The sequence below is a fragment of the Bifidobacterium boum genome (assembly GCF_000741535.1).
Taxonomy (GTDB): domain Bacteria; phylum Actinomycetota; class Actinomycetes; order Actinomycetales; family Bifidobacteriaceae; genus Bifidobacterium; species Bifidobacterium boum.
In genome coordinates this window covers 1-57671 of record NZ_JGYQ01000013.1, presented here as the reverse complement: position 1 = coordinate 57671, position 57671 = coordinate 1, and the positions used below count along the sequence as shown (strand labels likewise).

The 57671-nt window shown below is 60.2% G+C and carries 43 protein-coding genes and 2 tRNA genes (1 of these 45 running past the window's edge); 25 read left to right on the top strand and 20 right to left on the bottom strand.

What is annotated here, in order from left to right; translation table 11 throughout:
• On the bottom strand, positions 1 to 21 hold the start of the coding sequence (trmD, locus tag BBOU_RS04260) for a tRNA (guanosine(37)-N1)-methyltransferase TrmD (protein WP_026503388.1). Its footprint begins 912 nt before the window's first position; the window shows 21 of its 933 coding nt (coding positions 1–21); its start codon is at positions 19 to 21; its stop codon lies off the left edge, out of view.
• Positions 22 to 247: 226 nt separating this feature from the next.
• Between trmD and BBOU_RS08865 the strand changes: the two genes are divergently transcribed.
• A complete protein-coding gene (locus tag BBOU_RS08865) occupies positions 248 to 898 on the top strand; it encodes a DUF4190 domain-containing protein (protein ID WP_051616875.1) in 651 nt (216 codons plus the stop codon).
• Positions 899 to 999: 101 nt separating this feature from the next.
• Here BBOU_RS08865 and rimM read toward each other — a convergent pair whose 3' ends face one another.
• The 5 genes from rimM to ffh form a co-directional block, all read right to left on the bottom strand.
• Positions 1000 to 1581, bottom strand: a complete 582-nt coding sequence (rimM, locus tag BBOU_RS04250) for a ribosome maturation factor RimM (RefSeq protein WP_026503389.1) — start codon at positions 1579 to 1581, stop codon at positions 1000 to 1002.
• A gap of 8 nt (positions 1582 to 1589) precedes the next feature.
• Positions 1590 to 1823 (bottom strand): RNA-binding protein, encoded by a 234-nt coding sequence (locus BBOU_RS04245; RefSeq protein ID WP_015449829.1) that lies wholly within the window; start codon positions 1821 to 1823, stop codon positions 1590 to 1592.
• A 1-nt stretch (position 1824) separates the two neighbouring features.
• The gene (rpsP, locus tag BBOU_RS04240; RefSeq protein ID WP_026503390.1) at positions 1825 to 2286 is read right to left on the bottom strand and encodes a 30S ribosomal protein S16; all 462 of its coding nucleotides are present in this window, start codon (positions 2284 to 2286) and stop codon (positions 1825 to 1827) included.
• Between the two features lie 190 nt (positions 2287 to 2476).
• Positions 2477 to 3499 carry an endonuclease/exonuclease/phosphatase family protein gene (locus BBOU_RS04235; protein WP_026503391.1) on the bottom strand — a complete coding sequence of 341 codons (1023 nt, stop codon included), beginning with the start codon at positions 3497 to 3499 and terminating at the stop codon, positions 2477 to 2479.
• 188 nt (positions 3500 to 3687) lie between these two features.
• On the bottom strand, positions 3688 to 5328 hold the full coding sequence (gene ffh, locus BBOU_RS04230; RefSeq protein WP_033490452.1) for a signal recognition particle protein: 1641 nt from the start codon (positions 5326 to 5328) through the stop codon (positions 3688 to 3690).
• Positions 5329 to 5726: 398 nt separating this feature from the next.
• On the opposite strand from ffh, the gene BBOU_RS04225 reads away from it, so the two are divergent.
• Positions 5727 to 6650 (top strand): cation transporter, encoded by a 924-nt coding sequence (locus BBOU_RS04225; RefSeq protein ID WP_026503393.1) that lies wholly within the window; start codon positions 5727 to 5729, stop codon positions 6648 to 6650.
• A 133-nt stretch (positions 6651 to 6783) separates the two neighbouring features.
• Here BBOU_RS04225 and cysS read toward each other — a convergent pair whose 3' ends face one another.
• Positions 6784 to 8397: a cysteine--tRNA ligase gene (cysS, locus tag BBOU_RS04220; RefSeq protein ID WP_026503394.1), complete on the bottom strand. Its 1614-nt coding sequence runs from the start codon at positions 8395 to 8397 to the stop codon at positions 6784 to 6786.
• Between the two features lie 80 nt (positions 8398 to 8477).
• Between cysS and BBOU_RS04215 the strand changes: the two genes are divergently transcribed.
• On the top strand, positions 8478 to 9203 hold the full coding sequence (locus BBOU_RS04215) for a type 1 glutamine amidotransferase (protein WP_026503395.1): 726 nt from the start codon (positions 8478 to 8480) through the stop codon (positions 9201 to 9203).
• 75 nt (positions 9204 to 9278) lie between these two features.
• Positions 9279 to 11393 (top strand): ABC-F family ATP-binding cassette domain-containing protein, encoded by a 2115-nt coding sequence (locus BBOU_RS04210; RefSeq protein WP_026503396.1) that lies wholly within the window; start codon positions 9279 to 9281, stop codon positions 11391 to 11393.
• A gap of 94 nt (positions 11394 to 11487) precedes the next feature.
• On the opposite strand, the gene ilvN is transcribed toward BBOU_RS04210, so the two are convergent.
• The 7 genes from ilvN to coaD all read right to left on the bottom strand — a co-directional run bounded on the left by ilvN (position 11488) and on the right by coaD (position 17942).
• Positions 11488 to 12042 carry an acetolactate synthase small subunit gene (gene ilvN, locus BBOU_RS04205; RefSeq protein WP_026503397.1) on the bottom strand — a complete coding sequence of 185 codons (555 nt, stop codon included), beginning with the start codon at positions 12040 to 12042 and terminating at the stop codon, positions 11488 to 11490.
• A gap of 39 nt (positions 12043 to 12081) precedes the next feature.
• Entirely contained in the window at positions 12082 to 14004 is a 1923-nt protein-coding gene (locus BBOU_RS04200) for an acetolactate synthase large subunit (protein ID WP_026503398.1), read from the bottom strand.
• A 200-nt stretch (positions 14005 to 14204) separates the two neighbouring features.
• On the bottom strand, positions 14205 to 15143 hold the full coding sequence (rnc, locus tag BBOU_RS04195) for a ribonuclease III (protein ID WP_152595640.1): 939 nt from the start codon (positions 15141 to 15143) through the stop codon (positions 14205 to 14207).
• Positions 15144 to 15532: 389 nt separating this feature from the next.
• Positions 15533 to 15727 carry a 50S ribosomal protein L32 gene (gene rpmF / locus BBOU_RS04190; protein ID WP_026503399.1) on the bottom strand — a complete coding sequence of 65 codons (195 nt, stop codon included), beginning with the start codon at positions 15725 to 15727 and terminating at the stop codon, positions 15533 to 15535.
• 96 nt (positions 15728 to 15823) lie between these two features.
• Positions 15824 to 16417 carry a YceD family protein gene (locus tag BBOU_RS04185; RefSeq protein ID WP_026503400.1) on the bottom strand — a complete coding sequence of 198 codons (594 nt, stop codon included), beginning with the start codon at positions 16415 to 16417 and terminating at the stop codon, positions 15824 to 15826.
• A gap of 1 nt (position 16418) precedes the next feature.
• Positions 16419 to 17240: an ATP synthase subunit B family protein gene (locus BBOU_RS09220; RefSeq protein ID WP_420885357.1), complete on the bottom strand. Its 822-nt coding sequence runs from the start codon at positions 17238 to 17240 to the stop codon at positions 16419 to 16421.
• Between the two features lie 210 nt (positions 17241 to 17450).
• Entirely contained in the window at positions 17451 to 17942 is a 492-nt protein-coding gene (coaD, locus tag BBOU_RS04175; protein WP_026503401.1) for a pantetheine-phosphate adenylyltransferase, read from the bottom strand.
• A gap of 151 nt (positions 17943 to 18093) precedes the next feature.
• Here coaD and BBOU_RS04170 point away from each other — a divergent pair, with 151 nt between their 5' ends.
• Positions 18094 to 18447, top strand: a complete 354-nt coding sequence (locus tag BBOU_RS04170) for a DUF3039 domain-containing protein (RefSeq protein ID WP_026503402.1) — start codon at positions 18094 to 18096, stop codon at positions 18445 to 18447.
• A 169-nt stretch (positions 18448 to 18616) separates the two neighbouring features.
• Here BBOU_RS04170 and BBOU_RS04165 read toward each other — a convergent pair whose 3' ends face one another.
• The gene (locus BBOU_RS04165) at positions 18617 to 20014 is read right to left on the bottom strand and encodes a nicotinate phosphoribosyltransferase (RefSeq protein WP_274518414.1); all 1398 of its coding nucleotides are present in this window, start codon (positions 20012 to 20014) and stop codon (positions 18617 to 18619) included.
• Positions 20015 to 20101: 87 nt separating this feature from the next.
• Here BBOU_RS04165 and BBOU_RS04160 point away from each other — a divergent pair, with 87 nt between their 5' ends.
• The 3 genes from BBOU_RS04160 to rdgB all read left to right on the top strand — a co-directional run bounded on the left by BBOU_RS04160 (position 20102) and on the right by rdgB (position 22424).
• Positions 20102 to 20734: a Pr6Pr family membrane protein gene (locus tag BBOU_RS04160; RefSeq protein ID WP_026503404.1), complete on the top strand. Its 633-nt coding sequence runs from the start codon at positions 20102 to 20104 to the stop codon at positions 20732 to 20734.
• Between the two features lie 190 nt (positions 20735 to 20924).
• Positions 20925 to 21659 (top strand): ribonuclease PH, encoded by a 735-nt coding sequence (gene rph / locus BBOU_RS04155; protein ID WP_033490468.1) that lies wholly within the window; start codon positions 20925 to 20927, stop codon positions 21657 to 21659.
• Positions 21660 to 21755: 96 nt separating this feature from the next.
• Positions 21756 to 22424: an RdgB/HAM1 family non-canonical purine NTP pyrophosphatase gene (rdgB, locus tag BBOU_RS04150; protein ID WP_026503406.1), complete on the top strand. Its 669-nt coding sequence runs from the start codon at positions 21756 to 21758 to the stop codon at positions 22422 to 22424.
• A 273-nt stretch (positions 22425 to 22697) separates the two neighbouring features.
• Here rdgB and BBOU_RS04145 read toward each other — a convergent pair whose 3' ends face one another.
• Positions 22698 to 23699 (bottom strand): AEC family transporter, encoded by a 1002-nt coding sequence (locus BBOU_RS04145; RefSeq protein ID WP_026503407.1) that lies wholly within the window; start codon positions 23697 to 23699, stop codon positions 22698 to 22700.
• A gap of 562 nt (positions 23700 to 24261) precedes the next feature.
• On the opposite strand from BBOU_RS04145, the gene BBOU_RS04140 reads away from it, so the two are divergent.
• From BBOU_RS04140 to BBOU_RS04090, 10 genes are all read left to right on the top strand, one after another.
• Positions 24262 to 24342, top strand: a tRNA-Leu gene (locus BBOU_RS04140).
• A 149-nt stretch (positions 24343 to 24491) separates the two neighbouring features.
• Positions 24492 to 24567 (top strand) — tRNA-Thr (locus tag BBOU_RS04135).
• 853 nt (positions 24568 to 25420) lie between these two features.
• Positions 25421 to 26641 (top strand): mannose-1-phosphate guanylyltransferase, encoded by a 1221-nt coding sequence (locus tag BBOU_RS04130; RefSeq protein ID WP_238552032.1) that lies wholly within the window; start codon positions 25421 to 25423, stop codon positions 26639 to 26641.
• 163 nt (positions 26642 to 26804) lie between these two features.
• Entirely contained in the window at positions 26805 to 28502 is a 1698-nt protein-coding gene (pgi, locus tag BBOU_RS04125; protein ID WP_026503409.1) for a glucose-6-phosphate isomerase, read from the top strand.
• A 511-nt stretch (positions 28503 to 29013) separates the two neighbouring features.
• Positions 29014 to 29379, top strand: coding sequence for a 50S ribosomal protein L19 (gene rplS / locus BBOU_RS04120; RefSeq protein WP_026503410.1), 366 nt, complete (start codon positions 29014 to 29016; stop codon positions 29377 to 29379).
• 206 nt (positions 29380 to 29585) lie between these two features.
• On the top strand, positions 29586 to 30326 hold the full coding sequence (lepB, locus tag BBOU_RS04115; protein WP_081815563.1) for a signal peptidase I: 741 nt from the start codon (positions 29586 to 29588) through the stop codon (positions 30324 to 30326).
• Positions 30307 to 31065, top strand: coding sequence for a ribonuclease HII (rnhB, locus tag BBOU_RS04110; RefSeq protein ID WP_051616878.1), 759 nt, complete (start codon positions 30307 to 30309; stop codon positions 31063 to 31065). The genes lepB and rnhB overlap by 20 nt, the downstream gene beginning before the upstream one ends.
• A gap of 128 nt (positions 31066 to 31193) precedes the next feature.
• Positions 31194 to 32312, top strand: coding sequence for a LacI family DNA-binding transcriptional regulator (locus BBOU_RS04105; protein WP_026503412.1), 1119 nt, complete (start codon positions 31194 to 31196; stop codon positions 32310 to 32312).
• Positions 32313 to 32932: 620 nt separating this feature from the next.
• Entirely contained in the window at positions 32933 to 36631 is a 3699-nt protein-coding gene (locus BBOU_RS04095) for a thiol reductant ABC exporter subunit CydD/CydC (protein ID WP_026503414.1), read from the top strand.
• A gap of 215 nt (positions 36632 to 36846) precedes the next feature.
• On the top strand, positions 36847 to 38721 hold the full coding sequence (locus BBOU_RS04090) for a DUF4012 domain-containing protein (protein ID WP_026503415.1): 1875 nt from the start codon (positions 36847 to 36849) through the stop codon (positions 38719 to 38721).
• A 232-nt stretch (positions 38722 to 38953) separates the two neighbouring features.
• Here BBOU_RS04090 and BBOU_RS04085 read toward each other — a convergent pair whose 3' ends face one another.
• Complete coding sequence (locus BBOU_RS04085; RefSeq protein ID WP_026503416.1) at positions 38954 to 39733, bottom strand: SDR family oxidoreductase; 780 nt, start codon at positions 39731 to 39733, stop codon at positions 38954 to 38956.
• A gap of 58 nt (positions 39734 to 39791) precedes the next feature.
• Positions 39792 to 41117, bottom strand: coding sequence for an aminotransferase class III-fold pyridoxal phosphate-dependent enzyme (locus BBOU_RS04080; protein WP_026503417.1), 1326 nt, complete (start codon positions 41115 to 41117; stop codon positions 39792 to 39794).
• A gap of 222 nt (positions 41118 to 41339) precedes the next feature.
• Here BBOU_RS04080 and BBOU_RS04075 point away from each other — a divergent pair, with 222 nt between their 5' ends.
• The 4 genes from BBOU_RS04075 (at position 41340) to BBOU_RS04060 (ending at position 47503) form a co-directional block, all read left to right on the top strand.
• Positions 41340 to 43118: an aminotransferase-like domain-containing protein gene (locus tag BBOU_RS04075; RefSeq protein WP_051616879.1), complete on the top strand. Its 1779-nt coding sequence runs from the start codon at positions 41340 to 41342 to the stop codon at positions 43116 to 43118.
• A gap of 444 nt (positions 43119 to 43562) precedes the next feature.
• Positions 43563 to 44864: an ABC transporter substrate-binding protein gene (locus BBOU_RS04070; RefSeq protein WP_081815564.1), complete on the top strand. Its 1302-nt coding sequence runs from the start codon at positions 43563 to 43565 to the stop codon at positions 44862 to 44864.
• A gap of 410 nt (positions 44865 to 45274) precedes the next feature.
• The gene (locus tag BBOU_RS04065; protein ID WP_033490449.1) at positions 45275 to 46084 is read left to right on the top strand and encodes an HNH endonuclease family protein; all 810 of its coding nucleotides are present in this window, start codon (positions 45275 to 45277) and stop codon (positions 46082 to 46084) included.
• 78 nt (positions 46085 to 46162) lie between these two features.
• On the top strand, positions 46163 to 47503 hold the full coding sequence (locus tag BBOU_RS04060) for an Nramp family divalent metal transporter (protein WP_026503420.1): 1341 nt from the start codon (positions 46163 to 46165) through the stop codon (positions 47501 to 47503).
• Positions 47504 to 47845: 342 nt separating this feature from the next.
• Here BBOU_RS04060 and BBOU_RS04055 read toward each other — a convergent pair whose 3' ends face one another.
• Together BBOU_RS04055 and BBOU_RS04050 are read right to left on the bottom strand one after the other, a co-directional pair.
• Positions 47846 to 49411 (bottom strand): MDR family MFS transporter, encoded by a 1566-nt coding sequence (locus BBOU_RS04055; RefSeq protein WP_051616883.1) that lies wholly within the window; start codon positions 49409 to 49411, stop codon positions 47846 to 47848.
• Positions 49412 to 49977: 566 nt separating this feature from the next.
• A complete protein-coding gene (locus BBOU_RS04050) occupies positions 49978 to 51564 on the bottom strand; it encodes a sugar transferase (RefSeq protein WP_051616880.1) in 1587 nt (528 codons plus the stop codon).
• 492 nt (positions 51565 to 52056) lie between these two features.
• Here BBOU_RS04050 and BBOU_RS04045 point away from each other — a divergent pair, with 492 nt between their 5' ends.
• From BBOU_RS04045 to BBOU_RS08855, 3 genes are all read left to right on the top strand, one after another.
• Positions 52057 to 52662, top strand: a complete 606-nt coding sequence (locus BBOU_RS04045; protein WP_026503423.1) for an arsenate reductase/protein-tyrosine-phosphatase family protein — start codon at positions 52057 to 52059, stop codon at positions 52660 to 52662.
• Positions 52663 to 53042: 380 nt separating this feature from the next.
• Positions 53043 to 54140 carry an endonuclease/exonuclease/phosphatase family protein gene (locus BBOU_RS04040; protein ID WP_026503424.1) on the top strand — a complete coding sequence of 366 codons (1098 nt, stop codon included), beginning with the start codon at positions 53043 to 53045 and terminating at the stop codon, positions 54138 to 54140.
• A 558-nt stretch (positions 54141 to 54698) separates the two neighbouring features.
• Positions 54699 to 57671 (top strand): starch-binding protein (locus BBOU_RS08855; RefSeq protein WP_156098067.1); only part of this gene is annotated, 2973 nt, incomplete at its 3' end.

Sequence of the window (57671 nt, the reverse complement as noted above, 5' to 3'; positions counted from 1 at the left end):
GGAAACGATATCGATCTGCATGTCCACCACTGTACCGGCCCGCCGCCCCAACAACAGAAAAGGCAAACGTTCTACGCGCTGAAATATGTCATTCCCAAGTGTCGACAGACGATTCGCTGGTACAGTGACAAAATACGGCAAAATACCAGCGTGATGCATGGTTTTGATGCGCTCGCGTTATGTGGCACGTGTGTTGCAGGCCGTACTTGATGTTCGAATCCAACGCCTAGCAAAGGAGCACACTACGATGACCAACGGCCAGATTCCATGGGACGCGCCTGCTGAAGGGCAGCCCGCTGACCAATTCCAGCCCACCCAGCCTGCCCAGGCTCAGCCATTCACTGCCGCAACCCAACCAGACCAGTCCCAGCCGACAGTTCCGCCGTTGCCCACCCCTGACGTTCCCGCTCAGCCGGATTGGGCGCAACCGGCGTACGCACAGCAGCAGCCGCCGCAGCCTCAATTCCAAGCTGACGCTGCCCAGCCCGTCTATCCCCAGCCGGATGCCGGATACGCCCAGCAGTCGTACTACGCGCAGCCCGATCCCGCCGGTGTGACCCCCGGTTACGGCATGCCGTACGGCACGGCAGGTATGCCCACCGCTCAGCAGGCTAATTACATGCCGTATGTCGTCAAACCGAAGATGAATACGCTGGCTGTCGTTGGTTTCATCTGCTCCTTCCTGATTTCCCTTATCGGTCTTATCCTGTGCATCATCGCGAAGAATCAGATCAAAACCAGCGGGGAACGCGGCAATGGTCTCGCGACCGCCGGCATCATCATCAGCGCCATTATGATGGCACTCTCGTTGATATGCCAGCTGGTCATGTTCAGCTCGCCCAGCCACTCGTATAGCACCACGGTATTGCTGCCGATGCTGTTCGGCCTTGTTGGCTGATTCGACAGCGTAGCGGCATCACACAGTGCATACGTGAGTGAGGGGGGTGTGCGTTCAATCGTGAACGCACACCCCCTCACGCGGAATGCGACGGATACGGGTCACCAGCCGGGAATCAGCCCGCCTGGCGGGTCAAGCGTCAAATACCCGTCTTCCAAATCGATATCCGGCACCAACTGGTCGACGAACGGCACCAGCGTACTGGTTTCGCCCTCCACCGGTTTGGCGAGCCGGATTTTAAGCAGATACTGGGCGCCTTCGATGACATCCACGACCTTGCCGACCGTCTGCCCGTCGGGTGCGCCGAGCGTGTTGCCGTCAGCGAACCGGGCTTCCAGTCCGACCAGATCCTTCGGATACCATGCGTCTTCTTCGAGCATATCCTCCGGGTCGTCGGCCTCGCCGTACAGAACAGTGCCGTTCAATGCTTCAGCGGCGTCACGGTCGTCGACACCTTCGAAATGGATGATCCAACGGTTCTTGAAGGTCCGCGAATGCGCGACTTCGAATTCCTGTTCGCCGTCACGTGTGTACAGCACGGAACCCGGTTCGAACCGGTAGTCAGGCTCATCAGTGAACACCTGTACGGTGACTTCGCCTTTGAGCCCTTGAGCGCGGCCGATACGACAAACCCTCAGCAGTTCACGCTGCTGAGGGTCGTCGGAGTGTTGTTGACGCACCACGCTCTCGCTCACCTGCGTACGTCCATGATATCGACGCGCACCTTATGGTCGGCGATAGCCTGTACAACCGTGCGAATCGCATTGGCTGTGCGGCCCTTGCGGCCGATGACGCGACCGATATCCTCAGGATTCACGCGCACGCGAAGCAGTTCGCCTCGCGCGTTTTCGTGGGATTTGACCGAAACATCATCCGGGAAATCCACGATGTTCTTGATGAGGTGTTCAACAGCTTGAGCGAGCATGTCACTCAGCCTTTTCCTCAGCCGGAGCTTCAGCGGTCTCGTCGGCCTTCTCGGCTTCAGCGGCGGCTTCGGCTTCAGCCTTGGCCTTGGCCTCGGCCTCAGACTTGGCGGCCTTCAGCTTCTGTGCCTGGGCTTCAGCGGCCTCGATACGAGCAGCGGCGTCCGGACCAGCTTCCGGGGTCTTCAGGGTGCCTTCGGCGCCCTCAATGCCCTTGAACTTCTGCCAGTCACCGGTGATCTTCAGCAGCTTGAGCACAGGCTCGGACGGCTGTGCGCCGACACCCAGCCAATACTGGGCGCGTTCGGAATCAATCTGGATGAGCGAAGGCTGCTTGTTCGGATCATAGGTGCCGATCTCTTCGATGGAGCGGCCGTCGCGCTTGTTGCGCGAATCCATGATTACTACGCGGTAGAACGCGTAGAACTTCTTGCCCATGCGCTTCAGACGAATCTTGGTTGCCAAAATGGCTCTCCTTGTATTGATAATGCAGGTTGCAGCTTCTGTGTGGGGCACGGAAACCGAACCCACGTGTTCCTCACGACCGCGGAAAGAGAGGGCTCCGCACTCGTGAATAACTGAACTAGTATAGCGCGAACCCCACGATTTTCTCGCGTGTCGCACGCGCCGCGTCATCAATGAGGCGAATGCCGGTTCAAACGAGCTTCAGCTCAACCAGCAGCGCCCGATGATCGGTATTGCGCACGGTGATGGCTTGCGCCGAATGGAAGACCACGCCACTGTTCGCCAACGCGTGGTCGAGCTCGATCCGCGGCCACGGCGTCCACGACGGGAAGGTGAGTGTCGGGCCGTGCGCCACGTCAAGACTCGCGTCGTGCACGCCGGCAGCAAGTGTGTCACGCAGGCAACGATGGTCGAGACAAGCGTTCAGATCGCCGAGGATGACCGTGGGTTCCGGACTGGTTGCGATGGCGTCCACCGCCCGCACACCATACGACCATTCCCGGCATCCGCGCATCGGCGATTTCGTGTGTGCGGCGGCGAACGTGATTTGCCGTTTTGTCTGGTCTGCACTGTTGTGCGCGTCCACATTGATGGTGATGGCGGGAACATCCGCCGCGTGGATATCTAGGAACGTCGCGATACGCCCGACCGGCTCATTGCGCGACCAGACCGCGTTGAATCCGCCATTGTCTCCGGCATGCTGCGCGCCCTGCTGACAGTAGGGCAGTAGCGCATCCAGCCCCTCATGGGTGAGCCTCCCGATAAGCTCGTCGGTCAGCTCTTCGAGCGCGAGCACATCAATATGCTGTTCGCGTACCAGACGCACGATATCCGCCGCGTCAGCACGACCATACCGGCAGTTGAGGGTCATCGCGTTGATGACTCCGCCGGTGGGGAGACTGGAATCCGCCGGTTTGACAGCCACGCTGTTCGCCGTGGCGTGCGATGATTCTGCTGGCTTGCTGAACCAGCGTCGATAATATGGTGATTCTCCTACCGACACGAGGACCAGGAGCGTCAGGTACAGTGCGGCGACCCACCAACAGCCGAGCGCTACGGACCAGACCATGCCAATGATTGCGGGAACCCACAGATGCCGGTCAAGTGCGGTGCTGTATGGCATCGGCATATGCGCTTCCACGTCTGCCGGCAGAAAGCGAAGCAGCCACCAGACCAGCAGCAGGATGGCGATTATCGTCAAAGCAGTAATCATTCGCGTTCGCTCCATTTCGTATGCAATCCACTGGTATCTGTGAAGAGCATTATAGGAGAACAAGCACGATGAGGCCCGCAAGCATATTCACGCTTGCGGGCCCCATCATGATGTGGTATCGAGATGACACCGATGCCGCCACATATCAGGCGGCGATTCGGCATCGTATCGACAGGATGAATCAGCGCTCAGCCGAGCAGGTCCCCCAAACCCTTGCCGAGATTCGGCGGCAGGTCAGGTATGCCGTTTTCCCCCATCATCTCCTGCAATCCGGCAGGAAGCGCAGGATTTTGCGGCTTCTTGGCGAACGCGGAACCGCCGGAGTTCTTGCCGCCGCCGGCGAGCCGTTGACGCAATGCCTTCTCCTCGGCTTCGCGCTTCATCGGATTACCTGACTTCGAGCCTTTCTTCTTCTTGCCGCCCTTCTTGGCTTTCTTGCCGCCGCCGGGGCCGCCGAAACCAGGAATACCGCCCATGCCGGCGCGGTTCGCCATACGGCGCATCATTTTGGACGCCTGCTCGAAACGCTCCAACAGGCCATTGACCGCGGACACGGTGTTGCCTGAGCCGTACGCGATACGGGCGCGGCGGGAACCGTCGATGATCTTCGGGTTGCGACGTTCCTCAGGGGTCATGGAGCGGATAATCGCCTCGGTACGGTCGATTTCATGCTCGTCAAGCTGCTCCAGCGCCTGACGGTGGGCTGCCATGCCGGGGATCATGCCCAGCAGGTTCTTCATCGGGCCAAGCTTGCGCACCTGCTGCAACTGCTCGAGGAAATCATCAAGCCCGAAGGTGCCTTCGGACATCTTGGATGCGGCCTCGCGCGCCTGCTGCTCGTCGAACTGCTTTTGCGCCTGCTCGATAAGCGTGAGGATATCGCCCATATCGAGGATGCGGGAGGCCATGCGATCGGGGTGGAAGACCTCGAAATCCTTGAGTCCTTCGCCGGTGGAGGCGAACAGGATCGGCTTGCCGGTCACGCTGGCGACCGACAGGGCGGCGCCGCCGCGGGCATCGCCGTCAAGCTTGGATAGGACCACGCCGGTGAAGTCTACGCCCTCGTCAAAGGCCTTCGCGGTCTTGACCGCGTCCTGACCGATCATCGCGTCGATGACGAACAGGATTTCATTGGGATGTACGGCGTCGCGGATATCGCGGGCCTGCTTCATGAGCTCTTCGTCAACGCCCAGACGGCCGGCGGTATCGATGATGACGACGTCATAGAGCTTGCGCTTGGCGAATTCGATGGAATCACGCGCCACCTTGACCGGGTCGCCGGTGGTCTGGCCGGGAGCCGCGACCGCCTCGCCGCCGTCGGACTGCACGCCCTTTTCGGGGGCGTACACCGGCACGCCGGCGCGTTCGCCGACCACCTGCAACTGGGTGACCGCGTTCGGACGCTGCAAATCAGCGGCGACCAGCAACGGGGTGTGGCCTGCGTCCTTCAGCCAGTAGCCGAGTTTGCCGGCGAGCGTGGTCTTACCGGCGCCCTGAAGGCCGGCGAGCATGATGATCGTCGGCGGGTTTTTCGCGAAGTTCAGCGGACGGTCGACGCCGGCGCCGAGAATCGCGGTCAATTCCTCGTTGACGATTTTCACGACTTGTTGCGCCGGGTTCAGCGCCTGCGAGACTTCCTCGCCGAGCGCACGTTCGCGCACGCGGCCGGTGAAAGAACGGACGACTTCAAGCGACACGTCAGCGTCGAGAAGCGCACGGCGGATTTCGCGGATCGTGCCGTCGATATCCGCCTCGGAAAGCTTGCCTTTGCTCTTCAAATGCTTGAAGGCATTCGAGAGCCGGTCTGTCAAAGAACTAAATGCTGCCATAATGCGTACCAGTCTAGCCGTTGCGCGGGAAAATCAACGACGCCTGCCGGGGCGGCGGACAACCGCGGGGAATCGATTGTCGGCGCATTGCGTGAGCCCTGTGGAACGGGGGTCGGGAAGCCGCCCGGCCCGCGCAATATACCGCGTAGATCCGGGCATCGGCGTCGCATCCTGGCCGCTGGAATCGCCGGAGCCCACAGAATCCGTGCGGCCGTCGTCGAATACAGGCGTCCCGCCACAACGGTGTGCGCCCGGGGCGAACCGGACTCCCGCGCCTTCGATACGATGGCTGTATAACCGAATACGCGTGACGACCCCAGCCCGAAGGAGGACCGATGAGCCATACTCCGGACCGTGTTTCAGCTTCCCGGACAACAGCGCCGCATCCACAGGCAGTGGTGCCGGTGCAGCATAAGCGTGCGGAACGGCACGCGTTGGTCGTCGGCATCATCGTGAATACGCTCTGCGCGGCAGCGGGGTTGGCCGTGTTCTTCATGACCGGTCTCAAAGCGATGTTCCTTGATTCGGCATTCACATGGATTTCGGTCGTTTCCGGCATTGTGGCGGCGTTTCTCTCCACGCACAGCATGCGTACCAGTGAACGGTTCCCCAACGGAAAATTCGCACTCGAACCGATGTACGCCATCATGAAAGCGCTGCTCACCTTATCGCTCCTGCTGTTTTCCGTTATGGATGTGACGCAGGAGGCGGTGGAGTATCTTCGATTCGGTGAAGGCGAACCGGTGCGGGCAGCCCCGGTGGTGGTGTATGAGGCGATCGTCGTGTTCGCGTGCTTCGCGTTGTACGGGTACTACCGCCGCTGCAACCGGCGGCTTGGTTCGACGAGCACCATGCTTGCCGCGGAAACCAACAGCACGATGATCGACGGATTGATGTCCTTCGGCATCGGAGTCATGGCGTTGGTGCTGCTGCTTCTGCCACATGGCACGGTGCTCGAACCGTTGCGATACACCGGAGATTTCTTCATCACGGTGATTCTTGCGATTGCTACGATCCGTGAGCCGTTCCTCGTGCTCAAACAGGCGTTGATCGAACTGATCGGCGGGGTGCATGACGACGAGACAATCGGTGATTTCGTCACGACACAGGCGCTCAGCGGGTTGCCGTCTGGCTTGGATCTGACGCGATGCGATGTCTTCAAAACGGGGATGAGCTTCACGGTCAATGTCTTGCTGACGGCCGCGGAACCGCATGGAGGCAGTCAGACCAGTGTCGCTGATCTCATCGCCTACAAACATCGATTGGAGCGCTCGCTGGTTTCCCGGCTGCATATTGTCGATGTGAATATCGTCTTCGATTAGAGCAAAGTGTGTCTGGCGGTGCCGGTGCTCGGCCGGCAGGCACGTCTTGACGGGCGATCGTCCGCAACGTTTGCGACGGGCGCGGGGAACATGCCCACAGGCAGACCCCGCGCCACATGCAGCACGGATTCGGTTATTTCAACGACCAGGTGGAGCCGGTCGGAGCGTCTTCGATGAGGATGCCGGCGGCGGCAAGCGAATCGCGAATCGCGTCGGCGGTGGCGAAATCCTTTGCCGCACGCGCCTGCTGACGGGCCTCGAGCTGCGCCGAAATCAGTGCGTCAAGCGCCTTGCCGGCCTTGGAATTCTCACCGTCGACAGCTGCGATGGCCCAAGGGTCTGCCAACGGGTCAAGCCCCAAAGTGTCGAGCATCGCACGCACTGCGACAAGTGTGGCGCGCACCTGGGCGCGGGTGGCGTCGTCCAAGGCGCCTTGGACTTGAGACAACACCGCATTGCCGTCGCGGATAGCGCTGAAGATCGCGGCGGTCGCACCTGAGACATTGATGTCATTGTTCATTGCGGCGACGAAGTCCTGCGGGAGGTCGTCGGCACCGATGGCGCTGATTTCATCGCGTTCGGGCTGCTCTCCGAGCGCCGAACCCGCACGGTCGATGAAGTTGCTTACACGCTCGTATGCGGCTTGCGCTTCGGCCAGCGTCTGGTCAGACCATTCAAGCATCGACCGGTATTGCACGGATCCGAGCGCATAGCGTACGACCCACGCGCTGTGTTCGGCGAGCACAGCCGGCACGGACAGTCCGTTGCCCAAGGATTTGGACATTTTCTCGCCCTTGGCGGTCACCCACGCCGAATGCATCCAGCGTGCGGCTGAATTCCATCCCGCGGCACGGGTCTGCGCCATCTCGTTCTCATGGTGCGGGAACCGCAGGTCAAGCCCGCCGCCATGGATGTCGAAGGCCTCGCCCAAATATCGATGGCTCATCGCGGAGCATTCGATATGCCAGCCGGGACGACCCACACCGAACGGGGTCGCCCAACGCGCATCCTGTGGATCGGTGTCCTTCGGGGCTTTCCACAGTGCGAAATCACGGGGGTCGTGCTTATCCGGGGAAGCGTCCGCCGGGTCGATTGGATTGTATTTGTCGTTGCCCGCCGCATCCACGCTCGGCCCCATGCGATCGGCGACTGCCGCAGCCTCGTCGGCTTCGACGGCACCCTGCTTTTGATGGGTCAATTCGCCGTAATGCGGCCAGCTTGCCACGTCGAAATACACGTTGCCGGTCGGGTTCCCATCGCTGTCGCGCACCACGTAGGCGTGCCCGTTGCGGATGATCCGCTCGATGAGCTCGACCATGTCGGGGATATGCCCGGTCGCACGCGGCTCCACCGTGGGCGGCAGCACGCCGAGCGTATCGTAGGCGCGGGTGAATTCACGCTCGTAATAGTAGGCGCGCGCCCACCACTGCTGACCTGCGGCGGCGGCCTTGTCGAGGATTTTGTCATCGATATCGGTGACGTTGCGCACGAAAGTCACGTCATAGCCCAGGCGCAGCATCCAACGGCGGACGATGTCGAAGGCGACGGCGGCGCGGATATGCCCGATATGCGGGGAGCTTTGCACTGTCGCACCACACACGTAGATTCCGACATGCCCTGGGCGGATCGGCTTGAATGGCGACACGGCGTGTGAAGCGGTGTCGTACAGGTTCAGTCCGGCGGCGGCATCAGCGAGCTGTGGCACGCTGGAAATGTTGGAATTCTGCGGTTCTTCGACGTTTCCCATATCCATGAGCGTATTCGATTTGCCAGACAAAACCGGCCGGGTGTCCACATGTTTACACGGGCAATGCCACAATGGTATGTATGACGCAACCAGAAGTGCTTATCATACAGCACGTCCCGTGGGAGAAACCGGGGCGTATTTTGGATAGCCTTGAGGACTTGCAGATCCCCACGCAGACCGTCACCATCGTCAAAGAGAAGAAGCCTGACCTCCCGGATTTCAAGGAGCTTGCAGGCGTCGTGATCATGGGCGGGCCGATGGGTGCGCAGGACTATGACCAATATCCGGGGTTGAAGGCCGAAGAGAAGCTTGCGCGCGCAGCGATCAGTGTCGGCAAGCCGGTGCTGGGCATCTGCTTGGGGCATCAGATCATCGCCGGAGCATTAGGCGCGAAACTCAGCCACGGCAAGGAACCGGAAATCGGGTTCGCCCCGATCAAGCGCGTCGACAAACACGATTATTTCTCCATGTGGAGCAAGGAACTCAACGTGTTGCACTGGCATAACGATGTGGTCGGTTTGCCGGAGGGCGGCCAACTGCTCGCGCGGTCAGCGAATACCAAGAATCAGGCGTTCCGTGCGGGTTCCGCCTTGGGTTTGCAATTCCACTTGGAAGTCACCGCGACGCTGCTTGACGAATGGCTGTCCGAACCGACGATGACCGAGGGGATGAAGAAGTCGCAGATCGCCAAAATCCGCGACGATTTCGCCGAATACGACCCGCAGCTGCAGCCCTTGGCCGACCAGGTCTTTTCGGGGTTCGCGGCGCGTTGCAACACGTATATCCGTATGTTGTGCGGGAGCTGACGCGCGTGCTGTGCCGTCTGCGGCCGGACTCGCCTGTCCGCTCGTGCCTATGCCGGGCGATACGATAATGGCATTATGCCGACTTATGATCTTGGACTGGAACACGTTTCGCTTTCGTTCGCCACGAAAACCATTTTCACTGACGTGACGCAAGGGGTGTTTGAGGGCGACCGCATCGGTATCGTCGGACGCAACGGCGACGGCAAATCCACGCTGCTACGCCTGTTTTCCGGGGAACAGCAGCCTGATTCCGGCCGCGTGATCACGCGCAACGGGCTGACCTTCGGCATGCTCAGGCAACGTGATCCGCTGGACGACAACGCGACGCTGCGCGAGGCCGCGCTTGAGGGGCGCGAGGACTACGAATGGGCGTCCGATACGTCATCGCGTGAAATCGTCGAGGCGTTGCTCGGCGGCATGAGTCTTGACGCGAAAGTCGGTTCGCTGTCCGGCGGGCAGCGCCGTCGCGCCGATTTGGCCCGCCTGCTGCTCAAAGACTGGGATATCCTCGCACTGGACGAGCCGACCAACCATTTGGACGTCGTGACGATCCACTGGCTTGCCGAACACCTCAAGAACCGCTGGGCGTCCGGTCAGGGGGCGCTGCTGCTGGTCACCCACGACCGCTGGTTCCTCGACGAGGTGTGCGAATCGATGTGGGAGGTGCATGACGGGCTGATCGACCCCTTTGAAGGCGGATACAGCGCGTACATGCTGCAGCGTGTGGAACGCGACCGCCAGGCCGATGTACGCGAGGAACGCCGTCGCAATCTGGCGCGCAAGGAGCTCGCGTGGCTGTCTCGAGGGGCGAGGGCGCGTTCGACCAAGCAAAAGTTTCACGTGAAACAAGCGCGTGAGCTCATCGCCGACGTACCCCCGATGCGCAACACACTGGAACTGAAGCAGATGGCGACCTCCCGTCTGGGCAAGCAGGTCGTCGATCTGATTGACGTGACGCAGATCTACTCGCAGGACGACGAGCGGCGGCTCGATGCCGATGCGGCCGCCGTCACTGCGGCTTCCGGGCGTGTGGACGTGGTTCCGCCGTTGTACGCCGAACCGATTGTCACCGGATCCGTCCAGTTGTCCGTCGACCCGGACGCCCCGATTCCAGGGACAGGGGAGCGTGAAGCTTCCGCTCAGGTGTCCGATACGCGAGACGGGGAAGAGACGCCGCAAACAGACACCGCCGCCGCGCGCACGGTGACCGTATCCGGGCGCAAAATCCTTGATGATGTGACCTGGCTGATCGGCCCGGGCGACCGCTTCGGCATCGTCGGCGCGAACGGCGCCGGCAAATCCACCCTGCTGAAGATCCTCGACGGCACGCTCACCCCGACGTGCGGGAGAGTCAATATCGGCAAAACCGTGAAATTCGCCGTGCTCTCGCAGCGGCTTGACGAGCTGGAGCAGCTCGGCAAATACAAAATCAAGGAAGTGCTCAGCCGCTACAAGCCGAGCTACATCGTCGACGGTAAGGAAGTCACCCCGGCCCAGCTCATGGAGCGGCTCGGCTTTTCCTCCGCACAGCTTATGACCCCGATCAGGGATTTGTCAGGCGGCCAGAAACGCCGCATGCAGCTGCTGCTGATCCTGCTTGACGAGCCGAACGTATTGATCCTTGACGAGCCGGGCAACGATCTGGATACCGACATGCTTGCGGTGATGGAAGACCTGCTCGACACGTGGCCGGGCACACTGATTGTCGTCTCGCACGACCGGTATCTGCTGGAGCGTGTCACCGACGAGCAGTTCGCGCTGGTCGGTGGCAAAGTCCGCCACCTGCCGGGAGGTGTCGGCGATTACCTCAATATGGTCGAGCAAGCCCGCAAGAACGGTGATTGGTCCGCTATCCTCGGCACCGACAATGGCACAAAGCGTAACACAAGTGGTTCCGCGGCGGCTGCAAGCGACGCCCCATCGGCGGATGCCGGCGGCGCCGACAAGCCACAAGCGCATAAGCTGGGCGGCAAGGAATTCCATCAGGTGTCCAAGCGCATCTCCGCCATCGAGCGCAAACTGGCGAAACTCGAGGAACAGCGCGCTGAAATCGAAGCGAAGATGGCTGCGCATGACCCGAGCGATTTCGCCGGTCTCAACGAGCTCAACACGCAGCTCAACGCTGTGACGGACAAGAAGGACGAGCTCGAAGCCGAATGGCTGGAACTGTCCGAAGAACTCGAAGGCTGAGTGCTTTCGGACAGCGGGATGTGAGCTATCTTCAACAATATGGCCCCGTGAAACCTGAAGGCTTCACGGGGCCATACGTATGGCGTCTGAATCGTCAGCGGCCGGTGATTTCCGAGCCGATGACCTTCTCGCTCAGCGCCTTCGGACCACGGGTCATCGCGACCGAGCCGGAACGTACCAGCTCGATGATGCCGTAATGCTCGAGCAGACCGAGCAGCGCGTCGATTTTGCCTTCCGCACCCGTCGCTTCGATGGTCAGGGACTCCGGATTCACGTCGACCACGCGCACGCGGAACAGACGCACGATTTCCAGCACGTCGGAACGGTTGGACTCGTTGGCACTCACCTTGATGAGTACCAGCTCACGTTCGACCGTATTGCTCGGGTCCAGATCGACGATTTTGAGCACGTGCAGCAGTTTGTTGAGCTGCTTGATGATCTGCTCCAGCGGTACAGCCTCAACGTCGGCCGTCACCGTGATACGGGAGATATCAGGTCGCTCTGTGGGGGAGACGGACAGCGAGTTGATGTTGAACGCACGACGGGCGAACAGGCCGGCCACGCGGGCAAGCACGCCAGGACGGTTCTCGACCAGCACGGACAGGGTGTGACGCTCGGAACCCGGCTGTGATGCAGGATAGTTTGCCATGATGACTCCTCTAAACCTTGATGCCTTCCTTGCTGTGCCTCACGCCGCGTCCGCAGCCGCGACGGATTCGCCGGTGTTGCTTGCGGCGGCCTTCGCCTGGGCGGCCGGGCTGAGCAGCGGTCGCACGCCCGGACGGTATGCGACTTCGTCGTTGGATGCGCCGGCCGGAACCATCGGCCACACCATCGCGTCCTTCCAGACGCGGAAATCAATCAGGACCGGACGGTCGTTGATCTCGTTGGCCTTCTTGATTGCCTCGACGGCTTCATCCTTCGTGAACGCACGCATGCCGACGCAATCGTAGGCTTCGGCAAGCTTGACAAAATCAGGCACGTCGACGATATCGTCACGATTTTCACCGTCAGCGAGATTCGTCGCCGAATAATGGTGGTTGAAGAACAGCGTCTGCCATTGACGAACCATGCCGTACACGGAATTGTTGATGATCGCGATCTTGATCGGCGTGTGGTCGAGCAACGCGGTCGCCAACTCCTCGGAGGTCATCTGGAAGCTGCCGTCACCGTCGATCAGCCATACCGGCTTGCGTCCATTGAACTCACGCTGGGAACCGACTTTCGCGCCAATCGCGGCGGGTAGGCCGAAGCCCATCGTGCCAAGGCCACCGGAAGAGATCCACGAATGCGGGTGCTCAAAATCGATAAGCTGGGACGCCCACATCTGGTGCTGGCCGACACCCGCAACCCAGATGGTCTCGGGATCCGCCTGCTTGGACAGCTGTTCGACCACCCACTGAGGGGAGAGCGAACCGTCTACCGGCGCATCCTGCGGCTCGTCATACGTGGTCGGGTACTTCTCGCGCCACTCGTTGATCTGCGCCCACCACGGTTTGAGGTTCGGCTTGCTGTGAATGGCCTGCTGGCGCTTGATTTCAGGAATCAAGTCGTTGAGCACTTCGGCCACGTCGCCGACGATTGGCACGTCAGGCTGACGGTTCTTGCCGATTTCCGCCGGATCGATATCGATGTGGATGACGCGGGCTGCGGGGGCGAAGGAATCCAAACGTCCGGTCACACGGTCGGAGAAGCGCGCACCGATGGCGACCAGCAAATCGCTGCGCTGGACCGCGCCGGTCGCCGCGATACCGCCGTGCATGCCGAGCATGCCGAGCACCTTCGGGTCGGAATCCGGGACGATGCCGCGGGCGGGGAGCGTGGTGACAATCGGGGCGCCTGTCAGGTCGGCGAGCTCCTTGACCTGTTTGCCGGCGTTGGAACGGACCGCGCCGCCGCCCACATACAGCACCGGGCGGTAGGACTGCGAGAACAGCTTCGCCGCATCCGACAGCACGTGGCCATGCGCCTTCGTGGTGGGATTGTAGCCAGGAAGAATCATCCGCTGCGGCCAAGAATAATACATCTGGCCGTTTTGCGCGGTTTTGGTCAGATCGACGACCACCGGGCCGGGACGACCGGAACCGGCGATGTAGTAGGCTTCGGCGAGCACGCGCGGAACATCCTGCGCGTTCGTGACCAGATAGGAATGCTTGGCGACCGGGTACGTGATGCCGACGATATCGGCCTCCTGGAACGCATCGGTGCCGATGGCGCCCACACCCACCTGACCGGTGATGACGACCATCGGAATGGAATCCATGTTCGCGTCCGCAATGGCGGTGACCACGTTCGTCGCGCCGGGGCCGGAGGTGACGATGCACACGCCGACCTTGCCGGTGGCCACAGCGTAGCCTTCGGCCGCATGGCCTGCAGCCTGCTCATGGCGGGTGAGCACGAAACGGAACTTGGTGTGCTCGTTGATGGCATTGTAGACAGGCAGGATGGCTCCGCCAGGAATGCCGAACACGTCCTTGACGCCCAGATCCTCCAGCGAACGGACCAGCGCCTGTGCGCCGGTCATCTTTTCACCGTCGACGATGGACTGTTTCTCCGCTGCGGGTGCCTTCGGCACGCCGCTGAATGCCTGAAGTGGCGTTGGTGTAGCCATGATCCCTCTCATATGTGTGGTGGTATGCTCCGCTATGGCAGCGCTCCTGGTGGGGCGCAGCCGGGTGAGGCTTCTATGCCGCCGACCCCGCTTGTGGCGGTCCGGCAAGCCGAATGTTCGTATTGGTTTTATCGTAATCGCCTGTGGCGAGATAATCGCCGAACAGACCACATGATGGTTGCGATACCGTGCGACGAATGCTACCCGCGGTTTGTGCCGTTCTCGTCAGGGTCATGCGTGGAACCTGATTGAGGGGCGTTTCCGGCGGCACCACCTGTTGCGGACCGCATTCGAGCACAGTCGCGTTCACGCTGTTTGAGCGTATGCCATGCTTGTTTGGCGGCCGCGAGCTGGGCTTTACGCTTGCTTGTTCCGCTGCCGGTTCCCAGCAACGGGTCGGCGCCTTCATCGGCGATATCGCCATGCTCGTCATGCAACGGCAGCGTCCAACGTTTGCCGTACCCGCCGGGCAGGATCGCGCGGGCGGTGAACCGTTGCGCGTATTCCGGACCGCTGACGGACATGCGGTACTCCGGGTCGGCCAAGCCCATGTGATGGGCGAGCACCGTCAGCGAGGTCTTCCAATCGAGGGCGGGGCCTTCGGTGGCGACTTCCCTGAGAGTGTCATCCACGAGGCGATGCACGACTTCGCGCGCACCATCAATCCCATGTTCGACAAACGTCGCGCCAATCAAGGATTCGACGATATCGCACAGAATCGAACTTTTATCGGCGCCGCCGGATTCTGCTTCACCATGGCCGAGTAGAATGAACCGGCCGACGTGGAGCTTGTCCCGCGCGATGGCGGATAACGATTCCTCGGAAACCGCTTTCGCGCGCATTTTCGCCAGCTGTCCTTCGGTCATGTCCGGATGGGCTTTGAACAAGGTTTCCGTGGAAACGAGTTCCAGCACGGCATCACCGAGGAATTCGAGCCGCTCGTAATTAGGGGCGCCGGGATGCTCGTGGGAGAAGGAACGGTGGGTCAGCGCCTGAACCAGCAATTCCGGGCTGATGGTCGTGCCGAGCGCGTCGAGCAGCTCCTGCGTAGGTGACTGGTCGTCGTGTTCCTCTCGGACCACGCCGACATGATGCCTGGTGTTCGGCGTGACAGTGGTAGCCGTATCAACGCGTCTCATGCTGGAACCGTGATGCTTGGAGCGGTGGTGTTGTGACGGTGCGCCGTCGGTGTTGGAGCTGGAAGTCATGAAGCTGCCTCGTGGTCGTGGATATGGTCCTGACGCTACGCCGGAAGCGTAACGCGTTTGGGGCTTCCGGTGTTCTGCTGACCGCCGTGCGCAGTATCAACGTCCGCTGATGGTAGTCGGCAGGATACCTGAAGCCGGTACTTTGCGCAGGGGAGGCGCATGTGTCCCCCGTGGCAAAAACCGTATACCTATCATAGCGGTGTGCGCGATATTGGGGAGCCCGCATCGTGAACACCCCGGCGTGCGAATACGACAGGACCCTGCCACCCGTCGATGGCAGGGTCCTGAATCAGTGAACCTCGTTCAGCTGCTCCGGTCACTCAGTTGGTGTGAGCGGACTGGATGGCGTCGCGGTAAACGCGGCCGCGGTAGGAACCGCAGCTCGGGCAAGCCACGTGCGGCAGCGTCGGAGCGCCGCAATTCGGGCAGGTGACGGTCTGTGCGGCAGACGCTTTCCAGTTCGCGCGACGCGAATGCGTATTGGCGCGCGAGGTCTTGTACTTAGGCAGTGCCATGGTGTATTCCTCTGTTTCGTTCGAACGATTGAGCTTAAGCGTTCAGAATTCTACCGCATGCCTCGTACAACGTCCACTTGCGGCGGCACACCATGTTCACTCGGCCTTCGACTCGCGTTCCAGCTGCTCTTTCAACGAGGCAAGGGACGCGAAACGGATATCCGTAGTGTCATGCCGGTGGTCCGGATGCTCGTTGAGGTTGATGCCGCATTGTGGGCACAAGCCCTTGCAATCAGGCTTGCACAACGGTTGCAAGGGCAGGGTCTCGACGAACGAGTCACGCAACAGGGCCTCCAGATCGGCAAAACACCCGTCGGGACTCAGCGGGTACGTGTCTTCCGTCTCCTCTTCGCCTGCGATGATGTCCGTGTCGTCATCCTGATCCCGCGATGCGTCTTCATAGGGGAAGAACGCGGTGACATCCGTACCCCAGTCGCGTTGCAGCGGGGTGAGGCAGCGGGTGCATTCCGCGTGGACGGGGGCGGTGAGATGGGCGTGGAACACGAGTCCGTCCACGATGGAATCGAACGCCCCGTCGACGTGGATCGGCTCGCCTTCGTCAATGCCGACGATATTGTCGCCGATGCCGCTGGGCGCGGGGAAATCCGCGTCAACCGTGGTGCTCTGCCCTGGCCGTGAAGCGACCTGTGCCACGGAAACCGCCCACGGTGAATCTTCTGGACGTGTCATATCAAGCCTCCGGATAATCGTCTGGTTGAATATGGTCAAGCCGTTCGCTTGCCGCGCGTTCGCGCTGGTCGAGCACACTCAGACCGCCGCGCACATCCTGGCTGAGCTTGTCAAGCTGGTCTTGCAGGCCTTGCATGACATCAGTGCAATACTGGTTGGCACCGCTGGTGAGCTTGTCGGCTTTGGTTTGTGCTTGGTCGAGGATAGCACGCGCTTTCTGCCGTGCGATGGTGGTGATGTTGTCTTGCCCGGCCAGGAATTGCGCTTGCTCTTGCGCGTCGTGGACGATGTTCGCGGCTTGGCTTTGTGCCGAGGCGATAACGGCGTTCGCTTGGGTTTGCGCGTTTTCCAGCCGGCGTTCGGCTTCGCGCATGAGCGCGGAGGCGCGTTCGAGTTGCACGGGGAGCATGTTTTTCAGCTCGTCAAGCTGCCCGGCGAATTCGTCACGGTCGATTCTGACCTGATTGGGGGCGAAGAAGCTGCTTTTTGCCTCATCAAGCTGGCGTTCGAGCGAATCCAGGATGTCGTAGACAGTGGTGAATTCCGCACGGCTTTGGCTTTCGGCCTCGGAATACCGGTCATGGTCGCGGGCGGCTCCCACGGCGGCATCCGCGGTGGCGTCCTGTTGCCGTCCGTCGTCAGCTCCGCCGCGGCTTGCCGGATCCCTCAGATCAGGCAAGGATGACATATCGAAACCACGTTTGGTGCTGCCGGTTGCTTCCGCGGGTTGCGTCTGCGTGTCGCGGGGGTCGCCGGTGGCTGTTTGCGTCGCTTTTTCGGTGGGTTCGCTGTCGGCTTGTGCGGTGTTCGTGGTGCTGGTCATCGTGGGTGCCGGTTGTGCGGGAACCTGACCGGTGCCGGTTCCGGTGTTGTCGTTCGAATGATCCGGATCGTTGGCGCCGCTGGCTTCGCTGCCTGTCATGCTCTCTCCTTACCTTTGATCTCTGCCGTGGTGCGTGCTGCGTTTTCCTCTATCGTAGGCGATGCTGTGGCGTCGCGAATACGATGGGCGACGTGTCAATCGCGAGGCGTGTCACGCATGTCGCTCTTCATCGAGTGCGCGTTCGAGCAGCGGGATCACGCAATCGGGAACCATGCCGGTGACATCACCGCCGTGGCGTGCGACATCCTTGACCACGGAGCTGGAAATATGCTCCAACACCGGGTCCGCAGGCAGAAAGAGGGTTTCCACGTCGGCGAGTTTGCGGTTGACGAGCGCCATGCCCAGCTCCGCCTCATAATCGCCGTTCTGCCGCAAGCCTTTGACGATGACAGTGGCGCCGACTGTTTTGCAATAATCGGTGATCAACCCGTCAGTGGATGCGACGACCACGTTGTCGCACGTCCCGCCGAGCGCCTGTCGGATGATATCAACCCGGGTGTGTTCGGAAAACATCGGTGTTTTCGCGGCGTTGACCGCGACAACGACGTGTACTTGCGTGAAGAAGCGCGAGCAGCGGCGGATAACGTCAAGATGCCCGGCGGTCACCGGGTCGAACGAGCCAGGGCATACTGCGATAGTCATACCATAAGCGTACCGCGTTGCTGTCATCGGATATTTGGCGTGGCTATGATGGTGGAAACGCAACTTCAGCAATACGGTAATGAATTGAGATTCAGGCGGAAGGTGATTACTGATGAACGACAATAATGTGGGGGTGCATGACAGCGGAAGTATGGTCGCACGGGATACGGCGCAAGTATCGTGGACGACCCGCCTGGCCGCACATGACGCGGATGAAGCGGTTTCCCCGTTGTCGAATCCGGATTCCGCGACCGGTACGGCGGTGTTGGAGCGTCCGCAGGCGGAAGAGAAACTCAAAGGCACCGATGACGGTGATGCGGATCGTTTCGCGCATTATGTCTCAAAGCGCCGCATGGAACAGTCCCGCTTGACTGGCCGCCCGGTGGTCGCGTTGTGCGGCAAGATCTGGGTGCCGAAACACGATCCGTCGCAGTATCCGGTATGTCCGGAATGCAAGCGCATCTACGAACAGATGATGGGCGGCGCCGGTAACGGGGACGAGTGAGGCAGGTCCCCTGCCGGTGCGGCTTCCCGCGTGGACACGATGGGCCGGCTGTTTGGACGCGGTATCAACGTCCAAACAGCCGGCCCATCATCATTCGGCGTGATATGTGTCGGGGCGGCCACATGGCAGCAGTCACACGCCGACAGCGTAACCGTCTTGCAGGAGCGGCTTACAGCACGGTTGTCTCGGTCGGGATCGCCGGATCGCCTTTCATCAGGCTTTGTGCGGTGATCGGCAGTTCCGCCAAGGCTTTCGCACGGTAGTTATGCGCGTTGACGATGGCATCATGGCCCTGATGCTCATGGTTGATCTCACCATGGTCCACGTACTGGACGAGCAGATCCTTCCAGCCTTCCGGAGCGTGGAAGTCGGCGAGCTTGCTTTCGGAGCCGGAAATGACATGCTCGCAATCCGCGAGATTGTATTCGTAGGAACGATAGGCGAGTTTGCGCCCCGGCACAGTCGCCTTATCCTTGGATTTCTTGGCGACCGGCTCCATGACGCCGTTCGCGTTCTCGCGTTCGGTCAGCTTGTACACCATCGCGCAGGTCGGGGCTCCCGACCCGGTGACCAGCATCGTGCCCACACCGTAGGAGTCGACCGGCGCGGTCTGCAACGCGGCGAGCGCGTATTCGTCAAGGTCGTTGGTGACGGTGATGGTTGTGGAGGTCGCGCCTAGGGCGTCCAGTTCGTTGCGCACGCGTTGCGCCATCGCGGCCAGGTCGCCCGAATCGATGCGTACGCCGCCAAGATCGGGACCGGCGACTTCTACCGCGGTTTTGACAGCTTCCTCGATGTTGTACGTGTCCACCAGCAGGGTGGTGCCTTTGCCGAGCGCGTTGATTTGCGATTCGAACGCTTCGCGCTCGCTGTCGTGCACGAGGGTGAAGCAGTGGGCGGCTGTGCCGATGGCTTTGAGACCGTACAGTTGGGCGGCCAGCAGGTTCGCGGTGCCTTGGAATCCGCCGACGACGGCTGCGCGGGCGGCGGCGACAGCGGCCCATTCGTTGGTGCGTCGGCCGCCCATATCCATGCAGGGTCGGTCTTTGGCGGCGCTGACCATGCGGGAGGCGGCTGAAGCGACTGCGGAATCATAGTTGAGAATGGACAGCAGGAGGGTTTCAAGTAGCGTGCATTCGCCGAAGGTGCCTTCGACTTGCAGCACCGGTGAGTTCGGGAAGAACATTTCGCCTTCGCGATAGCCTTTGATGGAGCCGGTGAAATGGAAGTCCTTGAGCCAGTCGAGTGTTTCCTTGCTCACGATCTTGCGGTCCGCGAGGAACGCGAGGTCCTCGTCATCCAAATGGAAGTGTTCGAGCGCGTCAAGGATGCGCCCGGTGCCGGCGAGCACGCCGTAGCGGCGGCCTTCGGGCAGGTGTCGGGTGAAGATCTCGAAAACGCATGGACGATTCGCGGTCCCGTCTTTGAGCGCGGCGTCCAGCATGGTGTACTCGTACATGTCGGTCATCAATGCCGGTGAATAATCAACCATGATTTGTCCTTCTCGTGATGTTCTCGTATTCGGTCCGTTGCCGGTTAGCGTAGTCCGACGGTACTCGCCGTGCAAGCGTCATCGGGTGGGAGGCGGTAGTGGGTCGGTGTTCTGGTTGTGCCGACGCTGGGTGGGCTGCGGCGTCAGGCGTAAGCTGATGGTATGAGATTCATTGCGGGTATATGGCGTCTGGCGATTGCCGCGTTGTGCTTTGTCGGCACGTATGAAGCGTGGACGATTCCCAACCGATGGGTGTATTTCACGTTTCAAACGGGATTCGTCCTTGGCATCGTGATGTTGTGGGCGGGCGCCGCAAGCTTGCTTGAAGGCATTCAGCCGCCCGCATGGCTCAAAGGCTGCCTGACCGTCTACGCGGTCGTCACCGCGCTGGTCGCGTTCCTGCTCATGCCGCCGGACGATCCGCATTATGTGCCGCAAGTGCTTGGCATCATGACCAATACGATGCTGCATCGGTTCGCGCCCGTGATGGCGGTGATTGATTTTGTGCTGTTCGATCCGCATCGGCGCTTCAAACCCGGGTACGTGCTCAGCTGGATGGGCTATTTCCCGATATATCTTGCGTTCGTGGTGATTCGTGCGCAATTGTGGCCGCATGCCGGACCGTCGGTCGGCGGCAACCCGTATCCGTATACCTTCATTGATTTGGGACAGTTGGGATGGAGCCAATTCCTTGTCAATATCGTGGGGCTTGCCATCGGCTGCCTGCTGGTTTCACTCGCCGTATTCCTGATTGACCGGATCCTGCCTGACAAGCCGTTGCTGCCGTCACGGTGAATACGCATCCGGGGCGGCAGCGCAAACGCACGGGCGTTGCGCTGTGCTAGGTTGAAGGCGTACGAAGGACATCAGCCGGCAGAACCGGCCGTATATGAAGAAACACGAGGCAGACATGACACAGGCGGATTCCGCGCTCGATCAAGAACAACAGCATGACGTGCAATCAAAACTCGCTTTGGAAGTCGATATGCATGTGACGCGCGCGGATGGGCGCAAAGTCAATGAACTGCGTCCGGTGCATATCACCCGCCACTTCACCGAACCGCCGGAAGGGTCGGTGCTTATTGAATGCGGGCATACGCGTGTCATGTGCACGGCGACCTTTACACCATCCGTACCACGTTGGCGCAAAGACAGCGGGCTGGGTTGGGTGACCGCCGAATACGCGATGCTGCCGCGCGCCACCGCCGACCGTACCGACCGTGAATCCGTCAAAGGCAAGATCGGCGGCCGCACCCACGAAATCAGTCGTCTGATCGGACGCTGCCTGCGCGGCGTCATCGACATGAAAGCGCTGGGGGAGAACCAAATCCAGCTGGACTGTGATGTCCTGCAAGCCGACGGCGGCACCCGCACCGCATCCATCACCGGAGCGTATGTCGCGCTCGTCGACGCACTGCGCTGGGCTGAGGAACACAAGTACATCAAGTCCGCGAACAAAGCCATCAAAGACACGGTGTCCGCCGTGTCCGTCGGTGTTATTGACGGCAAGCCGATGCTCGACCTGCCGTACGTGGAGGACAGCAAAGCGATGACCGATATGAACGTCGCCATGACCGGATCCGGCGCGTTCATCGAAATCCAAGGAACCGCAGAACACCGCCCATTCACGCGCGCCGAGCTCGGCATTCTGCTTGATCTCGCCGAAAAAGGCAACCGCGAATTGCAAGCCGCCCAAGCCGCCGCGCTCGCCCAAGACTGATCGCATCTGGGCATGCCGGTGCGCACGTCGCTCGCGTCACGCGCACCAGCGCACGCGCCGCGCCATCCCGAATCCGAAACCGTTGAAAGGAACCCTATGACGCTCACCATCGTCGTCGCCTCGCACAATGAAGGCAAACTGGCGGAAATCCGGCGGATTCTCGCCCAGGATCTCTCCGGCGCACCCATCGAACTCGTTTCCGCGGGCTCGCTCGGCATGCCCGATCCGGTTGAAACCGGTGTTACTTTCCAGGAAAACGCACTGCTGAAAGCCCGCTTCGTCGCGCAACGCTCCGGCATGCCCGCAATTGCCGACGATTCCGGGCTGATTGTGGACGTCATGGGCGCGGCCCCCGGCATTCTGTCCGCTCGTTGGGCCGGCGAGCACGGCAATGATGCGGCGAACAACGCGCTGCTGCTCAGCCAGCTCGCCGACATCCCCGACGACAAGCGCACCGCCCGGTTCCGTTGCGCGGCAGCGCTCGCCGTACCGGGGGCGGATGCGGACGCCGAAGGGTTGTACCCCATTGTTTCGGAGCATGTGGAAATCGGTGAAATGCCGGGGCGGATCATCCGCGAGCCTCGCGGAGAACATGGATTCGGCTACGATCCGCTGTTCGTGCCGGATAATCAGCCTGCGCGTGCCGAAGGCGGTGCCGAACTGACCTCCGCCGAGATGAGCGCGGATGAGAAGAACGCGATATCGCACCGTGGAAAAGCGCTGAAGGCGCTGGTCCCTGCTGTCGCACGTCTGGTTGAGCGGTAGGTCCGCATTCCGGTTTGCCGTGTGGCAGGTCTTGCGGGACGTTGGGGATGCGTAAGTATTTCCGGGATGGTGCCTGGACTGGGCGGGCATCTTTGGGTTCCTGCTGAGCCGGCGTCCCGGCGACCGCCCGATGCGCCACTATCTGCGGTTTCCCGTATGGCGGGTCTTGCCTGGTCCCCAAAATACGATGACAGTGCGGTGAAGTTTGTTCGAGTCAGGCCGGCATCACCGGGTCCCTATGCCTCCGGATTCCGGGAACCGGCAGTTGTGTGATCATCCAAGCAACGTCACGCGCGCGAGTGTCATCAACGTCAACGACACCACGGCGGTCAACGCGAGCGAAAACCCGGCCAGCCGCGCATTGCCGAGCACCTTGTCGGTGAACATCGTGGAAAACACCGCAATCGGCGCCAAGCAGCACAACGCCACCGCCTGCCGGATCGCAACATCAAACGGCAACAGGAACCACGCCGCCGCGGCGAACAGTATGCCGCACGGCAGACGCCACGCGAGCACTTCGAGTACGGCGCGCACGTCGGCGCGGCCGGCCGGCACATCCATCAGCATGCCGACCATCAGCATCGCACACAGCGAATTCGCGGCGGCAACCGGTTGCGCAATCTGGGCGATGACACCCGGAATGCGAATGCCCGCGAGCATCAGGACAATCATCACCATGTACACGTCGAACGACACCGAAGATGCAAACCCGCGTGCCACGCGACGCAGCAGTGTACGGCGGGCGAGACGGCGGGCATCCCGGTCGGTCGGGCGTTCATACGGCAACGTCGGGGCATCGCCCGCATGCTGCTCGACAAGGGTCATATCAGGGGCGATATGCAGCAGTGTTTGGGTGAGCACGTTCGTGCCGGCGGCGACCATAATGCAGTTGCCGACGTCGAACATCGCGGCTGGTACCAAGGCGGATGGGCCGAAAAACGCTTGCAATACCGGGAAACAGAAGCATCCGACATTGAATCCGGCCCCATTGAGCATGACGAACGCGCGCTGGGCGACCGGACGTCGCCCGGTGCACAGGAATATCAGCGCAGGCGGTACTGCGGCAGCAATGAAGCCGAACAGTGAAATCCACAGCAACCGGATATCATGCGGCTGCGTGGCGAACGAGTAGATGATGGCGCCGGGGAGAACGAGATTGAATTCGGCGGTCTGCAAGACCCGATAATCGCGGGGGCCGAACAGGCCGAACCGTTTGAACATGTATCCCACTGCGATGATCAGCAGCAGGGTGACCGGTTGAATAAGTGCTTGCACGCCGTTCCTCCCGCATAGGTATCCGGCTGCAGCCGGAACGGTTTTCATCATAAACGGTCGTATGACGCGGGCGTACAGGCGGGCAGATGGCACGGCAAGCGTGAAACAAGCATGAAAAAGGAGGCCGGTCAGGCCTCCTTGTGATCATCGTCGTCGTCGCGACTTTCCGACATGAGCCGGTCAAGCGCTGCGAGCGTCGAATCCATTCTGGGCAGTTGCTCAGTCATGGCTTGTCCTTTCTTGTGTGTTGTGGATGGTTGGGAATGTGTCGGAAGGTGTCCGGCATAACGCTGGTTAGCGCAATGATGAATATACCTTGTCCGGGTGCCAAATGGGTAATGCGTGGTGTGCGTTTTCACGGTACGTTTACGAGAGGGTTGCGTTACCATCGGGGCGATGACAACGTTTCTTGTTTGCGATAACAAGGATTTCGGGTGATTTTCGTCGCGCCCCACTGCTGTGTTTCATCAGTTGCTGACACGAAAATGTCACATGATTTCGCTGAGCGATAAGCGGACCGGATGTCGACACTGGCGTGGGCGGGTGATACATTGGACGGGTCGCGCGCGTGGCGGAACTGGTAGACGCGCAGGATTTAGGTTCCTGTGACTTTGTCGTGAGGGTTCGACTCCCTTCGCGCGCACCCACTGATGCAAGTCAGGGCTTCTGGCCGGCAATCGTAGCCCTGGCACGCGGCTCACGGTGCGGCAACGCCATCGATTTTGCAAAATCCACGGTTTCCGTTATAGTTGTGGTCTTGTGCGCGGGAAGCGTATGCTTCTCGGGCAACACGCCACTTTAGCTCAGTCGGTAGAGCGGCTCACTCGTAATGAGCAGGTCGACAGTTCGATTCTGTCAAGTGGCTCCATCACGGCACGCCTGCGGGCGTGCTGTTTTGCTGTTCGGGCAAGTGCCGGCCGGGTGGGGGCATATAGGAACCAAAGTGGCATAGGGAAAAACGTGGTGCTTTGGACTTCGTCTATGGGCGTATCGGTCAACACGCGTTCCGGCACGGGGTCTCCTGTAGTTCGCAAGCGGTGTGTCGTACCTTCTGCCGATGCTTAGGGGTGTTCAGTGTCGGTGGAGGCGGAGCGATGACCTTGTGCCGACGCTGGGTGTGCGGTGAGCGTCGGTAGACGCAGGCCGGCAACCGTCTGCCGACACTGGCAGAGCCATCGGCGTCGGCAGCATGACATTCCCGATAAGCAGGGATGAACAAGCGAAGGATGAATCACCCCGCGACACGCCTTACGGCAGTAAGGATAAGTGGCAGAATAAAACACACATTTTGTCTAACCCATTTTTCCTGTACACCCCATGCCTCCGGAATCTGAAAAAATCGCCGCAACGCCTTGACCCAGCGAGTTGTTGAGAAAAAAGCCTCAATAACTCGCGCCCGGCAGCCATTTGGGTGAGATATTGAGATTGCGTGGTTTCCTACGCTTGATTGCATAGTCCCGAATATCCCGGAATATCAACGATTCTTGGATGCCGACTGCTTGCGTTGCCGGGGCAGGATCCCAGAAAACTCGCGGAATCGCGATTCACGAAGAGATGGTGAGACTATATTCTGAACATCTCTATCCTGCCGGTTGATCGTCGAGATAGTGAGAGTTTCATTGACGAGACTGTTATCGGCCCGCAGGCTGTCCATCAAATGACAGCCCTTGACCCTGCGGCGTGGCGCGCGGTGCGCCACAAGCTTGTGCCACAATGGAGCCATGAGCAGCACAATCGACACGAGCACAGAACACGGTCATCCGCATGGTGAGCCGCACGGGGTTGCGCAAGCCCAACCGCACAATCCCAACGACATCCAAGAGTTCCAAGATTTCTACGCGGTGATTCCTGCCGGTGGCACGGGCACCCGCCTGTGGCCGCTGAGCCGCGAAGCCAAACCGAAATTCCTCTATGACTTGCTCGGTCAGGGTCGCACACTGATCCAATCCACCTATGACCGGCTTGAACACGTCGCCGGGCACGGTCATGTCGCCGTGAGTACGGGATGGCGCCATGTCGCGGCGATTCGCGAACAGCTTCCTCAGCTTGATGAGAACGATATCTTCGCCGAGCCGGTGCCGCGTGATTCCACTGCCGCAATCGCCTTGGCAACGGCTGTGCTGGCCCGCCGACATGGCGCGCACGTCGTGGTCGGCTCATTCGCCGCCGATCATGTGATCCGTGGCGCCGCATCCTTCGCGCGCGCGGTGCGTGAAGCGGTCGCCACAGCCCGCGCCGGATACGTGACCACGATCGGTATCGCCGCATCCCGTCCGTCCACGGCGTTCGGCTATATCCATCAGGGCCGTTCTTTGGCCGCGGACGTGCCGGACGCCCCCAGCGCACGCCTGGTCGAACGGTTCGTCGAGAAACCTGACGCCGCAACCGCCCAAGCGTATCTGTCAACCGGCGAATACCGTTGGAACGCCGGCATGTTCGTGATGCGTGCCGACGTTCTGCTCAGCCACTTGCGTGACTACAAGCCGCGCATGTATGACGCGATTTCGACCATCGCGGACGCGTATCTTGCCGGCGGCGACGCGGTCGATGAGGCGATGGCGACGCACTGGTCGGGCATCGAGAAAATCGCGTTCGACTATTCGGTCGCCGAACCGTTGAGCGTCCAAGGCGGCGTGGCGATGATCCCCGGCGATTTCGGGTGGGATGACATCGGCGATTTCAATTCGGTCGCCGCCCTGCTGCCGAGCGCGAACGAACAGAACATCAAAATTCTCGGCGACCGCGAATGCGTATCCTATATTGATTCCGCCGGCGACGTGGTGGTGCCCGCCGCAGGGCGAACGATTGCATTGCTCGGCGTGGACGACATGGTCGTGGTGGACACGCCGGACGCGCTGCTGGTCGCGCCGCGCGCCCGCAGCCAGGAAGTCAAGAATATGGTTGCCCACTTGCGGCAGGAAGGCCACGACGAGCTCCTGTGACGGGCGTGCGCCTGACCGTGTGGACGATTGTCCGATGCTGTCCTATTTTGTGGGTATCTTGTCTCGTGGAAGCAAACGATGTCATTCCTGTGCCGTGCGCTCGCCGCGTGCCTGTCGCGCCCGCATGAACGGTGTCGCTTCGATTATCAAGAAAGGACCAAGTATGGCCATCAATCCGCCAGTTGACGCCACCAAGACTCCTGAGTGGGCTGCCCTGCAGAAGCACTATGACGAGCTGCAGAACGAAGGCATCAGCCTCAAGAAGTGGTTCGCCGAGGATCCGAGCCGTGTGGACCAGCTGAGCTTCGATGCCGGCGACCTGCACTTCGATCTGTCCAAGAACCTGATCAAGCCGGAAACCCTCAAGCTGTTCGCCGACCTCGCCAAGGCCGTCAAGCTTGACGAGCGCACCAAGGCCATGTACACCGGCGTGCACATCAACAACACCGAGGACCGCGCCGTGCTGCACACCGCGCTGCGTCGTCCGGTCGAGGATGAGGGCAAGTACATCGTCGACGGCCAGGATGTCGTCAAGGACGTGCGTGACACGCTCGACCGCATCTACGCGTTCGCCGACAAGGTCCGCTCCGGTGAATGGAAGGGCGTCACCGGCAAGAGGATCGAAACCGTGGTCAACATCGGCATCGGCGGCTCCGACCTGGGCCCCGTCATGGTGTACGAAGCGCTCAAGCCGTACGCTGACGCCGGCATCTCCGCCCGCTACATCTCCAACATCGACCCGAACGACCTGGCCGAGAAGACCAAGGGCCTCGACCCGGAGACCACGCTGTTCATCATCGTTTCCAAGACCTTCACCACGCTGGAGACCCTGACCAACGCCCGCGAAGCCCGCACCTGGCTGCTCGAAGAGCTCAAGGCCAAGGGCGCCATCGACGGCTCCGACGCACAGAACGCCGACGCCATCAAGAAGCACTTCGTCGCCGTCTCCACCAATCTGGAGAAGGTCGAGGAGTTCGGCATCGACCCGTCCAACGCCTTCGGCTTCTGGAACTGGGTCGGCGGCCGCTACTCCGTGGATTCCGCAGTTGGCACCTCCCTCGCCGTGGTCTTCGGCCCGGCCCGCTTCGAGGAGTTCCTGCACGGCTTCCATGAGATCGACGAGTACTTCGCCAACACCCCGTTCGACAAGAACGTGGTCGTGCTGCTCGGCATGCTCAACGTGTGGTACCGCAACTTCTTCCACGCCGCATCCCACGCGGTGCTCCCGTACGACCAGTACCTGCACCGCTTCCCGGCGTACCTGCAGCAGCTGACCATGGAATCCAACGGCAAGTCCGTGCGCTGGGACGGCACCCCAGTCACCTGCGACACCGGCGAGATCTTCTGGGGCGAGCCGGGCACCAACGGCCAGCACGCCTTCTACCAGCTGATCCACCAGGGCACGCAGCTGATTCCGGCTGACTTCATCGCGTTCGTCAACACCCCGAACCCGACCAAGGACGGCGACCAGGACGTGCACGAGCTGTTCCTGGGCAACTTCCTCGCGCAGACCAAGGCGCTCGCGTTCGGCAAGACCGCCGACGAGGTGCGCGCCGAAGGCACTCCTGAGGACATCGTCCCGGCCCGTGTGTTCGCCGGCAACCGCCCGACCACCTCGATCTTCGGCGTGGCCCTGACCCCGTTCTCGCTCGGCGAGCTGATCGCCCTGTACGAGCACATCACCTTCGTCGAGGGCACCGTGTGGGGCCTGGACTCCTACGATCAGTGGGGCGTCGAGCTCGGCAAGCAGCTGGCCAAGCAGATCACCCCGGCGATCTCCAAGGACGACGACGCGCTCGCCGCCCAGGACGCCTCCACCCAGGGCCTGATCAAGTTCTACCGCGCCAACCGCGAGTTCTGATTCGCGTCGCGTGATACCGGCGGCAGGGAGCATGGCTTTCTGACTGGCCGGTGAATCGAAATCCCGCTGTCCGTTCGTCGGGCGGCGGGATTTCGTATATCTGCCTGTGGTGTGACTGGCTGGTTGCACGGCGGGCCGATTGCGTTCCCAGGCAAGCTTCAGCGGGGAGACATCCGCCTGTGGTGTGACCGGCTGATCGCACGGCGGCCCGGTACCGTTGTCCGACAACGACACGACAATCGTCACCGGCAACCGCGTATCCGCCGGGGCCGCCGCACGGTCCGCATACCGCGTTATAATCCAATCCTGTTATGCCGAAAAACGGGACGCCGCATAATCCCGGTTTTCTTTGGGTCCAGCCGGAACATCCATGTGGTCGCAATGCCACGGTTTCCAGCGGATTGGCACTCTTCGCAGGCGAACCTGCGAAGACATCACAGCTGAACGGCCTCCCGAGCGGAGTCGCGAAGCCCAACCAGTCGTCGATATGCGGCGGCGATGGAGGAACATCATGGTTAATGCCATCGAAGCATTCGACGCCAAGCATCTCAAGCCGGCGGAGGAAATCCCCGCGTTCCGTCCTGGCGACACCGTCGAGGTCAACGTCAAGATCAAGGAAGGCAACAACTCCCGTCTGCAGGCGTTCACCGGCGTGGTGATCGCTCGTCAGGGTGCTGGCGTGCGCGAGACCTTCATGGTGCGTAAGATCAGCTTCGGCGTGGGTGTCGAGCGTCGTTTCCCGCTGCACTCCCCGTCGATCGATTCGATCAAGCTGGTGCGCAAGGGTCGCGTGCGTCGCGCGAAGCTGTACTACCTGCGCGCGCTGCGCGGCAAGGCCGCTCGTATCGTCGAGCGTCGCGACAACAGCGAGAAGTGAGTTTCACGATAGCTGCATGACTGACAGCCCGGTGGCCGTATGGTTGCCGGGCTGTCGGCGTTGAGCGCTGGGCGGATTCGAGTAGGCGTACTGGTAACGTATGCGGCAGCGTGGTTGTAGCTGACGCGGGTGGCATGCAGTGTGGTGTCCGCGCGGCATAGGTGCGATGCACAGTACCGTCGGATTCGGCGGCAGATGGGAGGACTATGACGGAGCACACGCCTCGGCGTGAGGCAAGAAGCCGGCATGCGCGTCACGCTACCGGAGTCGCTCGCGGCGCCCATGCGGCGTCCGGTTCCGCATATGAGACATCCGGTGCCAAGCGTGGAACCCATGCCGAGAATCAGTCGGGCAGTATTCGCGAATTTCTGGTATGGTGCGGTGTTCCCATACTGATTGTGCTGTTCATGCGCTTGTTCCTGTTCGGTTTCTACGTGATTCCGTCGGGGTCGATGCTCGACACCATCGAAATCAATGACCGTGTCATCACCACCAAGCTTGCGCCCGATATCATCAAACTGCAGCGCGGCGATATCGTCGTGTTCAAAGATCCTTCCCACTGGTTGCAATCCGAATCATCCCTCGGCAGCAATGATCTGATCAAACGGCTGATCGGCCTGCCGGGCGATACGGTGGCGTGCGCGGGAGCCGGACAGCCGGTGACTGTCAATGGTGTGGCGATTGATGAAAGCTCGTATGTGAAGCCGGGCGTACAACCCAGTGATTTCCCGTTCAGCGTCACGGTGACTGAAAACCATATTTTCGTGCTTGGTGACAATCGCGCGAATTCCGCGGATTCCCGCTACCATCAGGACGACGGATCGAACGGGCTCGTACCCATCAACGATGTGCTCGGCGTCGCCATTGTACGTAACTGGCCGTTGAACCGTATCGGTAAGCTTGACGCCCATCACGAGGTGTTCGCGAATGTCCCGAACCCCTCGTAACGCCACCCGCCAGCGTCCGATTCCGACGCTTGACCTTGAACGCAGCCTCGCCGCCCAAGGCTACGACCTGATTGTCGGGTTCGACGAGGTCGGACGCGGTTCGCTCGCCGGCCCGGTGATGGTGGGCGCCGCCGCCGTGTGGGCGCGTGACCTTCCAACGTTGGCGGTTCCTGACGGGGTTGCGGATTCCAAAATGCTGACAGAACACCGCCGCGAGGCGATATTCCACCCGTTGCGCCAATGGTGCGCTTCAAGCGCAGTCGGACAGGCCAGCAACGGTGAGATCGACGAATGGGGTATCACGTATGCTCTCGGTGTCGCCGCATTGCGCGCATTGGATGAGCTGGAACGCCAGTTGGACAGCGATAGGAACGATTCTGCTGTCGCCGCCAATGCGAGCACGCCGGTATCACGAGAACTCCGTGTCGGCGGGATTCTCGATGGTCCAAACGATTACATCACCGCCGCCCTCGGCACGTTCGATGCGCCGGATGTGCCGGCGCCCGCCCACATCATCACCCAAGTCAAAGGTGATCAGCATTGTGCGACGGTCGCCGCGGCCGCGGTCATCGCAAAGGTCACCCGCGACCATCTCATGATGGATATCGCCGCCGGCAACCCGCAATACGCGCCGTACGATTGGGCGCATAACAAGGGGTATGGTTCACAGGCGCATCGTGATGCGATCGCGCAGTACGGTCCGACCCCGCTGCACCGGGTGAGCTGGCATCTGGCCTGAACCGGGTAACCCGGACGGGCCGGGAACATCAAGTATCTGGAATGTTCTGGATGCCGCGGTTCAGTCCGGTCCGGCCATCGTGCGCGAGCCGGGACGAAACAACAGGATTGAGAAAGGACACGCATACGATGGAAGTGAATCACTCCAAGTCTCGCCCGTCAATGAAAGACGTGGCGATGCTGGCAGGGGTGAGTCATCAAACCGTGTCCCGCGTCATCAACCATTCCCCGGATGTGTCGGCGCAAACCCGTGCCCGCGTGCGCAAAGCCATCCAACAGCTGGGATATCGTCCCAGCAATTCAGCGCGTGCGCTCGCTTCAAGCCGCTCGCGGATCATCGGCGTGATTATGGGCGGCGACCAGTTTCATGGCGCTGTGCTGACGTTACAGGCGATTGAGGCGGCGGCACGGGCGCGAGGCTTGTTCGTCACCGTTTCGATGATCCGTAAAGCCATGTGCTCGCAGGATGAGTTCAATCGGATATGCGAGGGTTTTGACGAGCTGAACGTGGACGCGTACATCATGATGGTGCCGACGGACGTGCTGTTTCTTGCCGCGTGCCGTGCCCCGGTCACCAAGCCTCGAATCCTGTTGACGGCGACACACGGCGGCACCAGTGTCGGTACGGGGTTGAACATGATTCACGATGGGGACGGGCATGACCGGACCGCGGTTGTGGGTGTCGACCAGTGGGGGGCGATGGATCGTGTGATCAGCATGATCGCTGGATACGGGCACCGCCACGCCTTGTATTTCACAGGGCCGTCCGAATGGCGGGACGCGACGACGCGGCTTGACGCGTGGCGTGAACTGTCCGCGCAGTATGCGATCGCCTCGCGGATCGTCCGATGCCGTTCCTGGCAGGCCAGTGAGGCGTACGCGCGTATGAATCATGTGCTTGAATACATTGGATCGTCGGGAGGCGCACTGCCGACAGTGATTGTCGCCGCGAGTGACGCGCAGGCGATTGGCGTGGCGCGTGCGTTGCGAGAGCATGATATTCGTATTCCGCAGGATGTCAGTCTGGTGGGGTTCGACGATATCGATGTGGCCGGCGACGTGGTTCCACCGCTGACTACCATTCGTCCGGATTATCGCCAGCTCGGCGTCGCCGCGATGCGTGAGGCGCTGTTCTTGCTGGGGGAGGGGCCGGAACCGGGGTACCCGGTGTCCACGTATGGTGTGGGCCAGGTCGAGGCGAAAGTAGTCAAGCGTGCGTCGTTGGCGGGGGTTTCACTGGGACGGTGAGGCGTGCCGGCAAGCATCGCCCTCCTCGCCATCGGCTTCCACGCCTGCGGAATCGACCGCTGAAACCAATCGTATGGAACAGATACCAAGAGATTGTCCCACCTGGGCCGCAGCGTCATATCGAAAGAATCGCGGAATTCTGCGGATTGCATGATTCGGTTACCCCCTTCCGCCGTCGTGGCGCCGCCGGGCTCGCTCCACGCCTGCGGGATATCGAGGCGATTCGTACAGTATGGAACAGATACCGTGGAAGGTGTGCGACCGGCGGAACAGGCGCGTGCGTGAGTTGCCCTGCTGCGCCAACGGTGCCCGCCGTGTCTGCCATGTCCGCATGTTGTGACTTGCTGTACGTCTATCCGATTATGGAGCATTGGTCGTGGTTTGCGAAAACGTTGGTGGAAGACAAGGCAATCAGCTACAATACCCCCATTGTGATGGTGACCGTATGCGACTGGCATGCAACGTCCGACACGTCAGATGCCCGGATTTCATGGGATTACGTATCGCATCACGCCCCTGATACGCACCGGATCGTGCGATACCGGGCTGCGACGCGACGTTGAAGCCTCATCGGTACGGATCCACAACGCGTTCATACGTATATGCGGAAAGGGGTCGGCATGTTCGATAAGCGGCTGTTTTCGTTGACGCCGGGGGTCAAACGCCTGGTCGCCGCGAAAGTGGCGTGCCTGTGGGTGTCGCTGTTGGCGGATATCGGATTCGCCTATGTTCTGGTGGGTTTGCTCGGCAACATCCTCGGATATATCGAGCCGCTGAACGCGTCGAAATGCACGCAGCTCAACGAGCTCGGCCGCTGCTTGAACCCTGCCCAAACCCAAGGTGATTCCGCGCTCGAGACAGGCAAACAGGCCTTGTCTGCGTATCCGGACAATTACGGCATGTTCATCCTGTTCATCACCGTCATCGTGATTGTCAAATATGTGGCCACCAGATGCGCCGCGTTCTTCGGCACCCGCGCCAGCGAAAGCGTCAAACTTGCGTTGCGTGAGAAACTGTACCGCAAAATGCTCCAGCTCGGCCCCTCCTACGCCCAACACGTGCGTACCGCCGACGTGGTCCAGTCAGCCGGCGAAGGTATCGAACAGATTCAAAGCTTCTTTGAATTGTTCCTGCCGCAACTGTTCTACGCGATTCTCGCACCGATCACCCTGTTCGTTTTTGTCGCCCCGGTCAACTGGCCTGCCGCGCTCGTGCTGCTCGTGTGTGCGCCGCTGATTGTCATCATCGTCGGCCTCGTGGCGATGAGCGCCTCACGCGTGTTCAAACAATACTGGGGCAAATATACTGATATGGGCGCCGCCTTCTTGGACGATCTGCAGGGCTTGGAAACCTTGAAAACCTTTGACGCTGACGGTCGTGCAGCCGAAACGATGGACCGCAAAGCCGAGGAATTCCGCGTCATGACCATGCGCGTGCTGCAAATCCAGTTGCGCTCGCTGTCGGCGATGGATTTTGTGGCGTACGGCGGTACTGCGGCGGGCATCGGCGTGGCGATCTGGCAGTTCATGATCGGGCAGATCTGGCTTCCCGCTGCACTGGTTGTGGTGTTGTTGTCGGCGAGCTTCTTCCTGCCGTTGCGCCAATTGGGATCGTATTTCCACGTGGCGATGAACGGCATGACGTCCACGAAGCGTATTTTCGCGCTGCTTGACGCCCCCGTGCCGCAGCATGGCAATATCCGGTTGCCTTCGGTGGCGGATTCGGTGTCGGTGACATTCGATCAGGTCGGGTTCTCCTACAGAACAGACCCTGATGCCAAGCCTGCGCTGCACGATGTTGATTTCACCGCCCAACCGGGCCAGTTGACGGCGATTGTCGGCGTGTCTGGTTCCGGGAAATCCACGGCCGCCGGCCTGTTGGGCGGATCATTGGTCGGCTACACCGGTTCGATTCGTCTCGGCTACTCGCTGCTGGGCACGTCAACGGACGTGGAGCTGAGTTCCGTTTCGGAACAGTCACTTACCGGAGCAGTGACGGTAGTGGGCGCGCGCAGCCACTTGTTTGCTGGCACGCTGCGTCAGAACCTGATGATGGCCAAGCCGGATGCCACCGACAACGACCTGTGGGGTGTGTTGCATCAGGCACGTATTGATGATTTCGTCTGCGCACAGCCCGGTGGTCTGGATATGCGTATCGAGCAGGATGCGGCGAACCTGTCCGGCGGTCAACGCCAGCGGTTCGCCATTGCACGGGCCTTGCTGCGCGATAGCGCGGTATACGTGTTCGATGAGGCGACCAGCAGCGTGGACGTGGACAGCGAAAACCGTATTCTCGCCACCATCCGTGATTTGGCGGACCGGAAAACCGTGCTCATGATCACGCATCGTGTGGCGAACGCGGTACTGGCCGACCGGGTTGTGGTGTTCGACCGCGGCACGGTGGTGCAAACCGGACAGCATGACGCTCTGGTGGTGACTGACGGCGTGTACGCCAAACTGTTCCGCGCCCAAGCGGTGTACGAGCATGTCTCGCATCGTGATGACGCGCGCATGCTGGTCGGCAACGAGCAGACGCGCCGCCTCGACGGGAAAGACCATGCTGACGGGCGCCGTCGTGGAGCCGCCGCTCAGCTTACCGCCGCACCGCAGCAAACCGATGCCGTCTCGGCGAACATGCCCACGACCGGTGTACCCGACGGTGGCCAGCAGGCCAAGCCGATGGGCACCATGGCGGTCATCGGACGTCTGCTGCGTGAAGTGAGACCATTGAGCCTGTACATGGTGCAAGCATGCTTGTATGGAACAATCGGACACTTGTCAGCCACGTTCCTGCCGGTGTTCGGTGTGTGCGCACTGTTCTCCCATCTGGGTCACCCGGTGTGGGGGCTTTCGGCCCGCGTTTCGGTGATCTGCATGGTGGTATGCGGCGTGTTGCGGGGCATCATGCGATATGCGGAACAATACATGAACCATAATGTCGCGTTCCGTCTGCTCGCGCTGTTCCGTTCGAAAGCGTTCGCCACGCTGCGCAAGCTCGCTCCGGCCAAACTGGCAGGAAAAGGCAAGGGCGATTTGATTTCCTTGGTCACCACGGATGTCGAACTGCTTGAGATTTTCTTCGCGCACACGATTTCCCCGGTCGTAATCGCCGTGGTGACGACGGTGGTGTTCGCGGTCGCCGCGTTCACGCTCGACCCGTGGTTCGCCCTGCTGCTGGTGGCCGCCCACGTAATCGTCGGTGTGCTGTTGCCGCAGCGGTTCGCGGCAAGCGTACGGACCCTCGGTCCGAAGATCCGCAAGTATTCGGCGCAGTTGGACGATGTCATGCTTGATGACATGCGCGGACTTGACGAAATCATCCGCTTCGGTCAAGGCAGGCGTCGCTTGGGCAATATTGTTTCCCGCACACGCCGCCTATGGGCGGAACGCGGGCGCTTGAGCCGCAGAAACGGTCGGTTCACCGCCATCGGCGGCCTGTTGGTCATCGCCGCGTCGGTCGGTGCGGTCGCGTTGGCGTTGTATCTCGCGCAAGCCGCCCCGTATGGCATTCCGAATGTGGTGACGGCTGTCGTGCTCATCACCAGCTCGTTCGGACCGACACTCGCTTTGGGCGCGCTTCCCGCCAATCTCACGCAGACGTTCGCCGCGGCACGCCGCATGTTCGCACTGCTTGATGAGCGTCCCGCTGTTGTCGAAACCGGAAGTGAGCAGCCCGCATACGATGGCATGGCGTTCGAACACGTGGACTTCTCGTATCACGCCGACCAGCCGGTTATCCGAGACTTGTCACTGACGGTCCCCACATCAGGCATTCTCGGCATCCAAGGACCGTCCGGCCGCGGCAAATCCACGGTGCTCAAACTGCTGATGCGCTACTGGGATCCGCAGCACGGACAGGTCAGGTTCTCCGATACGCCGTTGCCGCAAGTCGATGCCGCGTATCGCAGGCGCTCGCAGACGATGATGAGTCAGGAAACCTACTTGTTCGACGGTACGATCGCCGATAATCTTCGTATCGCCGACGAGCATGCGAGTGATGACGAGCTTCGTGAAGCGTTGCGCAAGGCGTCAGCGCTGGAACTGGTCGAATCGTTGCCGGACGGCTTGGACACGCAGGTCGGCGAACTTGGCGGACGCCTGTCCGAAGGTGAGCGGCAGCGTATCGGTTTGGCTCGTGTCTTCCTGCGCAAGGCTGATCTGGTGCTGTTCGACGAGCCGACGAGCCGGTTGGACGCGTTGAATGAGGCGGTGATTCTCACGTCGATCAACCAGCTGGCCCAGGAGCGCGATGTCGCCATGGTGCTGGTTTCGCACCGGCAGTCCACGATGCGTGTGGCCGATATGGTCGTCCGCGTCTGATCCGGTATTCGCGCACGCCGGCCGACGCCGGATGGACGGCATGCATGGCTTCGCTGTTCCGCCACGCAAACGTGGAACAACAGTGGATATCCTATGGTGTTTGCCCGGATGCCGTGTCTTGTGGGGGATAATATCCCCGGTTGGAACATCGCTGACTACAGCTCGATTCTGCCTGGTATCCGCGTAGCACGGCCCGGCAATCGGTGAGGAGAAACATGAGCAGACATTCCGCAGAACACGGTCACACGCCGCGCAGCCACGGCAAACGCCGGCACGTCTGGCCATGGATTGTGCTCGTTGTGTTGGTCGCCGTGGCGGCGGTAGGGGCGGTATCGGCGTTGACGCTGTACCGTCAGGCCATGGAAGTCAAAGCCCACGAGGAACGAGCAATATCATTGATGGCCGGTTTGAAAGGGCTGTCTGGTTCGAGCGCGTCCGGTGTCGGCAAGGACACGGTGGATTCCATCAACACTGTGTTGCCGCAATTGCAGGCGGAAACCGCCGCGGCGCAGCATATCACCGAAGGCACATTGTGGAGTGTCGCCTCGCATATGCCGGTGTACGGCAAGGATATTGCCACGGTTCGCGGCATGACGCGCATCGTGCACCAGCTGACCACGAAACCGTTGCCGCAACTGGCCGATACGCTCGGCACCCTGGCCAACGCGTCCTTGACCACGGATGACGGGTCGTTGAACCTTGAGCCGATCACCCAGGCGGCGGCCTCGATGAAAGCGGCGAATCAGCCTTTGCAACAGCTGGTCCAGCAGTATGACGCGCTCCCCAGACCGAACATTGGTAAGATTGCGACAGCGTACGATGCCGGCAGGAAGCAGTTGACCACCGCGGGAACCACTATCGACGACCTGTCGAATGCGCTGGACATCATCCCAGGATTCCTGGGCTCGGGCGGCGCGAAGACATACGCCGTGATGGCGATGACCACGTCCGAGGCGCGTTCCAGCGGCGGCCTGCTGGGTTCCGTGGGCGTGATGACCACCGATAACGGCAAGATTTCCATCGGGGATTTCCGCTCGAATACCGAGTACATTCCGTATGGTGCCGGCGATCCGACCGCGGATGAACAGCGGATCTTCAACCAGTGGGGGCCGTTGCAGATGTCATTCGACATGCGAGATCTGGCGGTGTATCCGGACGCGCAGCGTTCGGCGGAAGGCATGCGTGTGATCTGGCAGCGTACCCCGTGGGGTGCGAATCAGCATCTTGACGGTGTCATCATGGTCGATCCGGTGTTCCTGCAGAAGATGGTCGCGATCAACGGGCAGGTCACCCTGTCGGATGGCCGTGTGCTCACTGGCGACAATACCGCGGAATTCCTGCTCAACACCGTGTACAAGGAGTATCCGGTCAGCATGCAGGACCAGTATTTCACCGAGGTCGCAACCCAGTCGATCAGCGCGATGTTCTCGAATATCAACCTGACCAAGCTCACACAGGTCGGCCAGGCGATGTCTTCGCTCGCGCAAGGCCGCCACTTCTCCATGTACAGTTTCGATGAGGCGACGGAAAACTCGCTCAAGTCCGCCGGTTTTACCGCGTCCACACCGGATGATGAAGCCAATCCGAAGATTGGCGTGTATATCACCGAACAGAACCCGTCCAAGATGGACTGGTACGTGCATCGCACCACCAAGATCACACGCTCGTCGTGCAATGGTGACGGCTCGCAGACCTACCATGTGGAGTACACGCTGAATAACACGTTGACGAGCTCCGCATTGGCGACTTTGCCGGATTACATTGCCGGCGGTATTCAGGTGCCGAGCCTGGCACGCGGCATGGCGGCTGAGAAGATGCTGATTTACGCGCCTGCGGGCGGTTCGATCGCCAATATCACCACGAGCGGGAACGGTACGGTGTCGGTCGCGCCGAAGCAAACCACGATGAACGGCAAGACCGTCACGACGACACTGGCGTTCTTGAACCCCGGCAAGTCGTTGACTTACTCCTTCGATGTCACAACCTCACCGAAGGCGACTACCGACCTCGGTGTCGACCAGACGCCAATGGGCTGGGAGGATTCCGGTGTGAGTGTGGATACCTCGGCTTGCGCCATCGGAGCGAAGTGATTGGGTGAAGTAACCGGATCGGCTTGAAAGCGGGCCGCGCATCGAGGATTCCTAGAGCATCCACGCCCCCATGACCTTTCCTACCCGCGGCCTTCCGCCGTTCAGTGTCGGCCAATACCCTTCTGCCGACGCTGGCGGGGTTCTGAGTGTCGGCAGAAGCAGGATGACATCCTTCTACCGACACTGACGGCTGTCTCAGTGTCGGCAGAAGCAGAGATGGTGGCGGTACGCCTTACTCGCGATACACCTTGGTGTAGGAGCCTTCAGCACGCGGCCTGACCACAATCGAATCGATATCCACAGTGTCCGGCTGGTCAAGCGCCCAACGGACGCATTCGGCGATATCCTCGGCTTTCAGCGGATCCGGCACCCCGGCGTACACGGCTGCCGCCTTCGCCGCGTCGCCATGGAAGCGGTGCATCGAGAACTCGTCCGTATGCACCATGCCGGGGGAGATATCGACCACGCGGATCGGCTCGCCGATCATTTCAAGCCTCAACACCCGAGCCATCACGCGTTCGGCGAATTTCGACGCGCAATACCCGGCCCCGCCTTCATACGGTTCGATACCGGCGGTGGAGGAGATGACGAGCACGGTGCCACCGGATTCCTTCAACGCGGGCAGCAGCTTCTGCGTCATACGCAGCGTGCCGAGCACGTTGAGCTCATACATGGCCCGCCAGTCGTCGATGCTCGCAGTGGCGACCGGATCCTTGCCGATCGCCCCGCCCGCGCAGTTGACGAGCGCCGTGACCGGTCCGCCGGCGAGAATCGTGTCAACGGCGGCTTGTGTGCTTGTCTCATCCGTGATGTCGGCGGCGATCGGTTCGACCGCATCCCCCAATTCCTGCGCCAGCGCGTCGAGCCGTTCGGCGCGACGGGCGAGCGCTGCCACCTGCCATCCATCGGCGACGAGCGAGCGTACTGTCGCCGCGCCGATACCGCTGGATGCTCCGGTGACGACCGCGCGTTTCACTGTGCCTCCTGTTGCCGGTGTTGTCTGCCGTGTCATGATGTGCCTTTCTGCTGCGGATTGCAGCATCCGTGAAAAAAATTGATCTGATGCGCTTTCAGCATCCGGCGGCAGTCAGCGCCTTGTCAAGCCTGGCGACGCCTTCCGCGGCCTCTTCGGCGCTGATCACGCAGGGCGGGGTCACGTGGATGCGGTTGTTGTGCACGCCGAGCACCAGGTTCAGCTTGTCCGCTTCCGCAACGATCCGCTGCATACTGGCGTCATCGAGCGGCTCCTTGGTGGCGCGGTCGGCGACCAGCTCCACCGCCCAGAACACGCCCTTGCCGCGCACCTCACCGATGGTGGGATGATGCTCGACCAACGCTTCAAGACCGGGTCCGAGCACATCCCGGCCGACATCATGCGCGTTGTCGACGATATGCTCGCGCTCCATCGCCTCCTGCGTTGCCACGATTGCTCCCATCGCCAGCGGATGCCCGGAATACGTCAGGCCTCCGGGGAAGACAACATCATCGAAATACGCGGCGACCGGCTTCGACATGATCACGCCACCGGCCGGTACATACCCGGAATTGCAGCCTTTGGCGAAGGTGATGATATCCGGCGTGTAATCGTAGTCGTCGAGTGCGAACCAGAATCCGGTGCGCCCGAAGCCGGCCATCACCTCGTCGGTGATCATCAGAATGCCGTATTTGCGGGTGATTTCGCGCACGCCCTTGAAATAATCCTTCGGCGGGATGATGATGCCCGCGGTGCCGGGGATCGATTCCAGCAGCACGGCGGCGATGGTGTCCGGCCCCTCGAATTCGATCACATGCTCAAGATGCGTCAAAGCCCGCTCACATTCCTCCTCCTGCGTGGTAGCGAAGAATTCGGAACGATACAAGTACGGCGTGAAGAAGTGGACATGACCACGCGCATAATCGTTGGGCTTGCGCCGCCAGTCGCCGGTCGCGCTGATCGCCGCGCCCGTATTGCCGTGGTAGCAGCGGTAGGAAGAGAGGATCTTGTCTCGCCCGGTGACCAGGCGTGCCGCGCGCATGGCATTCTCGTTCGCGTCGGCGCCCGCGTTCGTGAAGAACACCTTGTCAAAGCCTTCAGGTGCGCGACGGGCGACCAGTGATGCCGCTCGGCCGCGGGCGAGGTTCGCGTAATCAGGGCCGATGGTGGCAAGTAGTTCGGCCTGTTTCTTGATGCCCTCGACAACCGCGGGATGCTGGTAGCCGATATTCACGTTGACCTGCTGGCTGGTGAAGTCCAGCATCTCACGTCCATCCGCATAGTTGAGCCACACGCCATGCCCTGTGACCACCTCAGTCGGGTGAAGATCGCGCTGCGCGTGCCACGAGTGGAACACATGCGCGCGGTCCAACGCATAGGCGTCATCCCAGATCGTCTCATCTGCCGAGCAATCATGTCCCATGATCTGTCCTTTCCTCGAACGGTTCCGGCGGCCTGCCGGTCTTCGTACATTGGTCATTGCATTTGGCATTGTGAGCGATGGACATTACAGGATTTACTTAGACATTTCCTGTTGTGTACCAGACTGAAACACCGGAATAACGGGCATTGGCCATACTGAGAATGTCACAACGACGCATGCACAAAACCGGTCGGCAACGCAACCGGAACACGGGAGGGTGAAATGATTACGGAACACAATCACCATGACGCCCATCATGTCCAAACCGCAGGCAGGCCACCCGCCACCATCGAAGCCGAACGCCTCGCAGGATTCGTACGCACCCAAACCGCCTCAGCCACTCCGCAACGCATCGTCGAATCCCTCACCACTCTCGTATCCACCGAAGTCCTTACGGAAGGAACCCGCCTGCCAACCGTCCGTGCGCTCGCCGAAACACTCCACGTCAGCCCCGCCACCGTCTCCTCCGCCTACCATATGCTCGCCCGGTCCGGAGTCGTCCGCTCACGGGGACGCGCCGGCACGTTCGTCCTGCCGCAAGCCCTATCCGAAGTCACCGCCCCACCAACATCCGCCATATTTACCAACAGCACGGCCAACAGCCCGATCGGCGCCACGTGGATGACCACGCATTCCAGTACAGCCGATTCCGCCGTGCCATCACAGGCGCAGAGAACCGACAATCCTACGGCAGGAGTTCGCGAAACGTCATCACGGTCACGCTCCCGTGCCGATGGAATACCTGCCGCCGCACACATCCCAGTCATTGACCTGTCCCGTGGCACACCAGACAACACGCTCCTACCGACCATCCGCCCATACCTGGCCCGCCTCGGCAACCGGCGGGCCTTCGTCAACTCATACACCGGGCCGACCATCCTGCCCATGCTGGAAGAGGAACTACGCGCCGACTGGCCGTACGACCCGCAAGCGATGACCATGGTTTCCGGCGCGGGAGACGGACTGGCGCTCGCCATCGCCGCATTCGTCCGGCATGGTGATGTCGTGGTCGTCGAATCGCCTACATACCCCTTCATTCTTGACGTGCTGCGCGAGCGCGGGGCGATTGCCGTCGGCGTGCCGGTCGATGAGGAAGGTATGGATCCGCAATGCCTGCTTGACGTGCTGGAACGGTTCGGCACTCCTGGCGGGGCATCGCATGATTCAAAGCGACGTGTCAGCATGATGATTCTTCAGCCACGCGCCCAGAATCCGACCGGCATCAGCTATACGACGCAACGCCTGTCAGCGATTGCGCGAGTGCTGCGTATTTGGGAGCAGGAGGCTGCCGGACGTGACATTCCGCTTGTCGTCGAGGATGACAGCGCCGGCATGGTCGCCGACGTGTTCGCGGTGTCGTTGGGATCGTTGATGCCGGATCGGGTGGTTCACATCCGCAGTTTTTCCAAATCCCATGGGCCAGATCTGCGACTCGCCGCACTGTCAGGGCCACGTGACGCGGTCGATGCCATCGTGGAACGCAGACGACTGGGAGCCGGCTGGGTGAGCCGATTCCTTCAGGAGCTCCTGTGCGAGATGCTTGCCGACCGTCAAGCGTACGCGACTATTACCAGTGCGCGACACACCTATGCGCTCCGGCGCAAGACCATGGCAGTGCTGCTTGAACGATTCGGACTTGAAACCATTCCTGGGAGCGGATTCAACATGTGGCTGCCGGTACGTGATCCGGCGACCGCACTACGAATTCTTGCGCAAGAGCATATCCGCGTGGCTGATGGCGACAGGTTTTTGCCGGAATTCCGCGTATCTGGCAGTGGCGATGGGCGTCATGCCGGGCGCGATGACACGGAACGCATCATCGGCGGTGCCATGCTTGATGACGGTGGTATAGCCGATGGCGCCGGCAAGGGGGAGGCGCTGTCGAAATCGTTGGCAGGGGCTGTTATCGCTCAGAACTGTGCGATGCGAGTGACTGTCTCGCAGCCGGATGCCATCAGCGAACGTGTCGCTCAGAGCCTCGCACGGGCTGCGACCGCGTGAGCGTTCGCTCGCATCATGGTTCCCGGTTCCGCAGCGTGCGAACCATAGCCTGATTCCAACAGTGTGGAACAGATACCGTTGATATCCGGACGCGAGATCAAGACCGTCGATATGAAAATCATTGGAATCGTGCGGTTTTCGACGGTCGGCCCGTCCCGCCGGCGCCATCATCGGGTCGGTTACTGTTCCACACAATCAGCATCACCCCACGAAATCGATGCCACGGAACACACGAAGCGGATTCCGGCCTGTACGCTCTCTGTTACGCATCGTGCGTGTTCGGCAACAGTGATGTTGCTGGAGGGGAACGGTTGGGAAATGTTCAATTCGCACAATTGGGTGCAACACAACACTCCGACGTCACGCAGGAAAACATTATCCAGCGCAGCCGATTCAGCCTCGGGGCAGCGGATTGTTTGGGAAAGCAGAAGAAAGGAAGATATCATGACTGGATTCATTGGATACACTGACACTGGGCACGTGCACCCCCGCCGCTCCACCCGCATGGCGGTGCGTGCGACCGCGTTGGTCGCCGCCGCGGCAATCGGATTGTCCGGCTTGACGGCATGCGGTTCCGGTTCCTCATCGTCCGGCCCGTCTTCCTCCGGTTCGGGAGCGCTGACACTCGGCGGTTTCTTCCCGGAAACCGGCAGTCTGTCCTATCTTGGTCCTGATACGGTCGCCGCATTCAAGCTTGCGATCAAAGACATCAATGCTGCCGGTGGTGTGCTCGGCAAGAATGTGAATACCGCCATCGCTGATTCCTCTGATGCCGATCACGCCGACCAGAACACGTCCGGCGTCCAATCCCTGCTCGCCAAGAAGCCGGGGGCGATTATCGGCTCACCATCCAGCTCAGTGACCAAGAACATCTACAAGCAGGCCGCCGGCTCGAAAGTCCCGGTGATCTCCGTGGGCGCAACCTCGCCAAGCCTATCCGGCATCGATCCGTACTTCTTCCGCACCATCGCCCCGGACGGTGTGCAAGGCGCGGTCATGAGCAATGTCATCGAACAGGATGGAGTCCAGAAACTCGCCATCGCCGTCTTCAACGACGAGTATGGTACCGGCCTGCGCAAGGTGATTGTCAACACGCTCGCCAACAGCAATGTTGACATCGTCTATGGCAAGACCGAAACCTTTGACCCGACGGAAACGAACTTCTCCTCGCTGGTCACCACATTGAAGGCCGCGAAGCCCGACGCGATCCTCGTCATCGCCTTCGACCAGACCAAGCAGATTGTCAAGGAGATGATCAGCCAGGGTGTCAATACCAACAAGCTCTACTTGACCGATGGCAACACTCAGGATTATTCCGGCGATTTCACTGCCGGTGTCCTCAAGGGCGATCCCGCAACCATTCCTGGAGCCGAAGCCAGTGACGCATTCCAGAAGCGTGTCAAATCCATCGACTCCTCGGTGAAAAACTTCACCTACGCTGCCGAAACCTATGACGCAACGGTTCTCGCTGCGCTCGCAGCCCAGAAAGGCAAAGCCGCTGATGGCGAAACCATCAAAAACAACTTGCCTGCGGTTTCCGGCGCTGATGGCGGCACCAAGTGCAAGAGCTACAAGGAATGCCTGGCATTGCTCAAGAGCGGTAAGTCCATCCAGTACCAAGGCCTGACCGGTATCGGACCGTTCAACAAGGATCATGACCCGTCCAGCGCGAATATCGGCGTGTACAAGTTCGATGAGAACAACAAGCCGGTGTTCGACCACTTGCAGTCCGGCAAAGTGTCCTGATCCCCCAGAGGATTCTCCAGAGGGTCAAGTGGCCGACTGAACGGTCCACCCGGCAGGTAACCCGTTTGACTCTGACTATCCGCATCGCCCGTGCTGAACACCACTCAAGCACGGGCGATGCGCCGTTGTATGCCGGCATGCTGCCACCCGTCACACACCGAACGCTTGTATCCGCTCGATTCGAGGCGTGTCGCCTCCCGTCCCCGCCGCACGGTAGTTTCGAATCATCCGTGGCACCACAGGGGGCGTGGCTCACGGGTAAGCATTGACATGATGCGCATGGTATATGCGCCGCATCCCGGCTTGACCGCGGCGCGTGACAGTGCGCACCGACCATGGGGGGAGGGGATATGCACAGGGGTTGGGGAAGGTCGTCGCGTCGTTGCGACACGCGTTTTTCCGCTTCACGTATGCGCTCGCCGGCGGCACGGGCGGGTGTGCTGATCGTCGCCGCAATACTGGTGGGCGTACTGGTCGGCGTGATGCTCCCGCGAGTGAGTACTCCGGTCGCCCGCATCACCGGCGAATATGTGGTGTCTGGTCCTGTCGCTGACGTGCTGCATGCGCTTACCGTGGATGCTCGGCAATCCGGCAAAGGATATCAGCGAGACGAATTCGGGTATCGGCAGACCGACGATGACGGTAACGGTTGCGATATTCGCGACGATATTCTGGCCAGGGATCTCCATGACGTGCGATTCACCGTCGCAGGCGGCTGTACGGTGCGCTCCGGCACGCTTGAAGACCCGTATACCGGACGGACCATCAAGTTCACGCGTGGCGCCACATCAAGCGCCGACGTGCAGATCGACCATGTGGTGGCCTTGGAGAATGCTTGGCGTTCCGGCGCATCCGCGTGGAGCCGGGCGCAACGGTACCGGTTCGGTAACGATCCGATGAATCTGCTTGCTGTTGAAGGCAAAGCCAATGAGGAGAAAGGGTCAGCGTCTGCCGCATACTGGTTGCCGACGAACAGTGACTTCCGTTGCATGTATGTGACGCTGCAGATCACAGTGAAGGCGGCATATCAGCTGAGCGTAACCCCGCAGGAGCGTGAAGCCATGGCCGCGGTGCTTCGCGGTTGTCCCGGCCAGCGTATCCCGGAACGGCAGTCAGCACGGCAACCCACTCCCGCCGTGTACGGCGTGTCGCCATATGGCACAATGGTTCAGCACGGTTTGCGACGGCATGTTACATGGCGTTACAAAACGGACCTATAACACTAGCGGCATGGTGTCCGGACGGCCACCCCGGCTGGGCACGACACACTGACGACGAGACATGAGAGATGGTTTGGCATGAGCGAGTCGGAATATCAGCAAGAACATGCGGATGGTGCCGTTCACAAGACGGGCACGGGTTCCGCATCGCAGGTAAGCGTCAACGCAAGCACGGCTACTGGGGGAGGCGGTGCGCCGGCGCATCATCACGGGCATGCGCTCGCTTCGATTCTCGGCCCGGCGTTCGTCGCCGCGGTCGCCTATGTTGATCCGGGCAATGTCGCGGCGAATATCACGTCGGGCGCCCGATACGGCTATCTGCTGGTTTGGGTGCTGATTGTGGCGAATCTGATGAGCGTACTCATCCAGTATCAAAGCGCGAAGCTTGGTATTGTCACGGGGAAATCCTTGCCGCAAATCTTGGGGGAGCGGATGAGTGATGCCGGCCGATACATGTTCTTCATGCAAGCCGAGGTCATTGCCATCGCCACTGATCTCGCTGAAGTGATCGGCGGGGCGATCGCATTGCGGCTGCTGTTCGGCTTGCCGTTGTTCTTGGGCGGTTGCGTAATCGGGCTGGTGTCTACGATTCTGCTGTGGTTCCAAGGCGGGAAGACACATCGCCTGTTCGAAAAAATCGTGATTGCGCTGCTGTTGGTGATTACGTTCGGATTTATTACCGGGCTGTTCGTGGACCCGCCCAATGGCAAGGAAGTGTTGGGTGGACTGGTTCCCCGGTTCAAGGGCGCCGGCTCAGTGCTTATGGCCTCGTCCATCCTGGGTGCGACGGTTATGCCGCACGCGATTTACTTGCATTCCACCTTGGTGAACGACCATTATGCTCCAGGCGAGGAGAAGCCGGACACCCGGCAGTTGCTGCGTGGATCGAAGATTGATGTGGTGTGGGCGCTCGCATTGGCGGGAACGGTGAATCTGGCGTTGCTGGTATTGGCCGCCAACTCCCTGTACGGCATGAAGGGCACGGACACTATCGAGGGCGCTCAACATGCGATTGAGACGGCGCTTGGCCCAGCAGTGGGAACGATTTTCTCGATTGGGCTGCTCGCCTCGTCATTGTCATCCACGTCGGTCGGCACATACGCCGGCTCGGAGATCATGCGGGGTCTGCTGCATATTCACGCGCCGATGTGGGCGTGCCGAGTGGTGACGCTGGTCCCGGCGCTGGTGGTGCTTTGGTCTTCGTCGAATCCCACATATGCGTTGGTGGTCGGGCAAGTGGTGTTGTCCATCGGTATTCCGTTCGCTATCATCCCGCTGATGCGTTATACGCGTGACCCCGAGCTGATGGGACGGTATCGTGACGGTATGGCCAAGCACGTGTTGTTTATGGCGGTGGCCGGTCTGATTATCGCGTTGAACATCGTGCTCGTCTACCTGACGCTGACCGGGCGCGGATGATTGGTACATGTGCCGTAGTGCTGCCTTGTTCGGTTTGTCGCGTTCCGCATGTCCGGGCGGAGGGAATATGGCCGGTGCGAGGATAGGGCACTGGCTGGTTCTCCCCGCTCGTCCCCGGGCCGCCTCGACGGTATCCTTTCCGCACCGTGCGCATTGGCGTGCGATATCGTAACCGTGGAGGTGGCGCGGCGGCCGGTTGGGCTTCCCGTGGGTGCCCAGATTGGGAGATTGGCGGTATTCCGCCATTCTTGATTCGCTCTCCTGTCTTCCGGCCGGTCTGATTCCTTGGTATCTTTTCCACACGATGGGAACCGGGAAGGTTTCCGCGTGATTCGGAGAATATCACCGCGTGCGAATCCTCCCCAAGGCGACTTGCGCGGCTTCACGCGCCGACCCTGCGCCTTGACCACGCACGCCGAACATCACGAGCAACAGCTGGGCGAGTACGAAGCACGCGCTGATGCGCAGCGTCCATTTCACCCCATCAATATTGGCGAGTGTCGTATTGAGCCCGGCGGAATGGAACACGCGGGTCAAGGTCTCCATGGTAATAACCATCACCGGCGCGCCGATCGCCCCGGCAATCTGCCGCACCGTATTGGTGACCGCCGAACCGGCTGAAACCTCCTGCCGGGCAAGACAATTCAGCGACCACGTAGTGATGGGCATAAGCACAAGCCCCATACCGATCTGCCTCGTGAACTGTGAGATGGACACCCACCAGATCCACGTATCCGTGCCGATCAAACTCATCATGATGGTGCCGATAAGCAGCGTACTCGAACCAACCAGCGCCACGGGCCGCGCACCGAACCGGTCAAGCAGCCTGCCGCCGCAGAACTGTGCGATACACTGGCCAATCGCCCCAGGCAGCATAATCAAGCCGCTCATGGTCGCGCTATATCCGCGATCGTTCTGGATATACAGCGGGATAATCACCATAATCGAACTGAACGCGAAAAAACTCAACGCGGCGCAGATGGTTCCGACCGTGAAACTCCGGTTACGGAGCACACCCAAGTTCAGCAACGCCGGTTTTGGCGCCCATTGGCTACGCCGCAAACCGGACGACGACTCGTGCGACGCCTCCCAAGCCTGATACACCATGCTCATATGAATCTGCCGCACCACAAACCACACGATGCCCGCAACGCCGACAACGATAGGCACCCAAACCAGCGGGTGAGTGAACGGATGCGCCTCAATATTCGTAAACCCGAACATCAGGCCGCCAAACCCGAAAACAGACAAGCTCACCGAGAAGAAATCAGCCTTGGCGTCGCAATCGCTACGCCCGAAATTATGCAGCCCGAAAAACGCGAGCAACACTGATACCAAGCCGATAACCGACAGCGACATGAAGATGGAACGCCAGCCGTTCGCATCAGTCTGCCAACCGCCAATCACCGGTCCAATCGCCGGAGCGACACTCATCGCCATGCCGACAGTACCCATCGCCAGACCGCGACGCGACAGCGGGTAAATCGAAAACACGGTGATTTGCAGCACCGGCCACATGACGCCCGTTCCAATCGCCTCAAGAATCCGTCCGAACAGTACAACAACGAATGACGGGCCAAGCCAAGCGAGCAACGATCCGGCGGTAAACACCAGCATGGATGTGACGACAATCTGCCGCGTAGTGAATCGCCGTGTTAAATACGCGGTCAACGGCACCATCACACCCATCACCAGCTGAAACACTGAGGTCAGCCATTGCCCGGTCGTCACACTCACACCAAAATCCTTGACAATCGTGGGCAGGGCGGAGCTGAGCTGAAGTTGCGTGAAATTGCCGACAAACGTAATGAACGTGAGAATAACAAGCGAGACGAACGCAGTACGACTCAAATGTCCGTCACGATAGGAATCCGCAGAATCCAAGGGCTGTCGGGCGCTCGCGATCAGGGCTTTGGTTCGCGCCGACCCGCGTGCCGGCTTGTTTGCAGGGGTATGTGCCGGCTTGCGGGGTTGTTTGTTGTCGTTCTGTGTGCTCAATACCTCACCTGTTTCATGTGGGTGCCGCGAGCGGGGCAGCGGCGTGCTGTCTGGGTCGCGATGCCGGTTGTGTGTGATTGAATCGCGGCTTATAGCTGGGATACTGTTCCACGATAGTCAGGTCCGGTCACAAACGTGTGAGCATAAGCGGGTTTGCGTATGACGATACGGTTGTGGTGTCGAACACAACCGAGAGCCGGCGAATCTGACGGCAGGCTGACCGATGCCGGACCGATGCCGGTCAGTCGCATGCACTGAACATTCCCCCGGAAATACCTGTGGGGCGGCTACTTGAAAGCAGTTGCCCCACAGGTGCGTTGCGGAATGCCGTGATACGTCCCCTTCCCCGGCGCGTCAAGACATTCCGTAGTGCGCTCTACTGCCAGTAAAACCGCTGTCCGAAGCAGAGCACAAGTGCTGGTGATACTGTTTCTGACCATATGAGCGTGAAGTGGCAGCGGTAATGCCGGACTGTGTCAGTATGATCCGGTTCCACGAAGCACCGCCGATACGGTTTTGAACATAATGGCGATGTCGGCGGTGAGTGACCAGTTTTCGACGTACGACACATCAAGACGTTCAGACTCTTCTTGGCTCAGATCGCTTCGTCCAGAGACCTGCCAAGGACCTGTGATCCCTGGTTTGACCAGCAGTCGGGTGGAATAGAGAGAATTGTACTCATCAACCTCATATTGCTGCTGAGGACGTGGCCCAACCATACTCATATCGCCTTTGAACACATTGAAGAATTGAGGGAATTCATCAAGTGATGTCTTGCGAATAAAGTGTCCGAATTTTGTAATACGTGGATCGTCTTTTGCCTTGAAAAGAATGCCGTGGTCCGCGCCCATTTGCTCAGCGAGTTTCTTATCCTCTTTGTCGGCATTCACGCGCATGGAACGGAACTTGTACAGGGTGAATGGTTTGCCATACAGACCGATTCGTTGTTGGGTGTAGATAGCAGGTCCGCCGTCTTCGTGATGTACACGGAATGCGACATATGCCATAATGGGCGAACTGACAATGATGGCAGCGCTGGAAAGAATGATATCAAAGAAACGCTTGCAAATCCTTGTTTTCAGGCTGTACTGAGGAAGAGAAGCGGTCAGGACAGGCAAAGAAGTCTCACCGCGCATATGAAGCGTGGCACCACCGATATCCGCGACCTTGGTCGTGAGCGCGAGCTCAATTCCCATGGATTCCACAGCAAGAGAAAGTGTGCGCATTGTTTCGGAATCTCGGGTAAGTACATCACTGATGAGCACAGTTTGCGCATTGAGTTTCTTAGCGGCTTGTGGAAGATGCGAATTAAGAGGAAGCACGACAAGATTGTGTTCGGCGGCGGTATTTGCATGGAACGGCACAGATACAAGGTGTTGCGGTGAATCCGGATCGTGTTCTTCGCGCATAGACGCGACTGGGCAAATAGCTATCGGCTTGTAGCCGAGAGAGTTATTACTCTCCAAATCGGCGATGGTATGACGGATTCCTTCAGGAGAGCCAACAATAACGGTTGGATAATTGTATTCGCCGTTTCGACGATTGCGGTGTAGTGACAGCCGCATCAGATAGCGTTCAATTACTAGCAGCACCAGTGCGACGGGTGGTATGGCGAAGGTGAACGCCCGAGGTGTCCCCATTTTGAAAATGTACGTCACTGTGCATAATACGACGAAGTTCAGTAGCTGGGCGTTGATAAGCTTCGTGTACAATTCGTACCCTTCGCCCATGGTGTGGCGCTCATAGCTCTTGCTCAGGTATAGGCAAACCAAATTTGCTACACAAACGATGAGAAGGAAACCGATGATACCATCAGGCTCGCCGTGATGGCGGAGTAATGTTTCGTACCCTGGATGGTTGAAAAGGAAGACGATGCAGCAAGCGAAAAGTACCATGACTGTGTCAAGTGCGATGAGTGCCGCGTTATACACATAACGCCATTTGGGAACAGTGTATCCAAGAGGCTGATGGATGTTTTCGCCGGTTCGATGAAGAATGCCTTGTGCGTCGGGTGCGAAATAGGTTCCGTCGAAAAACGATGTTTCGTTATACTGCGAGTCCATGGGGCTTTCCTGAGTGCTGTGTGACGGGGACGTTGGTCCGGTACCAGTGCGGTACATGCGCTTTGCTGCGTTTGCTGCCTCCTGCCGTGCCGGCTTGGTTTGCACCTGTCTCACTGGTGTCGCCATGTGGTATCCCCCTCTGGTGGTCCGTCTCACTCAAACTAGTCTAGTGCGCAAGCGTGTTTTCCGTCCCCCTTCCCCCCGTCATTGCTGCTTGACGCAGGTATCAACCGCGGGAGGATAGTGAATACGTTCGCATATTGGAAATGTAGCATCTGCTCTGCCCATTGTCTGTTTGCTTGCCGTTTGTGTTCAGATTACGGTGGTATAGGCGCAGTGGCTGGAAGGGGGTATGGTGCATCAGTGTTGTCTTGTCGTGCTGCTGCGGGCGCGGGGTGCGGGTAAGCTATAACCAACTCACAATCCACGCTGTGGAGCGCCGGAGAATCTGGACTGTTGTGCCAGTCGAACTGTATGGGAGGGTCGGTCAGTATGCGGGTGATGTTCGTGTGTACTGGGAATATCTGCCGTTCCCCTATGGGCGAACTGTTGTTGTCGCGGTATCTTGCCGACACGTCGATCGAGGTGTCGAGCGCCGGTACGAAAGGCCTTCCGGGGCATCCGATTGATCCTTCAAGCGCAACACTCATGTCGAGCGTCGGCATTGATTCGAGTGCGTTCCGTTCGCGTCGTCTCACTCGCGACATGGCGAATGCGACGGATCTTATCCTGTGTTTCGAAGCTTCGCAGCGTCGGGAGATCGTGACGCTTGCCCCCGCTGTAGTCCGTCGAACGTTCGTGATTACGGAGTTCGCCGCGTTGTGCGCGTACTGTGCCGATCATGGCATGGTGAAGGGCCGTACTATTCAGGAGCGCTTGTGGTCGGTGGCAGAGGCGGCGCCGATTGTGCGCCCATTGCTCCCGCCATCCCCGGATATCGAAGATCCGCACGGCAAAACCTTTGACGTGTTCTGCACAGTGGCCGATGAAACCAATCGCGCGTTGCGCACCATACTCAACAGTATGCGCAAGCATGCCGGGGCCAAGATCCATCCGCTTGCCCAGCCGGAGTGGAAGCAGTTCACTGCCACCGTGTGATATCGGTCGTTCCGGTAGCGCCGGTTGCGTACGCCGGGGCATGTGCAGCTTTGGTTGTGCCGATTGATGATGGGCATCCGATCATGACTGTTCTTTCGGTGGCGACTGTGTGAGCCAATCCTCACAAACCGACGTCGATTGAGGCCCAAATCGTCGAATCAAGGCTTCCCACGTGTCACCGTGTGAGCCAATCCTCACACAACGGCACCTGCTCGCGTCACAGCGTCGCCGCTTTCACTGCCGGCTGATTCCGCCGCCTTCGGACTCCTAAGCGTTGACGGCAATCTCGATGGGCTACTATGTGGCTGGGGTGCATCAGGTTAGGCCGGCAGTTCAATGCCGCATCCGGACCGTGCGAAACGTAAGACGATAGGCGGGCAATGAGCGATATTCAGCAGCTGTATAACGCGGTGGACAGCGACCAGAATCTGTATTCAGACTGGAACCGCGAGGATTCATTGCGCGCTCGCCCGCTTTTTACTGTGCTGTGGCTGATGATGTTCGCCGTTGCTGTGGCGATGGCGCTGCGTATGATTCCCAACGACGTTGACGGCCGCAAGTATATTCCTGTGGCGGTTGCTTTCATGCCGTGGATGGCTGCTATTGCGGCGATTGTGCTGTTGTGCGCGTTGATTGGCCGGCGTCGCGGTCTTGCCGCGGTTTGCGTGGTGTGTTGCGTGGTTCAGGTGTGCTGGCATTGGGGCTATATCAAGCCGGCGGATACCGTGATAGCTGACTTGCCGGATACCAGCACGCTGACGGTGAACACGGGTGACCGGTATGCGCGGCTGATGACGCTGAACACGAAGAATGGACTAGCGGATGCCGGGCAGATTGTGCGTACTGTGCGTGAGGAGCATGTTGAGGTGCTGGCGTTGCAGGAGGTGCGGGGCGTGCTGTTGCAACGGTTGAATGAGGCCGGGTTGAATGAGCTGCTCCCGTATTCCGAGATCGCTTCGGCGACCAATCATGATAATGGCGGGGTGAATGCGCTGTTTTCTGCGGCTCCGATGCCGTCTCGTACGGCGAATCTTCTGTCGATTGAATCGTCGAATATTCCGTCGGCGTGCGTGCGGTTCAATCTGCGCACGGTGTGCTTTGGCAGTGTGCACCCGTTTTCACCTCGCCCGAGGAACCAGGGATTGTGGAGCAGTAGTTTGGACAGTATTGCCAAGTTGCGGTCGAATGCCAGGCTGTTCGTGCTGTTGGGCGATTTCAATGCGACGTGGGATCACGCGAGTTTCCGGGCGTTGCTTGGCTCGAGGTTTGTGGATGCGGGGGAGCGTAACGGCACGTGGTTTCATATGACGTACCCGTCGAATGCGGCGTTGTTCGGCGGCAGGGTGAAGGTGCCGCCGTTGGTGGAGATTGACCATATTGTTCATGATCGGAGCATTACGGTTGGCAATTTGGAAACGCTTGATATCGTCGGTTCGGATCATCGCGCGTTGCTCGGGACGCTCGATGTGGGGCGTTGACTGTTTGTGTTCCACTGCGTCGGCGGATGCGGAGGGCTTATGGGCTGTTCGGGTTGTCGATAGGCGGTTTTCGTCGAATAGGTCTGTAGGTGACTTGTTTACCGCGAAATGCTGGGTTTCGGCGTGTTGATTTGTGAATATTTTGTGAATGTCGATATCACAAATATTGCAAACGTTTCATTGGCGGTATTTTGCCGTTGATATGCCATCGTTTGCATTTTCCTGCGTGAGATCATACGCATTGTGTGCAAATTTCATCAGCATGTTCTGGACGGTGGGGGGGGGGAAACAAGGGGGAGTGCATCGAGCTTCTACTAAACGCGAAAAACCTGAGATATCAAGGAACTGTCATAGTCTCATATTCCTTGTTTCCGCTTTCCAGTACGCATGCAGGTGATTGTTATCGCAACCATCGGAATGTTCTCAGGAAACAACGAGCCGTATCAATCAGCCTATACTAGAGAATACGTTTGCAGTGATGCAGGCGCCATCACACAACGGGGCGTGATTCGCCAGAGATGGCAAGAACGCCCCCCTAGGAAGAGTCAAGGAGGCTCAATGCGCACTGGTCGATATTCGGCTGATGCCGGCGAAGAGAATTACTCATCGCCTCGGTCGTCCACGATTGCAAGTCACGGCATGTTCAGGAAACTTGCCGCAGGCGTGCTTGCCGTGGCTACGATGTTCGGCGGCATGGCACTCGGCAGCACGACCGCATCCGCGGCCACCAGCAGCCGAGACAGCTACACGGACACGCTGGGCAACGCGGACTTCGAAGCCGCACGTTCCAAGTACGGTCTGACCAAGGACATGAAGAACGGTGCTATCCTCCATGCATGGATGTGGTCGTTCAACACCATCAAGAACAATATGAAGGCGATTGCCGAGGCGGGCTACACGTCGGTGCAGACCGAGCCGATGAGCGCCATCAAGACGAATCTGGCCAACGGTAAGAAGTTCACTGAGAACTGGTATTACGTTTACCAGCCGACGGATACGACCATCGGCAATTTCGTGGTGGGATCCGAGCAGGACTTGAAGGATATGTGCGCCGAAGCCCACAAGTACGGCGTGCGTATCATCGTTGACGTGGTCGCCAACCACTTCACGTCCGATTGGAACGCGATCGGCGGTGACTGGAAGGACGCCAGCCTGTTCCACTCGCGTACCAACTGCCCGGGCAAGAACGGCGAACAGATCAACTACGGCAACCGTTGGCAGGTGACGCACTGCCATCTGCTCGGCCTGTGGGATATCAACACGGAGAACCAGACGGCCGCCAACAAGATGAAGGACTTCCTCGTCGAGGCGGTCAATGACGGCGTGGATGGTTTCCGCTTCGATGCGGCCAAGCATGTCGAGCTTCCTGACGAGTTTTCGCAGCATTCCGTGTATTGGGATACCATTTTGAAGAACGGCGCCCAGTACCAGTATGGCGAGGTGCTTCAGGGCGACAACGGCTTGAGCTATACGGGCTACACCAACATGTTCACCCGGTACTCCTCCGATGGCGGCGGCGCCACCGCCTCCGATTACGGCAAGACCGTGCGTGCGGCCATCAGCGGCAGCAGCCTGAATGCCGGCAACCTGTCGAGCCTGCGTAACGGCGGCGCGAAGGATGATCAGCTGGTTACTTGGGTTGAATCGCATGATAATTATGCGAACGGCGACAAGGAATCCACCTATCTCAACGATTACCAGCTGCGCATGGGCTGGGCTATCGTCGGCTCCCGTGCCGGCGGCGCCCCGCTGTACTTCAACCGTCCGGTCGGCTCCGGCGGCAGTAACCCGCAGTTCGCCGAGCAGTCCCAGCTGGGCGATGCCGGCGACAACATGTGGAAGGACAAGGCCGTTGTGGCGGTCAACCACTTCCGCAACAAGATGAACGGCAACAGCGAGTACCTGCGCAACTGCCAGGGCCAGAACTCCTGCCTCATGGTTGAGCGTTACGCCAAGGACGGCAAGGCCGATGACGATGGTGTGGTGATCGCCAACATGGGCGGCGACGTCAACCTCGCCGGTTCGGGCACCACCCTTGACGATGGCACCTACACTGATCAGGTCAACGGCGGCACCATCACCGTTTCCGGCGGCAAGATCACCGCTGGTACGGCGAAGGGCGGTGCGGTGAGCGCCTTCTACGACATGAAGACCAATGTTGCTTCCGTATCCGCGACCGGCAGCGCGAGCTTCAAGACCGATACTACGACCGTGACGTTGCACGCCGCCAACGTGACCGGCGCCAAGTACACTACGTCCGAAGGCAAGTCCGGCAGCTACAATGACGGCGACGTCATCACCGTCGGTGCGAATACCGCTGTCGGCTCCGCGGTCACCGTCACCGTGAGCGGTACTGACGCTGACGGCAAGACCGTCACCGCCACCTTTACCTTCCAGAAGAAGGATCCCACCGCGGTAACCGTCGTGTACGCGAAGAAGCCGAGCTCGTGGAGCAGCCTGGACGCCTACGTGTATGTGGACGATCCGAACGCGGCAAGCCTCACCCAGAACGCCAAGTGGCCGGGTGTCGCCATGACTGCTGCAGACGCGTGCGGCAAGAACGCCGGATACGACTACATGTACGAGATTCCGGACAACTTCGAAGGCACGGTCCGTGTCATCTTCAACGACGGCAACGCGACCAACACCACGAAGTACCCTGCTGACAGCACGACGGGCGAAGATGCGGCCGGTCTCCAAGTCACCGGCACATCCGCGTGGAACGGCGACACGTCAGCTTCCACGTCCGGTGCGCTGAAGAGCGTCTCGTGCACCACTACGACCGTGAAGTCCGTGACCATCGACCAGTCCGGCTTCTCGCTCGATGTGTCCAACGGCGCGGCCACCAAGAAGCTGACCGTCACCACCGATCCGGCAGGTGCTGCCGTCACGTGGAGCAGTTCCGACGATTCCGTCGCCTCGGTGGCTTCCGACGGCACTGTGACCGCCAAGAAGGCCGGCACGGCGACCATCACCGCCAAGGCCGGCACCGTGACTGACAGCGTCAAGGTGACCGTGACCGGTACCGTCCCGGTAGCCAAGAACCGCATCTACGTGGCCAAGCCTTCAAACTGGAGCAAGATCTACGCCTACGTTTATGTTGACGGATCTTCCAACAATGCGAAGTGGCCGGGTGTGGAGATGACCGCGATCTCCGGTACCGACACGTGCGGCCAGTCCGGCTACTACTACGACGTGCCGGACAGCCTCGCCAGCAACGCGAAGGTCATCTTCAATGATGGCGGCAGCCAGCAGGTTCCGGGCGCGAACCAGGCGGGCATCTCCTACAACGGAGGCACCGTACGATGGTCCGGTTCCGGTACCACCCTTGAATCTGTGACTTGCCAGACGCCTGATGTTCCGGTGTCGTCGGTTGCGGTTTCGGGTTCGGGTGTGTCCGGCGGCAAGCTGTCGCTGGTCAAGGGCAAGTCGGCGCAGTTGACTGCGACGGTCAATCCGTCGAATGCGACCAATAAGACGGTGACGTGGAGTTCGTCGAACGCGGCTGTGGCGGCTGTGACGGGTACCGGG

Bases quoted from the DNA above. Each gene is read 5' to 3' on its own strand.
- rnc (WP_152595640.1), bottom strand. From the start codon at position 15,143: ATGAGACGCGTTGATACGGCTACCACTGTCACGCCGAACACCAGGCAT.
- BBOU_RS09220 (WP_420885357.1), bottom strand. From the start codon at position 17,240: ATGACCAGCACCACGAACACCGCACAAGCCGACAGCGAACCCACCGAA.
- BBOU_RS04200 (WP_026503398.1), bottom strand. From the start codon at position 14,004: ATGGCTACACCAACGCCACTTCAGGCATTCAGCGGCGTGCCGAAGGCA.
- BBOU_RS04040 (WP_026503424.1), top strand. From the start codon at position 53,043: ATGAGCGATATTCAGCAGCTGTATAACGCGGTGGACAGCGACCAGAAT.
- BBOU_RS04060 (WP_026503420.1), top strand. From the start codon at position 46,163: ATGAGCGAGTCGGAATATCAGCAAGAACATGCGGATGGTGCCGTTCAC.
- lepB (WP_081815563.1), top strand. From the start codon at position 29,586: ATGACGGAGCACACGCCTCGGCGTGAGGCAAGAAGCCGGCATGCGCGT.
- BBOU_RS04080 (WP_026503417.1), bottom strand. From the start codon at position 41,117: ATGGGACATGATTGCTCGGCAGATGAGACGATCTGGGATGACGCCTAT.
- rdgB (WP_026503406.1), top strand. From the start codon at position 21,756: ATGACGCTCACCATCGTCGTCGCCTCGCACAATGAAGGCAAACTGGCG.
- rpmF (WP_026503399.1), bottom strand. From the start codon at position 15,727: ATGGCACTGCCTAAGTACAAGACCTCGCGCGCCAATACGCATTCGCGT.
- BBOU_RS04170 (WP_026503402.1), top strand. From the start codon at position 18,094: ATGGTCGCACGGGATACGGCGCAAGTATCGTGGACGACCCGCCTGGCC.
- BBOU_RS04085 (WP_026503416.1), bottom strand. From the start codon at position 39,733: ATGACACGGCAGACAACACCGGCAACAGGAGGCACAGTGAAACGCGCG.
- BBOU_RS04235 (WP_026503391.1), bottom strand. From the start codon at position 3,499: ATGATTACTGCTTTGACGATAATCGCCATCCTGCTGCTGGTCTGGTGG.
- rplS (WP_026503410.1), top strand. From the start codon at position 29,014: ATGGTTAATGCCATCGAAGCATTCGACGCCAAGCATCTCAAGCCGGCG.
- BBOU_RS04160 (WP_026503404.1), top strand. From the start codon at position 20,102: ATGAGATTCATTGCGGGTATATGGCGTCTGGCGATTGCCGCGTTGTGC.
- rph (WP_033490468.1), top strand. From the start codon at position 20,925: ATGCATGTGACGCGCGCGGATGGGCGCAAAGTCAATGAACTGCGTCCG.
- BBOU_RS04050 (WP_051616880.1), bottom strand. From the start codon at position 51,564: ATGGACTCGCAGTATAACGAAACATCGTTTTTCGACGGAACCTATTTC.
- BBOU_RS04210 (WP_026503396.1), top strand. From the start codon at position 9,279: ATGCCGACTTATGATCTTGGACTGGAACACGTTTCGCTTTCGTTCGCC.
- BBOU_RS04045 (WP_026503423.1), top strand. From the start codon at position 52,057: ATGCGGGTGATGTTCGTGTGTACTGGGAATATCTGCCGTTCCCCTATG.
- BBOU_RS04215 (WP_026503395.1), top strand. From the start codon at position 8,478: ATGACGCAACCAGAAGTGCTTATCATACAGCACGTCCCGTGGGAGAAA.
- pgi (WP_026503409.1), top strand. From the start codon at position 26,805: ATGGCCATCAATCCGCCAGTTGACGCCACCAAGACTCCTGAGTGGGCT.
- ffh (WP_033490452.1), bottom strand. From the start codon at position 5,328: ATGGCAGCATTTAGTTCTTTGACAGACCGGCTCTCGAATGCCTTCAAG.
- coaD (WP_026503401.1), bottom strand. From the start codon at position 17,942: ATGACTATCGCAGTATGCCCTGGCTCGTTCGACCCGGTGACCGCCGGG.
- BBOU_RS04130 (WP_238552032.1), top strand. From the start codon at position 25,421: ATGAGCAGCACAATCGACACGAGCACAGAACACGGTCATCCGCATGGT.
- BBOU_RS04090 (WP_026503415.1), top strand. From the start codon at position 36,847: ATGAGCAGACATTCCGCAGAACACGGTCACACGCCGCGCAGCCACGGC.
- ilvN (WP_026503397.1), bottom strand. From the start codon at position 12,042: ATGGCAAACTATCCTGCATCACAGCCGGGTTCCGAGCGTCACACCCTG.
- BBOU_RS04070 (WP_081815564.1), top strand. From the start codon at position 43,563: ATGACTGGATTCATTGGATACACTGACACTGGGCACGTGCACCCCCGC.
- BBOU_RS08865 (WP_051616875.1), top strand. From the start codon at position 248: ATGACCAACGGCCAGATTCCATGGGACGCGCCTGCTGAAGGGCAGCCC.
- BBOU_RS04095 (WP_026503414.1), top strand. From the start codon at position 32,933: ATGTTCGATAAGCGGCTGTTTTCGTTGACGCCGGGGGTCAAACGCCTG.
- BBOU_RS04065 (WP_033490449.1), top strand. From the start codon at position 45,275: ATGCGCTCGCCGGCGGCACGGGCGGGTGTGCTGATCGTCGCCGCAATA.
- rnhB (WP_051616878.1), top strand. From the start codon at position 30,307: ATGTCCCGAACCCCTCGTAACGCCACCCGCCAGCGTCCGATTCCGACG.
- BBOU_RS04245 (WP_015449829.1), bottom strand. From the start codon at position 1,823: ATGCTCGCTCAAGCTGTTGAACACCTCATCAAGAACATCGTGGATTTC.
- BBOU_RS04075 (WP_051616879.1), top strand. From the start codon at position 41,340: ATGATTACGGAACACAATCACCATGACGCCCATCATGTCCAAACCGCA.
- BBOU_RS04185 (WP_026503400.1), bottom strand. From the start codon at position 16,417: ATGACACGTCCAGAAGATTCACCGTGGGCGGTTTCCGTGGCACAGGTC.
- cysS (WP_026503394.1), bottom strand. From the start codon at position 8,397: ATGGGAAACGTCGAAGAACCGCAGAATTCCAACATTTCCAGCGTGCCA.
- BBOU_RS04105 (WP_026503412.1), top strand. From the start codon at position 31,194: ATGGAAGTGAATCACTCCAAGTCTCGCCCGTCAATGAAAGACGTGGCG.